Raw genomic sequence first — 57,057 nt, 5'->3', positions numbered from 1 at the left:
TCTGGCCGCGGCGGGGGTGCCGCAGCGCCTCGTCGTCCGCGACGCCGGCCGCGCTCCCGACCTCGAACGCGCCGACGTCCGGGTCGCGACCTACGACGACGGTGAGGCCCTGCGGCACGCCTTCGACGGCGCCGACGTCCTGTTCTTCGTCTCCGCGGCCGAGGACGCGGACCGCCTGGACCAGCACCGCACCGTCGTGGAGGCCGCGGCGGCCGCGGGGGTGCGGCGCGTCGTCTACACCTCGTTCCTGAACGCCTCCCCCGACTGCACCTTCACCTTCGGCCGCGACCACCACGCCACCGAGCAGATGCTGACCGCGGCCCGGTTCACCACGACGTTCCTGCGCGACAACTTCTACCTCGACGTCCTCCCCGAGTTCGTCACCGACGGCGTCCTGCGCGGGCCGGCCGGGAACGGCCGGGTCGCGGCGGTCGCGCGCGCCGACGTCGCCGAGGTCGCGCTGGCGGCCGTGCTGGACGAGGCCCACGGCGGGCGCAGCTACGACCTCACCGGACCGCAGGCGCTGACCTTCCGCGAGATCGCCGAGACGATCTCGCGGGTCCGGGGAACCCCCGTCGAGTTCGTGGACGAGACGGTCGAGGAGGCGTACGCCTCGCGGGCCGGATCCGGTGCGCCGCAGTGGATGGTCGACGGCTGGGTCAGCACGTACACCGCCATCGCGGGCGGCGAGCTCGAGGTCGTCACCGACGCCGTGCGCACCGTCACCGGCCGCCCGGCCCGCAGCCTGGAGGACGTGCTCAGCGAGGGCTGAGGGACCGCGTCAGGACCCGGTTGCGGCCGGCCGCCTTCGCCGCGTACAGCAACTGGTCGGCCTGTCGCAGCAGTTCCTCGGCCGGCGGTGCCGACGTCGCGCGGGTCAGGACCGCGCCGACCGAGACGGTCACCCGCAGGCCGGCCGCGAGGTCGTCCCACCCGGCCTCCTGCACGTTGCGGCGCAACCGGTCCAGCCGCTGGTGCAGGCCGAGGCCGAGGTGGTCGACCCGGTCGGGCGCCGGCAGCACGCAGACCAGCGCGAACTCCTCCCCGCCGATGCGGGCCAGGACGTCGCGACGGCGGACCTCCTCGCGCAGGAGGACGCCGAGGCGGCGCAGCACCTCGTCGCCCACGCCGTGCCCGAACGTGTCGTTGACCACCTTGAAGTGGTCGACGTCCAGCAGGCACACGCACACCCAGTCGCGGTCGCCGACGTCGGCCAGCAGCGCGGGCAGGGTGGCGTCGAAGGAGCGCCGGTTGTCCAGGCCGGTGAGGGGGTCCTCGCGGGCCTGCCGTCCCAGGACCGCGGCCTGCGAGCGCAACTGCTCCAGTTCGACCGTCTGGCCGAGCAACCGGGCACGCACCTCGGCCGTCTCGGTGCGCTGCCGGGTCTCGAGTTCATGGAAGCAGCGGTAGGAGGCCAGCGCCTCGCGGAACTGCTCCAGCTCCTCGTGGCAGCGGGCGCTGAGCTGGTGCGCGCGGGCCAGGACCCCGGCGTCGGCCACCTCGGTCGCCAGCCCGACGACGGCGGTGAACCGGCCGAGTGCCTCGCCGAACTCGCCCCGCCGCAGCGCGTCCATCGCGAGCGCGTCGAGGACGCCGAGTTCCAGACCGCGGTACCCGTGGCGGCGGCTGATGGCCATCGACGCCGCGAGCGTCGCCTCGGCCTGCCCGGGGAGGTCCAGGTAGGTGGACAGGCTGCCGGCGTTCAGCATCGACAGCGCCTGCCGGTACGGGTTGTGCGCCTCCTGCGCCAGGACGAGGGCCTGCTGCGACAGGTCGATCCCGCGGCGCAACCGCTCGGGGGAGACGGACAGCCCCGAGTAGGCCATCTGCAGGACCAGGTCGGCGGTGTTCGTCAGCAGGCAGAACCGCGTCTCGCTGGAGACCGAGCCCGTGGACAGGCCGACGGCGAGTTCCTCGGCGGCCCGGTCGAACAGCCCGACGGCCTCCTCGAAGTCGCACATGGCCGTGCGGACGGTGCCGGCCCGGTTGTACGTGGCCGAGCGCAGTTCGGCGTCGTCCAGGGTCACCGCCCGCTCGAGGCTGCGCTCGATCGACTCCAGGGCCTCGTCGAACAGCGCCAGGTTCAGGTAGGCGAAGGACAGCAGGTTCAGCGCCTCCACCTGGGCGGCGCGGTCGCCGCACCGTTCGGCGACGGTGAACGCCTCGTTGCCGGCGCGGGCGGCGTCCTCCAGGTCGCCCAGGCGCAGGGCCTGGTTGCACACCAGCCGCAGGGCCAGGGACAGCGCGGCGTCGTTCCCGGCCGCGGTCGCCAGGACGGCCGCCTCCTCGGCCAGCCGGCGGCCCTCGCGGTAGTCCCCGCGACCGCGGGCGGTCTCCGAACGCGCGAGCAGGGCGGAGGTGTCCGTCCCCCCGCCCTCCGCAGCCCGGTCGGCCGCACGCTCCGTCAGCACGGGGAGAGCATCGACCGCGCAGCGTGCACCTTGACGGTCCCCACCCCGAACGGACCTAGCGTTGAGCGCGTGAGCCCCTCCGCCCTGCGCAGCACCCTGGAACGTCTCGACGGCGGTCCCTACGCCCGGTACCGGTCGCTGACGGGCCGGGGCTGGGACCTCGTGCCGGGCCTGACGGTCACGCTGCGGCACGCCCAGGCCGACCCGTTCGCGCCGCCGTCGCGCTGGGAGGTCCGGTTCGACCGGACGCCCTTCGCCGCGCTCGGCCTGGCCGCTGCGGCCCGGCGTCGCGCGCTGGCCGGGTTCCTCGCCCGCTCCGCCGCCGCCCCGCGCAGCCCGTTCCGCATCGACGCCGGTGGACAGGAGGTGTTGCAGCGCAGCAGCTTCGAGGTCGCCGCCGACGGGTCGGCCGTCCTGCGGTTCGGGTACCACCTGCCCGGCCCGCGGCGGCGCGTCGACGCACCGACCGCGGTGGCCGACCTCACCCGGGCGCTGCCGGACCTGCTGCGCGAGCACGTCCTGGGCGTGGACCTGCAGCAGGCGCGGGACTTCTGCGACGTCGTCGAGGACACCGTCCACCTGCGCTCCGCGCTGCCCGGGCTGGGCCTGGTCGCCTTCGTCGCCGACGGCGCCGTCCTGCCCCGCGCCAGCGGCGTCGACGACCGGCCGCTGCGCGAGGCGGTTCCGTTCGCCTCCCCGGAGGCGTTGCGGGTGCGGGTCGACCTCCCGCACCGCGGCCCCACGACGGGGATGGGCATCGCGCACGGCGTGACGGTCGTCGTCGGCGGCGGCTTCCACGGCAAGTCGACGCTGCTGCGGGCGCTGGAGGCCGGCGTCCACGACCACGTCCCCGGCGACGGGCGTGAGTTCGTCGTGACCCTCCCCGACGCCGCCGCGATCCGCGCCGAGGACGGCCGCGCCGTCACCCGCGTCGACGTCGGCGCCTTCGTCACCGGCCTGCCCGGCCGCCTGGACCCGCACGACTTCTCCACCGCCGACGCCTCGGGGTCGACGTCGCAGGCCGCCGCGACGCTGGAGGCGCTCGAGGCGGGATCGCGGCTGCTGCTGGTCGACGAGGACACGGCCGCGACCAACCTCATGGTCCGTGACGCCCGCATGCAGGAACTCGTCGCGAAGTCGTCCGAACCGCTGAACCCGTTCGTCGACCTCGTCCGGTCGCTGGCCGACGACCACGGCGTCTCGACGGTCCTGGTCGTGGGCTCCTCGGGGGACTACCTCGACGTCGCCGACCGGGTGCTGCTGCTGGAGTCCTACCGGTGCAGCGACCTCACCGACCGCGCCCGGCAGGTCGCGACCCGACCCACCGGCCGCGTCGCCGAGGCCGGCACCTTCCCCGCCGTGCGGGCGCGGGTCCCCGACCCGCGCAGCGTCGACCCGACGGTCGGGGGCCGGCGCCGCATCTCCGCCGTCGGCACCGACACGCTGCGCTTCGGCGAGCACGACGTCGACGTCCGCGCCGTGCGGCAGTTCACCGATCCGGGCCAGGTCACCGGCGCCGGGCTGGCCCTCGACCACGCCGTCGCAGCCGGCCACCTCGACGGCCGGCGCTCGCTGCCGGAAGTCCTCGACCTGCTCGACGCCGACCTCGCCGGCCCGCCGGCCGACTGGGCCGGTGGCGCCGGCGCCGGCTCCCTCCCCGACCTGGCCGTCCCGCGGCGGCACGAGGTCGCGGCCGCGCTGAACCGGCTGCGGGCGTTGCGGGTGGTGGGCTTGCGCTGACGAGGCAGGGCGACGGGGCGGACCCCGCACCCGATCGGCCGAGCCAGGACGCGAGATCACGGGCCGATGCCCTGCGGGTGAGTTCCCGCCCGCCGCTGCCACGCGTCCGAGCCGGGGCGGTGGTCGCCGGTCTGCTGGCGGTCGGTGCCGCCCTGGTGCCCGGCGTCGCCGGGCACGACGCCGCCGTCCTGCTGTGCGTCGCCCAGCTGGTGGCGGTCGCGGTGCTGTGGTCGGGTGCCTCGCAGGGCGACCGCGGTGAGTTCGCGGTCTGGCGCTGGTGGGGTGCGGCCGTCGCGGTGCTCTCGACCGGCCCGGTGGTCAGCCTGGTGAGCGGGGTGCAGAGCATCAGCCTCGTCGGCGTCTGCGCGCTGGCGTCCACGCCGCTCATGTACCAGGCCCTCGTGCGCTGGAACCGGTTCCGGACGTACGTCTCCGATCCCGGCGACTGGCTGAACGGCGTCAGCGCCGTCCTGGCGATCACCGCGGCCGGGCTCATCGGCCAGAGCTGGTCCGGTTTCCTGCCCGCCGGCTGGCCGTCCTGGCAGGTGCAGCTGTGGCTGGCGATCTTCGCCGCGCTGGTGATCGTGCTGGGCACGGCCGCCACCGTCGCGGGCGTCGGGGGCCTGTCCCGCGACCCCCGGATGTGGACCGTCATGGCCGCCCTGCTCGGGCTCATCGTGCTGAGCTGCACCCTGCGCGGGGACGCCGACGACGCGCTGCACGGTCAGGCCGGGTGGACGCTGGCGTGCCTGGTCATCGCCTGGGCCTCGACCCGCCCGAAGCGGTCGGTGCCCGTCGCGGCCACCAGCCAGGCACCGGCCGTCGGCGCGCTCATCGTGCTCGCCCTCGCCGTCGCGGCCCTCGCCGCCGACGGCCACCAGCAGAGCTGGGCGGCGACGCTGTACGCCTGCGGCGCGGTCCTGGGGATCAGCGTCCGCGTCGTGCACCTCGTGCGCGAACTGGCCCACCTGGCCGAGTCCCGCCAGCAGGCCGTCACCGACGAGCTCACCGGCACCGGCAACCGCCGCGCGCTGCTGCGCGAGCTCGACGTCCTGGTCGGGGAGGGGCGCGCCGCGGCGCTGCTGCTGTTCGACGTCGACCACTTCAAGGAGGTCAACGACCGGCACGGCCACCACGCCGGTGACGACCTGCTGCGCCGCATCGTCGCCACCGCGGGCCGCGTCCTGCCCGCCGACGCGCTGCTGACCCGCATCGGCGGCGACGAGTTCGCCGTCCTGCTGCCGGGCCGCGACGAGGAGCAGGCCGCCGGAGTGGGACGGGCCGTGCACGAGGCCGTCGTGCGCGAGGTCGAGATCGGGTTGTCGGTGGGCGTGCGCTCGATCGCCGCCGGCGGTGTCGACCCCGACCGGCTGCTGCGGCAGGCCGACACGGCCATGTACTCGGCCAAGACCGCCGGCGGCGGCGTCAGCGTCTACGACTCCGCCGTCGACGCGCGGCTGCGCGACCGCGCCGGGCTCGCCGACGACCTGCGGGTCCTCCTCACCGGCGGTGGGGAGCGGATGCGCCGCGAGGTCGTCGTGCACTACCAGCCGCAGGTCGACGTGGCCTCGGGCCGGGTCGTCGGGGTGGAGGCCCTCGTGCGCTGGCAGCACCCGGTGCGTGGCCTGCTGCCGCCGGGACGCTTCCTCGACCTCGTCGAGGAACTGGGTCTCGTGGACCAGCTGACCGTCCACGTCCTGGACCGCGCCGTGGCCGACGCGGCCGGCTGGCGGCACGACGGGCTGCCGCTGCGGATCTCGGTGAACCTGTCGGCCAGCACCCTGCAGCACCCGGACCTGCTCGCGCTGGTCGACGGGGTCCTCGCCCGCAGCGGGCTGGCCGCGGGCCGTCTCGTGCTCGAGGTCACCGAGACGACGCTCATGGCCGACCCCGACCTGGCGCTGGCCGTCACGCACGGACTGACGCGCCGCGGGGTGCAGCTGAGCATCGACGACTACGGGACGGGCTACTCCTCCTTGGCCTACCTGACCGACCTGCCGGCCACCGAGCTGAAGCTGGACCGCGCGTTCACGGTGCGGGTCCTGGGCGAGGCCCGGACGGCCGAGATCGTCGAGGCGACGGTCGCGCTGGCGCACCGGCTGGGTCTGCGGGTGGTCGCCGAGGGCGTCGAGGACGAGGCCACCCGGGTGGTGCTGGGCGGGCTCGGCGTCGACGAGTCGCAGGGCTACCTGCACGCCCGGCCGCTGCCGCCGGCGGAGTTCGGTCGGTGGCTGGCGGCCGTGCCGTGCCCGGGCCGGATCGCCGGGCCGGACGGCGGGGGGAGCTTCAGGCCTCGCTCAGTTCCTCGGTGACGATGGCGATGTGCTCGCGGACGTTGCGCTCGGCGTCGGCGCCGTCCCCGCGGGCGATGGCGCGGGCGGCGGCCAGGTGCGCGCCGAGCGTGCCCGGCGCGGGGTCGGCCGGCGTGAGGCCGCGGCGGGTGCGCCCGACGAGGATCTCGCGCACCGGGCCGGCGAGTTCGGCGTAGAGAGCGTTCCCGCTCGAGGCGAGCAGCAGCGTGTGGAAGTCGATGTCGACCTGCAGGTACTCGGGGGAGTCCCCGCGGCCGGCGCGGCCGAGGCGGTCGAGCTCGGTGGCCAGCCGCACGAGTTCGGCCCGCTGGGTGCCGTCGGCCCGCTGGGCCGCCAGGCGCGCGGCGACCGGTTCGAGCGCGGCCCGCAGCTCCATCAGCTCCACCAGGTGCGCCCGCCGCAGCGGCCCGTCCAGGGTCCAGCGGATCGTCTCGGCGCCCAGCACGTGCCAGGTGCTGCGCGGCTGGACGGTGATGCCGACGCGGCGGCGCGAGCGCACCAGGCCCAGCGACTCGAGCACGCGCACGGCCTCGCGCGCGACCGTCCGGCTGGTGCCGGTCTCGGCCTCGATCGCGGCCAGTGTGATCACGGCGCCGGCGGGTAGATCACCGGAGGTGATGCGGCGCCCGAGCGCGTCGAGCACGCTGCTGTGCGTGCGCGAGGCGGCGCTGGAGCCGGTCATTCCCCACCCGTCCTGGAGGTCGTCACCCCGCCGTCGGAACACCCCACGCGAAGTGTTTGGAAAAGTACTACCTTTGGTGGCACGCTGCCCCGGCCAGCACGGCGTGGGCGGCCGACCACGTGCATCGACGCAGCCTACTGAGCGTCCTGACGACTCTCCGTGCGGTGGCGTGACCCGCGAAGTTCAACGAAGAAGGACGTTCATGGACAACTGGACACAGACGCTGGGAGCCGGTCCGCTCCTGGGCATCGCAGCGGGCGCCATCGCCCTGATCCTGGTGCTCGTCATCGTCTTCAAGCTGCACGCGTTCCTGACGCTGATCATCGTCTCGGCGCTCACCGCCATCGCCACGGGCATCCCGACGAGCGAGATCGCGAACACGCTGATCAGCGGTTTCGGCAGCACCCTGGGCACCGTCGCGCTGCTCGTCGGCCTCGGGGCCATGCTCGGCCGGCTCGTGGAGTCCTCCGGCGGCGCCAGGGTCCTCGCGGACAAGATGATCGAGGTGTTCGGCGAGAAGCGGGCGCCGTTCGCGCTCGGCATCGCCTCGCTCATCATGGGCTTCCCCATCTTCTTCGACGCCGGTCTCATCGTGATGCTGCCGATCGTCTTCGCGGTCGCCCGCCGCATGGGCGGCCGCTCGCTGCTGCTGTACGGCATCAGCGCCGCCGGTGCGTTCTCGGTGATGCACGTCTTCCTGCCCCCGCACCCGGGTCCCGTCTCGGCCACCGACCTGCTGGGCGCCAACATCGGCATCGTCCTGCTCGCCGGCCTGATCGTCGCCTTCCCGCTCTGGTACGTCTCGGGCTACCTGTGGGCCAAGGTCGCCAACGCGCGCAACCCGCTGCCCGTGCTGTCGCTGTTCGGGGACGAGAAGGACGACGTGCAGGCGGAGAACCCGCCCAAGGCGAGCACGGTCATGCTCATCCTCGCCGTGCCGCTCGTGCTCATCCTCATGAACACGCTGTTCACCACGCTCGGCACCTTCGGCGCGGTCGACACCGAGAACCCCGTCGTCCAGGCGCTCGTGTTCGTCGGCACCAGCTCGATCGCGCTGCTCATCAGCGTCCTGGTCGCCGCCTTCGTGCTCGGCCGCGCCCGCGGCGTGCGGGGGTCGGCGCTGGAGAAGACGCTGGAGAGCGCGCTCGGCCCCATCTGCTCGGTCGTGCTCATCACCGGCGCCGGCGGCATGTTCGGTGGCGTGCTGCGCACCTCCGGCATCGGCGACGCGCTGTCGCAGACGCTGGGCGACCTGGGCCTGCCCGTCGTCGTCGCCGCCTGGCTCATCGCCGCCATCCTGCGCCTGGCGCAGGGCTCGGCCACCGTCGCGCTCGTGACGGCCGCGGGCCTCGTGGCGCCGGCCGTCGCCGCGGCCGACTACAACCCGGTCCAGCTGGCCGCGGTCGTGCTCGCCACCGCCGCCGGTTCGGTGTTCGCCGGGCACGTCAACGACTCGGGCTTCTGGCTCGTCGGCCGCCTCATGGGCATGGACGTGAAGACCACGCTGAAGACCTGGACGGTGCAGCAGGCCATCGAGTCCTTGATGGGGTTCGCGCCGGGGGTGATCGTCTAGCGGGTGGGCGCCGCGCTCTGCCCCCCGGCGGCCCGGATCCCCCCGGTCCGCGCCGCCACCCCGTACCCCGACGACCTCCGCAGGAGCAGCAAACCCGTGACCGACCTCTTCGACCTCACCGGCAGGACCGCGCTCGTGACGGGCTCCTCGCGCGGACTGGGCCAGTCGCTGGCCCTGGCGCTGGCCCGCGCCGGGGTGCGGGTGACGCTGCACGGCCGCGACACCGCCGCCCTCGCCGCCAGCGCCGAGCTCCTCGAGCGCGAGACCGGCTCGCGCCCGGGCACCGTCGCGTTCGACGTCACCGACTCCGCCGCCGTCGAGGCCGCGATCGGCGGACTGCTGGCCGAGCACGGCGTCCCCGACATCCTGGTCAACAACGCCGGACTGCAGCGCCGCGCGCCGTTCACCGAGTTCGCCGTGGCGGACTGGGACGCGATCATCGCCTCGAACCTGTCGGGCGTCTTCTACGTCTCGCGCTTCGTCGCCCCCGGCATGGTCGAACGCGGCTCCGGCAAGATCATCAACGTGGCGAGCGTGCAGTCGATGCTGGCCCGCCAGACCATCGCGCCGTACTCGGCCTCCAAGGGCGGTGTCGCCCAGCTGACCCGCGGCATGGCCGCCGACCTGGCCCGGCACAACGTGCAGGTCAACACCATCTCCCCGGGCTACTTCGCCACCGAGATGAACACCGCGCTGTGGCAGGACCCCGAGTTCGACACCTGGCTGCGCCAGCGCACCCCCGCCCAGCGCTGGGGGCGGATCGAGGAGCTGCAGGGCACGCTCGTGTACCTGGCCTCGCGCGCCAGCGACTTCGTCTCGGGCCAGAACATCTTCGTCGACGGCGGGATGACGAGCGTCGTCTGACGCTCCCCGTCCCCCGCCCCCCACCCCGAAGGAGAACGGCGTGAAGGTCGTCCAGATCGACGGCAAGCTCACCCTCGCCCAGCGCGAGGTCCCCACCCCCGAACCGGGTGAGGGGCAGGTGCGCATCCGGGTCGACTACGTCGGCATCTGCGGCTCGGACCTGCACTACTACTTCGAGGGCGCCAACGGCGCGTTCGTCGTGCACGAACCGCTGGCCCCCGGCCACGAACTGTCCGGGCGCGTCGACCTCGACCCCAGCGGCCGGTACGCGCCCGGCACGCCCGTCACCGTGCACCCGGCCCGGTTCGGCACCCCCGAACGCGGGGTCGAGGACGAACCCCACCTGTGGCCCGGCGGTTCCTACCTCGGCAGCGCCTCCACCACCCCGCACACCCAGGGCGCCCTGGGCGAGTACCTCGTCGTCGAGGCCGGCATGGTCCGGGAACTGCCCGCCGACCTGCCGCTGGACCTCGCGGCGCTCGCCGAACCGCTGGCCGTCTCCCTGCACGGCGTCACGCGCGCCGGGGACGTCACGGGCGCCCGGGTGCTGGTCTCGGGCGCCGGGCCCATCGGCCTGCTCACCGCGGCCGCCGCCCGTGCACGCGGCGCCGCCGAGGTGACCGTGGTGGACCTGCTGACCGAACCGCTGGAACGGGCGGAGGCCGTCGGTGCCGACCGCGTGCTGCGCATCGGTGTCGACGAGGTCCCCGCCGGGGAGTTCGACGTCGTGTTCGAGTGCTCGGGTGCCGCCCCGGCCGTGAGCGCCGCCTTCGTCGCGGCCCGTCGCCGCGGTGTGGTGGTGCAGATCGGGATGATGGCCGACGAGCCGCGCCCCATCAACCTCGCCCCGGCGATCTCCAAGGAACTGGCCGTCCTGGGCGTCTTCCGGTTCAAGGACGAGATCGACGAGGCCGTCCGGATCCTGGCCTCCACGCCCGCGCTCGCCGCCGTGATCACGCACGTGGTCGACGCCGACGAGGCGCAGCGCGCGTTCGAGATCGCGAAGGACTCCAGCGTCAGCGGCAAGGTGCTCGTCGCGACCTGGCCCGAGCGTGGCTGACCCGGTGGTGCCCGTGGTGATCGGCCTGGACCTGGGGACCACGAGCACCAAGGCCGTCGCGTTCACCACCGACGGCACGCAGGTCGCGCAGGCCTCGCACGGTTACCCGCTCGCCACGCCGCACCCCGGGCACGCCGTGCAGGACCCCCAGCAGATCCTGACCGCCGCGCTGGCCGCGGTGCGCGACGTCGTCACCGACCTCGGGGCCGAGCGAGTGGCCGGCATCTCCTTCTCCTCGGCCATGCACAGCCTGCTCGGCCTCGACGCCGACCTGGTGCCCCTCACCCCCGTCGTCACCTGGGGCGACACCCGGGCGCACGCCCAGGCCGAGCAGTTGCGGCAGACCACCGGCGGGCTCGCCCTGCACCGCCGCACCGGCACTCCCGTGCACCCGATGTCGCCACTGACCAAGCTCATGTGGTTCCGCGACGTCGAGCCCAAGACGCACGAGAAGGTCGCGTTCTGGGTGGGCATCAAGGACTACGTCCTGCTGCACCTGACCGGCCACCTGCTCGTGGACCACTCCAACGCCAGCGGCAGCGGACTGCTGGACATCCACCGCCTGCAGTGGGACGACGAGGCGCTGGGCCTGGCCGGCCTCACGATCGAGCAGCTGCCCGAACTCGTCCGCACCCGCCACGTCGTCGACGGCCTGCTCGACGACGCCGCCCGGGCCACGGGGCTGCCGCTCGACACGAAGGTCGTCGTCGGCGCGGGCGACGGGCCGCTGGCCAACCTGGGCGTCGGCGCGGTCGAACCGGGGGTCGCCGCCTGCTCGATCGGCACCAGCGGGGCGCTGCGCGTGGCGGTGGAACGCCCGGCCGTCGACCCGCAGGGCGGGGTGTTCTGCTACGCCCTCACCGAGGACCGCTGGATCGTCGGGGGCGCCATCAACAACGGCGGCGCCACCCTCGACTGGGTGCGCGACGTCGTCGCCCCCGAACTGGCCGGCGCCGGGGCGGCGGAACTGCTGGAACTCGCGGCGCGTGCGCAGCCGGGTTCCGGCGGGCTGATCATGCTGCCGTACCTGCTCAGCGAGCGCGCCCCGCACTGGAGCGCCCTGCCGACCGGCGCCTACGTGGGCCTGACGCGTTCGCACCAGCGCGAGCACCTCGTCCGGGCCGCGCTGGAGGGCGTCTGCCTGCAGCTGGCCGTCGTGCTGCAGTCGATGCGCGCGGCCGGGCTCGACGTGCGCGAGGTGCGCGCGACCGGTGGGGTGACCCGCAGCGACCTGTGGCGCGACGTGCTGGCCGCCACCTTCGGGATGCCGATCGGGTTCGCCCAGGGGCAGGAGGGGTCCGGGTACGGCGCCGCGATCCTGGGCATGGACGCCCTCGGGCTCATCGCCTCGATCGACGTCGTGGCCGACCAGATCCCCGTCGAGGAGACCCTGCGCCCCGACCCCCGGTCCTCGGCCGTCTACGCGCAGCTGCTGCCGACGTTCGCGGCGCTCTACGACGCGCTGGTGCCGACGTTCTCGCGGCTGCGCCGCCTCGGCCCGTCGCTGCCGGTGGAGCTGTCGACGGACCGGTGAACCGAGGCCCCGGCGACGGCCGGTGCGCGGTCGAGGACGCCGAGCAGGTCCGTGCCGTGTCGGTGGAGCGGGTGGGCCCGGCGGTGGGGCGGTTGCCGTTCGAGGCGTTGGATGCCCTCGACGATGCCTTGCGGCTGCACCTGGCCTCGTGAGGCCGGTGACGAGAGCGACCCTCGTCGCGGGATGTGCGTGATGTCGGGTGCGGCATCCACGATCGGTGCAGCCACCTGCTGACACGCCGTGGCAGACAGCTCGGAACCGGGGTGTCACGAGACGGGCGCACCGATCGTGCGCACCCGCAGCGCCGCAGCGGCCGGAGGGGTTGAGGCGGGACCCGTGGTCGTCGGTGCGGCCGTGGGACCGGGACCGGGGCCGCGCGGTGCGGTGGGCCGCGGCCCCGGGTGAGGCCGTCGGGGCTACTTCTTCCCGAGCGTCGGCGTCGTCCCGCCCGACTGCGCGGCCAGCAGGTCGCGGATCTCGGTGAGCAGCAGGACCTCCTCGGTCGGGGCCTTGGGCTCGGCGACCTCGCCCTTCTTGCGCAGCGTCAGCAGGCGGTTCACCGGCGTGAGGATGGCGAAGTAGATGACGGCGGCGACGATGAGGAAGTTGAGGACGGCGCTGACGATCGTGCCGAACTGGATGCCGACCTCCGTCCCGTCCTCGAGCGTGCGCAGCGGCAGGATCCAGGTCCGGGACAGGTCGGGCGCACCGCCGATGGCGGCGATGATGGGGTCGATGAGCCCCTCGACCACCGACGTCACGATCCCCGTGAACGCCGCCCCGATGACGACCGCCACGGCGAGGTCGATGACGTTGCCGCGCAGGATGAAGTCCTTGAAACCCGTGATGATCTTCACGGCCGTCCCCTCGTGTGGCTGTCCGGTCCATGTCGAACACTAGGGTCGCCGCCGGCCCGACGATCGTCGGGCTGGGCGCCGCGGGGGCGAGCCTGGCCTGGCGGCTGCTGGACGCGGGGCTGCCGTTCGAGGTCGTCGAGGCGCCCCGTGGGGCAGCCGTCCGCAGTCCCGACCGCACCTGGAGCACCTGGGGCCCCGCCGGCCCCGGCCCCTTCGGGCACCTCGTCGCGGCGCAGTGGCCCCGGATCCGCGTCGTCGCCCCCGACGGTGCGGCCGTGACCGCGGACCTCGGCACCTGGCGCTACCGCATGCTGCGCTCGGGCGACCTCGACCGGGCCGTGCGCGAGCGGCTGGAGCGCGCCGGGGTTCCGGTGCACGAACGGGTCGTCGACGACCCGGCGACCGTTCCGGGGCCCGTCGTCGACACCCGCCCGGTCCCGGTCCCGCGCACCGGCCGGACGCTGCTGTGGCAGCACTTCCTGGGTCACCGGATCCGTACGCGCGCGGCCGCGTTCGACCCGCGCACCGCGACGCTCATGGACTTCCGCACCGCCCAGCCGGCCGGTGGGGTCGCCTTCGGGTACGTGCTGCCGACCTCGCCGACCGAGGCCCTCGTGGAGTACACGGAGTTCTCGGCGCACCTGCTGACGCCGCAGCAGTACCGCGAGCGGCTGGGGGAGTACCTGCAGCGCAGCGCGATCGGCGCGCACGAGGTGCTCGGCGCCGAGACCGGGGTGATCCCCATGACCGACGCCGCCTTCCCGCCGGCGGCGCAGGAGGGGGTGCTGCGCTGGGGGGCGAACGCGGGGTCGATCAGGCCGTCGACCGGCTACTCGTTCACCACGCTGCAGCGCCAGGCCGACGACCTCGCCGCGCAGGTGCGGCGGGGTGGGCCGCTGCGCCTGCCGCGGCCGCACCGCCGTCGTCACCTGCTCATGGACTCCCTCGTCCTGCAGGCGCTCGCGACCGGCCGCGTCGACGGGGCGCAGTTCTTCGTGGACCTGTTCCGCCGCAACCCCGTCCACCGCGTGCTGGGGTTCCTCGACGGGACGACGAGCCCCGCGCAGGACCTCGCGCTCATGAACACCGCCCCCCGCACCGCGATGCTGCGCACGGTGCTCAGGCGTTGAGGACGGCTTCGACCTCGAGTTCGAGGTCGACCTTGTCGGAGACGACGAGGCTGCCGTTGTCGAGGCGGGCGTCGAACTCGATGCCGAAGTCGCGGCGGTTGATGGTCGTCCTGGCCGAGAAGCCGATCCGCGTCTCGCCCTCGGCGCCGGGGCCGATGCCGGAGACCTCGACGGTCAGGGTCACGGGCCTGGTGGTGCCCTTGAGGGTCAGTTCGCCGGCCACGAGGAAGTCGTCGCCGTCGTGGGTCAGCGAGGTGGAGCGGAAGGAGGCGGTCGGGTGCTTGTCGACCTCGAAGAAGTCCCCGCTCTTGATGTGCCCGTCGCGCATCTCGTTGAAGGTGGTGATCGTGGTGACGTCGACCTCGGCCGTCACGGAGGAGGCCGCCGGGTCGTCGCTGGTCACCAGGGCGCCGGAGACGGTGCCGAGGCGACCGCGCACCTTGCTGACGGCCATGTGCCGCACGGTGAAGGAGATCTCGGAGTGGACGGGGTCGATGGTCCACGTGCCCGCGACGTAGCCGGGGACCGCGGGCAGCGTGCCCGTCGCCGTCGCCGTCGTCGTGTCCGCGTCCTTGGTCCTGCCGCCGAACCAGCCCATGGTGACCTCCGGTAGATGTTTGCAGCTTCAAGCTCTTGGGGACACCGTACCCCCCAGTTGCTTCAACCTGCAAGCATCTCGTCAGACCACTGTCCCCCGTTCGAAGAACCAGGTGACGACCAGCGCACCGGGGTCGACGTTCCCGTCGACAGCGGTGTGCCGGGTTCCGTTGCCGGCCGCGCGGTAGGCCGCGTGCAGCGCCGCGACGGCCGGGACACCGGCGACGTCGGCTCCGGCGAGTGCGTCGGCCGCGGGGGCCATGGCGTCGACGAGGGACCCGGCACCCGGCGCCGGCGCCCCGGCGCGCTGCACGGCGAAGACGCCCGCCCAGGCCGCGTCGGCCAGTTCGTGGGTGCCGACGGCCCGCCCGCAGGACCGGGCGAACTCGGCGAACCACGGGGACAGCAGGGTGGGTACCCCCGCCACCGAGGCGAACCCCAGCGACGCGGCCTCGAACACCTCACCGGCCAGCTGCGGGGGCCTCTCGCGCAGGACCTCCTCGACCGCGGCCACCGCCAGCCCCATCTCCGGTCCCAGGCCGTGCAGCTCCTCCGCACGGTCGGACAGCTGCTGGGCGAAACCCCGCCACCAGGCCAGGGCGCGGTCCAGGTCCAGGTCGGCGGCGCGGGTGCCCGCGACCGGTTCGACCCGCCGGCCGTCCTGGCGCAGCTCGAGCTCGTCGAGCGGGTTCGTCGTGCCCTTCGTCTGCGTGCTGTGCTTCACGATCCATCTCCTCGTCCTCGAGGGTGGTCCACGTCCGGGGAACGAGCGTGGCACTGGGGTGCGGTGATCGCCAGCCGTAGGGTGAGGCCGTGACGGTGGTGCTGCGGCGGCTCGACGAACCCGACTGGGAGCGCTGGCGCGACCTGCGGTTGCGCATGCTGGCCGACACCCCCAAGGCCTTCGCCGAGGCCCTCGAGACGGCCCGCCGGCACGACGAGGCGACCTGGCGCCACCGCGTCCGGCGCACCCGCGAACCGGGCAGTACCACCGTCGTCGCCGTGGACCCCGGGACCGACCGCTGGGTCGGGACGATGGGGGCCTTCACCGACCCCCGCGAGGGCGTCTTCCTCGTCTCGGTGTTCGTCGACCCGCAGTACCGCGGGGCGGGGGTGGCCGACCGGTTGCTCGAGGAGGTGCTGCGGTGGGCCCGGTCCCGCCCCGGGGTGGACGGCGTGACGCTGCACGTCCACGAGGAGAACCTGCGGGCGCAGGCCTTCTACCGACGCTCGGGCTTCGTGGACACCGGCGTCCGCGTGCCGTACAACCTCGACCCCTCGCAGCGTGAACTGGAGATGCGCGTGACCTTCGAAGCCCCCGGCCTGGAGCTGCCCGACGTCCTGGACGCCGCCCGGCAGATCCACGGTGTCGCCCACCGCACGCCGGTGCTGACCTCGCGGCGCCTGGACGCCCACGCCGGGGCGGGGGTGTTCCTGAAGGCGGAGAACTTCCAGCGCGTCGGGGCCTTCAAGTTCCGTGGGGCGTACAACGTGGTCTCGCGGCTGACGCAGGGCGAACTCGGCCGCGGCGTCCTGGCCTACTCCTCGGGCAACCACGCCCAGGCCGTGGCGCTGTCGGCCTCGATGGTCGGCGCGCGCGCCGTCATCGTCATGCCCGCCGACACCCCGGCCGCCAAGGTCGAGGCGACGAAGGGGTACGGCGCCGAGGTCGTGTTCTACGACCGGTACACGCAGGACCGGGTCGCCCTGGGCGGCGCGATGGCCGCCGAGCGCGGGATGACGATCGTCCCGCCCTACGAGCACCACGGGATCATGGCCGGGCAGGGCACTGCGGCCCTGGAGCTGCTCGAGGAGACCGGTGCGGTCGACACCCTGCTGGTCCCCGTCGGCGGGGGCGGCCTGATGGCCGGCAGCTCCACCGTCGCGCGGGGCCTGCACCCGGCCACCCGCGTCGTCGGGGTGGAGCCGGAGGCCGGCAACGACACGCTCCTGTCGCTGCGGGCGGGACGCCGGGTGCGCATCGACGTCCCGCGCACGATCGCCGACGGGTCGGCGGCCGAGACCCCCGGTGAGCTGACGTTCGCGGTGAACTCCCGCCGCGTCGACGACGTCGTGCTGGTCAGCGACGCCGAACTGCGCGCGGCGCTGGTGTACGCCTTCGACGTGCTCAAGGTGGTCCTGGAGCCGTCGGGGGCCTGCGCGCTGGCGGCCGTGCTGTTCGGCAAGGGGTTCGCCCCGGGGCAGCGGGTCGGCGCGATCCTGTCCGGCGGCAACGTCGGCGTCGCCCGGTTCCGGGAGCTGACGGGACCCGACCAGGAGATCGCCGCCATCTAGAAGGTCACTGGCAGTAGTGATTTGGTGCTCAAGGCGCGCTGGGGGGCCGCCGATGCTCGGGATGTCGGTGACGTTCCGTCTCGACCACCGCCCGAGAAGGAGCACCGCCGTGACCAGGTCCCGTTCGCTCGCCGCCGTCCTGCTCTCCGGCGCCGTCCTGCTCGGCGGGGCCGTCGCCACTGCCCCGGCCGCCTCCGCCGCCGTAAAGCCCGCGGCGAAGCCCGCCGCCGTGAAGCCCGCCGTCACCACCGTGCAGAAGGCCGCCGCGAAGACGGCGGCGAGCGCCGCCGTCCAGGGCGGTCACCTGCGCGGCGTCTCCGCGGGTCACCTCCGCTCCACCTCCGCCGGCCACCTGCGCTGACACGCGGGAGCCGGCCCGGACTGCCTCCCGAGCCCGACAGGAGCAGGATGGGGGCATGGCCCGGATCGAGGACTACGCGCTGATCGGTGATCTGCACACCGCAGCGCTCATCGACCGCACCGGCAGCATCGACTGGCTGTGCTTCCCGCGGTTCGACTCACCGGCGTGCTTCGCGGCCCTGCTCGACTCCCCGGAGTCGGGGCGATGGCGGCTCGGCCCCAGCGGGGGCGCGACCGCCAGCCGCCGTCGCTACCGCGGCCACTCCCTGGTCCTGGAGACCGAGTGGGACACCCCCGACGGCACCGTCCGGGTCACCGACTTCATGCCGCCGCGCGGCAACCACCCCGACGTCATCCGCGTCGTCGAGGGCCTCGAGGGTGAGGTCCGGATGAGCTCCGAGCTCGCGCTGCGCTTCGACTACGGCTCGATCGTGCCGTGGGTCCGCCGCCGCGGGGACGAGCTGGAGGCCGTGGCCGGCCCCGACTCGGTCTGGTTCTGGAGCACCGTGCCCATCGAGGGCCGTGACCTGACCAGCGTCTCCGACTTCGTCGTCCGCGAGGGCGAGCAGGTGCCGTTCGTGCTCACCTGGGGCAAGAGCCACGAGGAGATGCCGCACCGCCCCGACCCCTTCCACGCCCTGGACGACACCCTGGCCTTCTGGCGGGACTGGAACCGGTGCGAGACGGTCGAGGGCCACTGGGAGGAGGCCGTCACCCGCTCGCTGGTGGTGCTGAAGGCCATGACCTACGCCCCCACCGGCGGCATCGTCGCGGCCGTGACGACGTCGCTGCCCGAGGAGATCGGCGGCAACCGCAACTGGGACTACCGCTACTGCTGGCTGCGCGACGCCACCTACACGCTGCAGGCGCTGCTGCTGTCGGGCCACGTCGAGGAGGCCTCGGCCTGGCGCGACTGGCTGCTGCGCACCGTCGCCGGCGACCCCGGTGACCTGCAGATCATGTACGGCCTCGACGGCGCGCGGCGGCTGCCGGAGATGGAGCTGCCCTGGCTGAAGGGCTACGAGGGCTCCACACCGGTGCGCATCGGCAACGAGGCCGTCGACCAGCTGCAGCTCGACGTCTGGGGCGAGGTCCTGGACAGCCTGTTCCTGGCCCGGCAGGCCGGGCTGGAGCGCGGGCACGACTCGTGGAACCTGCAGAAGGCGCTCATGCACCACCTCGAGGCGCGCTGGCAGGAGCCGGACAACGGCCTGTGGGAGATGCGCGGCCCGCGGCGGCACTTCACCCACTCCAAGGTCATGGCCTGGGTCGCGGCCGACCGGATGGTCCGCAGCGTCGAGGAGTTCGGCCTGCCGGGGCCGGTGCAGCGCTGGCGCCGGGTGCGCGACGAGATCCGCGCCGACGTGCTGGCCAACGGCGTCTCGCCGACGACGGGCACCTTCACCCAGTCCTACGGGTCGGAGAACCTCGACGCGAGCCTGCTGCTCATCCCGCGCGTGGGGTTCCTGCCCTTCGACGACCCCCGCGTCGTGGCCACCGTCGAGGCGATCCAGCGCGACCTCACCGAGGACGGTTTCGTCCTGCGCTACCGCACCGAGGAGTCGGCCGACGGGCTGCCCGGTTCGGAGGGCGTCTTCATCGCCTGCTCGTTCTGGATGGTCGACGCCCTGCACGGGATCGGCCGCAACCAGGAGGCCCGGAACCTGTTCGAGCGGCTGCTGGCGCTGCGCAACGACGTCGGGCTGCTGGCCGAGGAGTACCACCCGATCACCAAGCGCCAGCTCGGCAACTTCCCGCAGGCGTTCAGCCACTTCCCGCTCGTGGTCGCCGCGCACCACCTCACCAACGGCGAAGCGGTGCGCAGCGACGACGTCGAGACCCACGAGGTGCTGCCCGACTCGGCGTGAGGCCTCAGCCCTCGACGCTGACGTCGACCCGGTCGGGGTGGAACGCGACGTGGCCGGCGATCTCGGCCACGGCCGGGAAAGCGTCCTCGTACGTCCACACCGCGTCGGTGAGTTCCGTCCCGTCCACCAGCAGCGAGTAGTACGACGCCTCGCCCTTGTACGGGCACCAGGTGTGCGTCCCGGTCCGCTGCAGGTACCTCCCGTCGACGTCGGCCAGCGGCAGGTACTGCACGCCGGGGTAGGTCGACTCCTGCAGCGTCAGCGCCGCCGTCGTGTCGGCGACGACGGTGTCCCCGACGCGCGCGACGACGCGGCCCGCCGTCGGGGTGGTGGTGATGGGGTGGTCGGGACCGGGTTCGAGGTGCTCGCGAACAGTCATGACGGGCCAACCCGGCCCGGCGGCCGGCTGTTCCGGCCGCCGGGTCCGCTGAGCGGGGCCGCGGGGTGCGGATCACGAGAGCAGGTTGCGGATCTGCTCGTCGAAGGTCAGCACCGACAGGGTGCCGAACAGCAGCACGGCCCACACCAGGGCGCCGACCCGGACCGCCCGGGGCTTCACCGCCTCGGGCAGGACCCGGCGGTTCAGCAGCAGCAGCAGACCCGAGTAGACGAACATCATGAAGCCACCGACGACAGCGGAGATGACCAGCAGCACCAGGGGCTGGGTCAGGCCGAAGAGCAGGACCAGGCAGCCGAAGAAGACCAGCCCCCACACCAACGCGAAGTACAGCTTGCTCTCGGAGACGCGCTCGAAGTAGCTGACGCGCAGGACGTCGGCGGCCAGGCGGCTGGTGTAGTCGACGATCCCCAGCGCGGCGGCGAACAGGGAGACGACCCCGACGATCCAGAAGAGGGTGCCGAACCAGCCGCCGACCGCATCGGCGAGCACCTCGCCCTCGGTGCGGACGAAGGAGATGTCGCTGTCCAGTCCCGGCCGGCCGAAGACGGTGGCGTAGGCCAGCAACGAGGTGAACAGGATCGTGACGAAGGTGATCGCCACGAAGGTGACCAACTGCTCGATGTTCGCCATCCGCCACCAACGCCGCCAGCGCGCGAGGTTCTCCGCGGTGGGCTCGAAGGCGTACCCGGTGGTGGGGGCGGCCTCCGGTTCACCGGTGATCGGGCTGACGATGCGCGGCACGTAGGCGCCCATCCCGAACCGCTTGTCGCGGATCCAGTTGCTCTGGCACAGGTTCTGCCCGCCGCCGGCGCCGGCGAAGGCCAGCGCACCCATGAGCAGGGCGAAGCCGAGCTGGTCCGCCGGGACGGAGGCCTCGGTGACGACGTCGGGGACGTCGCGCCAGGCGTCGGCGCCGATGGCGAAGGTGGCACCCACGACGACGAGGACCAGCACGGCGACGACCTTGACCGTCTCCACCCGCTCCAGCACGGTGTACACCACCGGGGCCAGGGTGAGGGCCACCCCGATGGCCACCAGCATGCCGACGGCGATCCACGTCGCGTCGCCACCGACCAGGTAGGTCAGCAGCGTCGCGGAGCTGGTCGCCCAGCCCGGCCAGAGGTTGGCGAAGTAGGCCATGACGGCGAACACCAGGCCCCAGTGCTTCCAGAACCGGCTGAAGCCGGTGAGCGCCGTCTCCCCGGTGGCCAGGGTGTAGCGCTCGATCTCCATGTTGATGAAGAACTGCGTCACCAGCCCGACCAGGGCTGCCCAGACGAACACCAACCCGACCTGCGAGGCGATGTAGGGGTAGAGGATGAACTCGCCGCTGGCCAGCCCCACCCCGGCCGCGACGATGCCCGGCCCGAGGATCGGCAACAGCCGTGGCGGCGCGGCCGGCAGGTCGCGCACCTGCGGGCTGGGCAGGTGCTTGGTGGGAAAGCGCTCCAGCACGGTGCTGCGCCGGTCGCTCAGGTCGTCGTTGCGGTGCTGCTCGGACATCCCGGCCTCCTCGACGGTGTCCTGGCCACGGGGGGTGCGGTGTCAGGCGGTCGAACCGGCCACCGCCGACCGCGGCACCACGTGACCATGGTGCCAGCCCCGGACGTGCTCGTGAGTTCGCGAACGGGGTCTTGCGCGGAGTCGTCACACGACTGCGGAGGAGTCGGTGTTCCCACCGTCGTGCACCCGGCCCGGTGCGCGCGCTACACGTCCCGGCAGGTACCCAGGACGGTCAGTGAGACCGCCTCGGGGCACACCCGGTGGTCCCACCCACCGCCGTACCGGTCATCGCTCATGTCGCTCCACACCTCCAGACCCGTCGTCTGCGGCAGAGCCCGGTAGTAGGTGCGGATCTCCCCACCCTCATCGGTCAGGGAGGCGACCAGGAGTTCGGCACCGCGGTGCCGGGCCAGGTCGTCGAACAGGCAGGCACCGACCACGTCGAACTCCACCGCCTGTTCGGCGTCCACCCGCGGACACTGCGGCAGTTCGGTCCGGGTGAGGAAGCTCCACGGCGGCGGCGTCCACACCGACCACCCGATGACCACCAGCAGGGCCACGGCGATCAGCCCCATGCCCACCGCCGGCGCCCTGGTCGTCATCGACCGACCGTAGCCACCCGCCGCACCCACCCGCAGGCGAACGCGATCGCCATCGACCACCACCGGGGTCCTGACGCACCAACCGTCGCCGGTTCCGCCGCAGGTCACGCGAAGGAGGCGGCGTTCTCCCGGGCCCAGTCGGCGAAGCGGGTCGCCGGTCTGCCGGTGACGTCGGCGACCACCGTCGTGGGCACCGGGTCCGCGTCGGCCGATCCCGCGAGGATCGTGTCGACGTACCAGGCCGCCCCCGCACCCATCACCGGGGCGAGCGCGGCGACGGCCTCGTCCCGGCCCACCCGCTCGAACACCAGCTCCCGCCCGAGCGCCGCGCCGATCGCGGCCAGGAGGTCGGTGCGGCGCAGGGCCTCGGGCCCGGTGATCGGCAACGCCCGCCCCAGGTACCCGTCCTCCAGCAGCGCCACCGCCGCGACCTCGGCGACGTCGGCCATCGCCACCGGGGTGCTGGTGGCGTGGGGCCACGGTTCCGCGACCCCGCCGCGGTCGGAGATCTGCCGGGCCCACGTGGAGGTGTTCTCCATGAAGTCGCCGGGCCACAGGTGGGTCCAGCCGGTCCCGCCGTCCTCGACGGCGGCCGCGACCTCGCCCCACCACGTCGTGGGTTCGCCGGACAGGTCGACGATCCGCTCGACCCCGGCCGCGCGGGCGGCCGCCACGACCCGGCGGGTGGTCGCCGGAGCGGACGGCAGGTAGAGCCGGTCGACGCCGGACAGCGCGGCGCGCAAGGTCTCCGGCTGCCAGACCGTCCCGGTGACGACCTCGACACCGGCGGGCAGCTGCGCGCGACGCGGGTCGTTCGTCAGCGCCCGGACGTCCGTGGCGCCGCGGGCCAGCAACCGGTCGACGACCAGTCGCCCGACGCTGCCGGTGGCGCCGGTGACGAGGACCTTCACCGCAGACCCACCGCGTCGAGGTCCCAGAACACCCGGTCGTAGACCAGGGTTCCGGTCATCCACTCCTCGTACCCCTCGAGCAGGACGACCTGGAACGCGGCGGGCGGGATGCGCAACGAGGGCCGACGGAACCCGAGGTCCCCGGCCGCGCGGAAACCCAGCCTGCCGTAGTAGCCGGGGTCGCCCTCGAGGAACACCGCCGGCCAGCCGCGGTCCCGGGCGGCCTCGACCGCCGCCTCGACCAGGCGGCGGCCGATCCCGCGGCGCTGGAACTCGGGCCGCACGCCCAACGGGGACAGCACGCCCACGTCGACCAGCCGCGGTGGGGCGTCGAGCAGGTTCCGCCCGACCGCGACGTGCCCCACCACCTGCCCGTCGAGCTCGGCGACCACCGAGGCCGGAGCGCCGGCGCGCAGGGCGTCGGCCACCGCCGCGACGTGGTCACCGTCGGCGCCGAACGCGGCGCGGTGGACCTGCCGGACCGCCTCGTGGTCCGCGGGGTTCTCGGGCCGGATGAGCACGGTCCGATCTCAGCAGGGTGCGGCCCGCCCGTCGAGGAGTTTCCCGGGAGCCCCGGCCGGGGCGACGAGGGCGTCCGGTGTGCGCCGCGTCCGCCCCCGGTCAGTCACGACCGCCAGCCCTTCACGGGCCCAGTACTCGAACCCGCCGATCAGCTCACGCACCTGCGTGTACCCCGAATCCGCCAGCGCGAACGCGGCCTTGGTCGCGCCGTTGCACCCCGGCCCCCAGCAGTAGACGACGATCGGGGTGTCCCGGTCCGGCGCGAGGTCGGCGATGCCCCCGCGCACCCGCCGGCCGGGCAGGTGGACGGCACCGGGGATGCGGCCCTGGCCCCAGCTCACCGCGTCGCGGACGTCGAGGACCAACGGCGCGGCACCGGCCGCGCGCGCCGCGGCGAGGTCGGCGGGGTCGGTCTGGTGGGCCAGCTTGGCGGCGAAGAAGTCCACCGCGGAGATCGTGTTCTGCACCCCTCCAGGCAACCCGGTCCGGCGCGCGCCGACCAGGGGCGTTCCCCGCGGGAACCGGTCGGCCGCCGTCGATCCGCTGGTAGTTTCCCGCCTGTGCCGACGAATCCACGGCCCGCGCTGGACGCGACCGACCACAGGATCCTCGAGCGCCTGCAGCAGGACGGCCGGATCAGCGTCGCCGACCTGGCCCGGGCGGTGAACCTGTCCGCCAGCGCGACCGCCGACCGGCTGCGGCGGCTGACCGACAGCGGCGTCGTCACGGGCTACAGCGCCACGCTCGATCCCGAGGCGCTGGGCTACACCGTCACGGCGTTCGTCCGGCTGGCCTACCCCTCGGGGAACTACAAACCGTTCCACGACCTGCTCGCGGTCCTCCCCGAGGTCGTCGAGGCCCACCACGTGACGGGTGACGACTGCTTCGTCCTGAAGGTGCTCGCCCGTTCGATGCGCGACCTGGAACGCATCACCGGGAAGGTGGCGACGCTGGGCGCCACCACGACCAGCGTCGTCTACTCCAGCCCGCTGCCGCGCCGGCACCTCACGCCGGCCTGACCCGCGGCCGCTCCAGACCCACCAGCACCTCCAGCGCGCCGCGACCGAGCAGTGCTCGCCGTGCACCGGCAGCAACGGCTCGCCGTCCGGGACGAGCTGGTGACACGGCGTGCGAACCACGGCGTGCAGTCCACCGTTCGGCTCCTCCGGCCCGGGCCGGGAACGACCGATGCACACCCGGTGACGAACCCGGTGACGAGAGCGCTGCGGCTGCGGGTGATCAGCGGATCACCCCTGCTCGCCGTCGCGTTCTGCCTGGCGGCGGCAGTGCTGCTGACCGCGACCCAGGCTCAGGCCCCCACCGGGGGGCTGCTGCAGGAGAGCGTCCGGGCCGGGCGCCCCGAGGTCGGGGTGCCCGACGAGTTCTGGCAGGTGCTGCTCCGGTCCGTGCTGCGCGTGACCATGTTCGCCGCGGCAGCCGTCACCCTGACCTGGCGGGCCCGTGCCGCGCGCCCGGAGGCGTCGGTGTGGCGCTGGTTCGCCCGCACGGCGTGGGTCGCCGCGGCGGCCTCGATGCTCGCCGGCGTCGTGGACTGCCTCACCGTGCGCGGGCCCCTGGAGGGCGTCGGCGGTGGCGGCGCGGTCCTGGGCGCCGGCGTCCTGGCGGCCTGCCCCCTGCTGTACCAGGGACTCGTCCGGTGGAACCGGTACGGCACGCACCTGTCCGAACCGGGCGACTGGCTCAACGGCATCGGCGCCGCCTTCGCCCTGACCGCGATCGGCAACCTCCTGCTGCCGCTGGTCGACTCACCGATCGCCGCGTGGCCGCTGTGGCAGGAACAGCTCTGGCTGTTGCGGATCTCCGCCGAGATCACGCTGCTGGGCAGTGCCGCGACGATCCTGCACATCGGCGGGCTGCACCGAGACGTCCGTGCCTGGGCGCTGACCCTCTCCCTGGCTGCGGTGGTGGGCGTGGAGGTCGCCGCGGTGCACGACCCCGTCGCTGCCGTCGGCAACGGCCCGGTCTCCGAGCTCGGGTGGACGCTGCTGGCCGTCACCTTCGCCCTGACGGCCGTCCTGCGAGCCGTGCCGCCGCTGGCCCGTCCGGTCACCACGACCGCCCCGACCGCCGGTGCCTTCGTCGCCCTCCTCGCGTCCATCGTCGTGCTCGTGGCCGCCGGTCTGAGCTCGGGCACGGTGGGGGGACGGGCCACCACCGCCGCGGCCGTCGCCGGCGGGCTGGGCGCGATCAGCGTCTCGGTCCGCGGGGTGCAGCTCATCCGCCTGCTGGCCGACCTGGTCGTGCACCGGCGCGAAGCGTTGACCGACGACCTGACCGACCTGGCCAACCGCCGGGCGCTGAACCTCGAGCTGGGCAGGGCCTACCGGGCAGGCCGTGACCTCACGCTCGTCCTCATCGACCTGGACGGCTTCAAACGGGTCAACGACCGCTTCGGCCACGCCGTCGGCGACGAGCTGCTGCGCCGCGCGGCGACCGTCGTGCGCAGCGCGGCGGGTCCCGACACCTTCACCGCCCGCTTCGGCGGTGACGAGTTCGCCGTCGCCCTGCCCACGGCGTCGGTGGACGAGGCCGCGGACCTCGTCGCGGCGCTGGCCCGCGAGACGGCTGCGCCGGTCCTCATCGGTGGGCGGCGGTTGCTGGTCACCGGGAGCATCGGGATCGCCAGCAGCCTCGATGCCGACGACCCCGAGCAACTGCTCGCCCTCGCCGACGCGGCCGTGTACCGCGCCAAGGCCGCCGGAGGCGCGAGAGCCGCGGTCCACGACGACGCGGCCGCCGCCGAGGCCGCCGAGGAGGTCCGGCTCGTCGAGGAGCTGCAGGCGCTGCTCGGGAACCCCGACGCCGTTCCGGGCACCGACCCCGGTCGCCTGGACGTGCACTACCAGCCCCAGCTGGACCGCCTCGGGCGCGTCGTCGGCGTCGAAGCCCTCGTCCGGTGGCGCAACGCCCGTCGCGGTCTCCTGCCACCCGACGTCTTCCTGCCGCTGGTGGAGGACTACGGCCTGATGCCGGCCCTGACCGGAGCCGTCCTGCGGCAGGCCGCCGAACAGACGGCCAGCTGGCGGGCGCGGGGCTGGAGGGTCCGGCTGTCGGTCAACCTGTCCGCGACCTGCCTGACCCATCCCGCCCTGTCGTCCCTGGTCGACGACGTCCTGGCCGACACGGGCCTCCCGCCGTCGGACCTGGTTCTGGAGGTCACGGAGACCTCGGTCATGGCCGACCCGGCGGGGTCCGTGGCGCGGCTGCTCGACCTGGCCGATCGCGGCGTCGAGATCAGCATCGACGACTACGGCACCGGGTACTCGTCGCTCGCCTACCTGCGAGACCTGCCGGCTGCAGAGCTGAAGCTCGACCGCTCGCTGGTCGCCGACGTCGGGACCGACCCGCGCGCCGACGAGACCGTCGAGGTGCTGCACGTGCTGCGCCAGCTGGGGTGTGACGAGACTCAGGGGTACCTGCACTCCCGCCCGTTGTCCGCCGCCGACTTCGAGCGGTGGTTCGAGCGGTCTCGGGCGGCCTGTCGCCTCACCGTCGGAGCCGACGACTGACGGTGCGCCCGCCCGCGGTGCCCCGGAGGACGTCGACCACCCGGTCGCCCACCGGCTCGTCCGCCGACGTGCCTGGTCGACGTGCCTGGTCGACGTGCCTGGTCGACGTGCCTGGTCGGCTGCCTGGTCGCCGACGTGCGTCGTCGACCCGGACGGCCCACGATCACAGCGTGAGACGACGTGTGGGAGTCGAGGAGGAGTTCCTGCTGGTGGACCCCCGGTCGGGCCGGGCCCGGCGGAACGGGCCCACCGTGGCCGCGGCCGGTGGCGAGCAGACCGAGCTGCAACGCCAGCAGGTCGAGACCGGCACCGCCCCGCACGCCGACCTGGCCGACGTCCTCGCCGACCTCAGCGCCCACCGGAAGGCGACCGCCGCGCTGGCCGAGGACGACGGCAGCCGCCTGCTCGCCCTGGCCACCCACCCGATGCCCACCGAGCCGGTCGTCACCCCCGGCGAGCGCTACCAGGAGCTGGTCGACCGCTACGGGTTGCTGGCCCGCGAGCAGCTGACCTGCGGGTGCCACGTCCACGTGGAGGTCCCCGACCGCGACGAGGCCGCCGCCGTGCTGGACCGGATCCGCCCGTGGACCCCCGTCCTGCTGGCCGTGTCCACCAACTCGCCCTTCTGGCAGGGCCAGGACACGGGGTACGCCTCCTACCGCGCCCAGGTGTGGGACCGCTGGCCGACCGCCGGGCCGACGGAGCTGTTCGGCGACGCCGCCGGGTACGACGCGGCGGCCGCGCGCCTGCTGGCCACCGGCGTTCCGCTCGACGCCGGCCAGCTCTACTTCGACGCCCGCATCTCGGCCACCCACCCGACCATCGAGGTCCGCGTCCCCGACGTCTGCCTGCACGTCGGCGACGCCCTCCTGCTCGCCGCGCTGGTCCGTGCCCTGGTCGAGACCGCGGCCCGCGAGGCCGCGGACGGCAGACCCCCGGCCCAGGTCTCCGTCGCCGAGCTGCGCGCCGCCTCGTGGCGGGCCTCCCACGACGGGCTCGGCGGTGACCTGGTCTGCCCGCGCAGCGGGCGCCCCGCACCGGCCGCCGACGTGGTCGGCACCCTGCTGGACCACGTCGGCGCCGTCCTGCGCGAGAACGGCGACGAGGACCTCGTCGCCGACGGCCTGGCGGAGCTGAGCCGCCGCGGGACCGGCGCCGCCTGGCAGCGCGCCACCGCCGCCGCCCTCGGTCCGTCCGGGATGGTCACCCGGGCGGCCGAGCTGACCCTCCGGTCCCCGTAGCCGGCCCGCCGCGGGGGGAGCTCAGGACTCGCCGCCCTCGACGCGCACGGCACCGACCGCCGTCGTGCGGCCCGCGCCGTAGGTGTCGAACCACGCCTCGACGACGTCGAACGAGGACTGCTCGTCGCCCACCAGCAGCGTCGCCCGGCCCAGCGGCCCCGCCGCCAGGGCGTCGACCAGGTGCCCGCTCACCCCCGGGGCGAGCAGCAGGTCGGTCGCGGGCAGCCCGCGGTCCACGCCCTCCTGGGCCAGGGCGGCCGCCGTGCCGTAGCGGTCGACGCCCTCCGCCCGCCGGGGAGCGGGCAGCGGCGCGAGGGCCTCGGGGAACACCGCCGTCGGGCCACCGGCGACCGTGGTCGAGGTGACCCCGCGCGCGGCCAGCGCCTCACCGGCGGGGATCGGGTCGTCGTCGGCGACGAGCACGAGGGGCTCGGCCAGCCGAGCGGCCGGCCCGGCCGCCGCCAGGGCGTCGACGAGGTGCGCGTCCTCGCCCGAGGCCGCCCAGCCGTGCTCGGCGCCCGGCACCAGCGCAGCCACCGCGCGCGACGTCGCGTAGCGGTCGCCGCCGGCGACGCGGGCCACGTCCGCCACCCCCAGGTCGTGCAGGTCCCCGACCAGCTCCTCGCCCAGCGCGTTCCGGCCGCCGACCAGGAGCACCGAGCTCACCGCGTGCTCCTGCAGGTAGGCGGCCGTCGCCGCCGGGACGCTGTCGCGGGTCGACAGCAGCACGGGAGCGGCCAGGCTGCGGGCCAGCGGGGCCGTGGCCAGGGCGTCGACCAGGTGCCGGTCCTCGCCGCTGACCAGGACGGCGACGTCGGCCTCGGGGAACCCGTGCTCGGCGATCTGCACGGCGGTCGCGAACCGGTCCGCGCCGCTGAGCTCGACGAGCTGGTTCGGCGTTCCGCTGGGCAGCGGCGCCCCGCGGTAGCTCAGCCCCTGCGCGCACCCCGGGTGCGGCACGGGCAGGGCCGGCGAGCACACCGGGGTCAAGGTCTCGAAACCGATCTCGGGAGCGGCCGACGCCGCCGGGGCGCCCACCGCGACCAGCGTGAGCGACGCCAGCACGGCGGCACTCGCCCGGCGAGCGGACTGCGGAACGGGAACGTGCACGACTCCTCCTGGTGGGTGGTCACACCGGTGTGACGGGAGTGGCCAGTGTGGCAGCCGGGCTCGTGCGGCGGAGGGTGTTCGCGCGAGCGCCGGAACCTCGGGCGCCGCTGCCGGTCACCGCCGCACCCGCCACGATGGGGGGCGTGAGTGCTTCCGCCACCTGGTCCCGTCGCTGGCACGCGGCGCTCGCCGCCGTCGTGGCCGCCTCGCTCGCCGGCCAGGTCGGGTTGACGCTCACCGCCGACGACACCGGCGGCGCGGCGCGGGGACTGCTGCAGATGGTCAGCTTCTTCACCGTCCAGAGCAACCTGCTGGTGCTCGTGGCGGCGGTCTCGCTGGCACGTGACCCGTCGCGGGACGGGGCGGTCTGGCGGGTCCTGCGGCTGTCCGGTCTGCTCGGCATCACCGTCACCGGGCTGGTGTTCGGCACGGTGCTGGCCCCGCTGGTCCAGCACGAGGGGATCGGGTGGTGGACCAACGCCGGTTTCCACTACGTCGCCCCCACCATGGCGCTGCTCGGCTGGCTGGCGTTCGGGCCGCGACCACGCGTCGACGGCCGGACGCTGGCGTGGACGTTCGCGTGGCCGATCGCCTGGATCGTCTACACGTTCGTGCGCGGCGCCGTCGTCGACTGGTACCCCTACCCGTTCCTCGACGCCTCCGAGCTCGGGCTCGGGGTGGCTCTGCGGAACACCGGTGTCGTGGTCGTGCTGGCCGTGCTGCTGCTGGCGCTGTTCCGCTGGGCCGACCGGCGGTTCACGCCCCGTGGGTGAGGTCGTCGCAGACCAGCAGGACCCGCGCCGGGGCCGTGGCCTCGTTGCGCCAGCGGTGCGGGACGGCCGGGTCGAGGGTCAGCGCGTCGCCCGCGGCCATCGTGACCGCCCGGCGTGAACGCCGCAGGCAGCGCACGCTGCCCTCGAGGACGACGGCGACCTCCTCACCGGGGTGGGTGAAGAACTCCTCGTCGCCTCCGCCGGGCGGCAGGCGCAGTTCGTAGACGTGCAGGTTGCGTCCCGGACCGCCGGCCAGCAGGCGGATCTGCGAGGCGCCCCGCTCGCCGGGCATCGCCAGTCCGGTCGAGGGCGCCGAGTCCCCGACGGTGGGCAGCAGGTCCGACGGTGCGACCTCGAGCGCGGCCGCGAGGTCGTACAGCGTCGGGATGCTCGGCAACTGGTCGCCGCGTTCGAGCTTGGTGATGAAGGGCTGGGACACCCCGGCCCGGCGCGCGAGTTCGCGCATCGACCAGCCGCGCGCCGTGCGGTGCGCCCGCACCTGCGCCCCGACCTGCAACGGAGCGTCCGTCACCTCGTCCTCCCTGCGAAACACGCTCGTAATAACCAGTGGTTATCGTACCGGCCGTGACCAAGCAGATCGTCCTCGGCGCCTTCGAGGAGTTCACACCGAACTTCATCAGCAACGCGTGGAGCCATCCGCTCAGCGACACGCAGGGGTTCGCGACCCTGCCGTACTGGCAGCACATGGCCCGGGAACTGGAAGCCGGCGGCTTCGACTTCCTCTTCCTCGCCGAGGCCATCGGCTACCCCATGCGCGAGGACGGCGGCGTTCCGGACGCCGTCGTCCGCGAGGCCGTGCAGATTCCCGTCCACGACCCGATGACGCTCGTCAGCGGCCTGGCCGCGACCGTCGACCGGCTCGGGTTCGTCGTCACGACGTCCACGACGGCCCAGCACCCGAACCTCAACGCGCGGGCCTTCACGAGCCTGGACCACCTCACGACCGGACGCATCGCCTGGAACATCGTCACTTCCGACAACCAGATGGCGCTCACCCGGCTGCTCGGTCACCCGTCGGTCACCCCGCACGACGAGCGGTACCGCCGTGCGACGGAGTTCGTCGAGCTGTCGCTGAAGCTGTGGGAGGGCGGCTGGGAGGACGACGCCGTCGTGTTCGACAAGGCCACCCGCACCTACGCCGACCCCGCCAAGGTCCACCGCATCACCCACCACGGCGACTACTTCGACCTCGACGGGTACTTCACCGCGATCCCCTCGCCGCAGCGCACGCCGTTCCTGCTGCAGGCCGGGACCTCCCCGGCCGGCCGCGCGTTCGCGGGCCGGTTCGCCGAGTGCGTGTTCATCCAGGACCGCGACCTCGGCGTCGCCGCCCGCAACGTCGCCGACCTGCGTTCGCGGGCCGTCGCCAACGGCCGCGACGGCGACGACCTCAAGGTCGTCGTGTCCGCCTCCGTCGTCGTGGGTTCCACCGAGGAGGAGGCCGCCCGGTTGCGCGCCGAACTCGACGCCACTCCCTCGCGGGAGTCGGGTGCCGCACTGTTCCTCGGCTGGAGCGGGGTCGACCTCACGGCGTACCCGCTGGACGCGACGCTGCGCGACGTCGAGACCGAGGTCGGCAAGTCCATGCTCGGGTTGTTCCAGCAGGGCGACGAGAGCCCGACGATCGCGCAGATCCTCGACCGCATCGCCACCTCGATCCCGGGCATGCGGATCACCGGCACGCCCGAGTCCTGCGCCGACCAGTTCGAGGAGATCGTCGAGCGGACCGACCTCGACGGTTTCCTCATCGAGTACACCTACGGCGGGATGGCGACCTACCGCGGGTTCATCGACCACGTCGTGCCGTTGCTGCGCGAGCGCGGGTTGATGACGCAGGAGCCGCGCTCGGGATCGATGCGCCGGCGCATGCTCGGTCACGACAGCGACCGGCTCCCTGCCGGTCACCCCGGGAACGGGTTCCGGCAGTGGTGAGCCCGGCCGAACTGCTCGCGCTGCCCAAGGTGGAACTGCACTGCCACCTGGAGGGTTCGGTCCCCGCCTCGCTCGCCCTCGAGCTCGCCCGCCGCAACGGTCTGCCGGCGCCGGGCACCGACCGCGGCCTGTACGAGTTCGAGACGCTCGAGGAGTTCCTCGAGGACTACGTCGCGGTCAGCGGGGTCCTGCGGACCCCCGACGACTTCACCGAGGTCGCGTACGCGTCGTTGGCCGCGGGAGCGCGCGACGGGCTCGTGTACCGGGAGGTGGCGTTCAACCCGACGAACCACCCCGGCGTGGACGTCGCCGACGCCGTCGAGGCCATCGGTGAGGGCATCGCCTCGGCGCGTGCCGAGTTCGGCGTCGACGCGCGGATCCTCGTCGCGGTCAACCGGGAACACGGGGCCGACGTCGCCCTCGGCCTCGTCCGCCGGGTCGTCGAGCTGGCCGACCCCCTCGTCGTGGGGATCGGCCTGGACCACAACGAACTGGTCGGCCCGCCGGAGGAGTTCGCCGAGGCCTTCGCCCTCGCCGGTTCCGCCGGGCTCGGGCGCACCGCGCACGCCGGGGAACGGGGGGACGCGGACGAGGTGCGCCGCACCCTGGACGTGCTGGGAGTCACCCGCATCGACCACGGGTACGCGGTGCTGCGGGATCCCGGCCTGCTGCGACGCAGTCTCGACGAGGGCGTGCACTACGCGACGTGCTGGTCGACGTCGCAGTGGCACGCGGGTCCGGCGGGGTCGCCGATCCCGCCCATGCTCGCCGCCGGCCTGGACGTCTCGGTCAGTTCGGACGACCCGCCCATGCTGGGCACCGGGATCGGGGCGGAGTTCCTCGCTGCGGGAGAGGCGTGCGGGTGGACCCTCGCCGACGCGCGAGCCGTCGTCCTCGCGGCCGCTCACGCCTCGTTCCTGCCGGGGACGGAGAAGGCGGCGTTGCTGGAGCGGTTGACCCGGGAGGCGTGAAGCACTTCCGCTGCACACCGTCAGCGCACGGCCTCCCGCGCCCGGTCGCTCACGAGGTCCACCGCGAGCGTCAGCAGCACCAGCACCACGAGGGTCGTGGTCACCGCGGGCCAGTCGAACGTCTGCAGCGACGTGGCCAGCACCGCGCCGAGCCCGCCGGCGCCCAGCAGTCCGACCAGCACCGTGTCGCGGATCGCGACCTCCCAGCGGTACAGGGCGTGGGCGAGCACCGGCCCGACCGCCCGCGGGGCCACCCCGTACCACCAGACCGCGGCCGGGTTCGCGCCCAGCGCCGTCAGCGCGCGCGCCGGTCGCGGGTCGAGTTCCTCCAGCGCCTCGGCGGTCAGCCGGCCCAGCACGCCCAGGGTGTGGATCCCCAGCGCCAGCGCCCCCGGCAGGATGCCCGGGCGCAGCACGAACAGCAGCACCAGCGCCCACACCGGCGGCGGCACGGCCCGCACCACCAGCAACGCGCACCGCACGAGGACCCCGACGACCCACCGCAGCGGCGCGGGGTGCGGGGAGCGGGCGGCCAGGCCGGACAGCAGCACCGCCCCGGCCGTCGCGACGGCGACGGCGATGACCGACATCTGCACCGTGTCGACCGCGGCGCCGGCGAGCGTCCGCAGCAGCGACCCGGAGACGTCCGGCGGCCAGGCCTGCCCGGCCAGGAAGGAGACCTGGTCCCGCGTCCGGTCCCCGACCAGCGTCGCCGGGCTCAGCACCAGGTACCACCACGACCAGGCGACCAGGGCCAGGGTGACCACGCCCGCCCCGGTGAGCACGACGTCGCGGCGCAACTCCTCCCCGCGCAGCGGCGGTGGGTCGGCGAGGCGGCGGCGCACCGCCCGACCGGCCACGACGGCGACCACGCACAGGAGCGTCAGCGCGTAGACGCAGCTCCACACCTGGTCCCAGCGCACCGAGCTGAACGACAGCGACAACTGGTACCCCAGCCCACCGGCCCCGATCAGTCCCAGCACCACGGCGGACCGCACGGCGCACTCCAGCCGGTAGAACGCGTAGGCCAGCAACCCGCCCGCGGCCGGGGGCAGCAACCCGTACAGCGCCGCCGTTCCGCGCCCGGCACCGGCGGCCAGCAGCGCTTCGTAGCCGCCGCGCGGCACCTCGTCGAGCAGGTCGGCGAACACCTTCGCGGTGACCGCGCCGTAGGGGATGCCGATGGCCAGCACCCCCACCCACGGGTCGAGGCCGAGGACGTTGACCAGCAGCAGTCCCCACACCGCCTCGTGCAGCCCGCGCGGCACGGCGACGGCGCCGCGGGCCAGCGCCCACCCGGACCCCGCCCACCCGCTGCGCCGTCCCCAGGTGGTCCGCGCCAGGGCGACCGCACCGGCCGCGCCGAGGACCAGGGCCAGCGCGGTTCCCGCCGCGGCGTACGCGACGGTCACCAGGGTGCTCGTCAGCAGCACGTCCCGGAACTGCGCGGACAGGTCGGGTGACACCGCCCCGGCGGCGAACCGGGCGAACTGCCGAACCCCCGCCGGGTTGAGGACGTCGCCGGAGAACACGCCCGCCCCGGCCAGCGACCAGAGGACGACGACGACCGCGCCCAGACCCCACGTCCACCGCGCCCGGGACCGGCGCAGGGCCGGGGCGACGACGGCGCTCACGCGCTCACGCCGTAGAACTCGGCCAGGTCGGCCGGGGTCACCGCGGCCGCGGGGGCGTCGAGGGCGATCCGGCCGCCGACGAGTCCGACGACGCGGTGGCAGTGCCGCAGGGCCAGCGCCGGGTCGTGCAGCGAGGCGACGACAGTTCCGCCCCGCTCGGCCGCCAGTGCGGTGAGCAGGGCCAGCGTCCGCTCGGCCAGGGCGGGATCGAGCGCCGAGACGGGTTCGTCGGCCAGCACGAGGTCGGGACGCTGCACCAGCACGCGGGCCACCGCCACCCGCTGCCGCTGCCCGCCCGAGAGCCGCTCGGTGCGTTCGTACATCCGCTCGGCCAGTCCCACCTGCCGCAGGGCTTCGGCCACCTCGGGAACCCCCTGCGGTCGCAGCAGCGACCAGGCCGCGCGCCAGGTGGGCCAGTTCGCGAGCCGGCCGGCGTTGACGTTGTGGACCACGCGCAGCGGCCCGACGAGTTCGAGCTGCTGGTGCACCGTGCCGACGCGGGCGCGCAGCCGTCGCAGGTCGCGGCCGGACAGGGCGCCCGGCGCGGTGCCGAGGACCTCGACCGAACCGGCGGTCGCGGTCACCGAACCGTTGAGCAGACCCAGCAACGTCGACTTCCCGGCACCGGACGGGCCCACCACGGCGACCCGTTCGCCGGCCCCGACCGTGAGGTCGAGACCGGCCAGGGCCAGCGTGTCGCCGTAGCGGACCTCCACGCCGGTCAGCCGCAACGCGGCGGTCAGGTGATCAGCCCCAGCTGCTCGCCGATCTGCTCGATCTGGTCGTAGTTCGAGCCTTCGGTGGCGATGAACTCCTCGGCGCCGAACAGGTCGAGGACGGCCTCGTCGTCGGGATCCTCGACCGACAGGCCGAGGAAGTAGTCCGTCAGCTGCCGGGGGAGTTCCTCGCCCAGCCGGTCCACGGCCTGCGGCCCCAGCACCCAGTGGTAGTCGTGGTAGGCCCCCGTCCGGGCGTACAGCTGCACGGCGGGGTCGACCTCCCCGGCCTCGCTGCGCGACGTCCACACCTGCTCGTTGAGCACCCCGGCCTGGTAGCTGCCGGAGGCGACCAGTTGCAGCGTCGCGTCGTGCGACCCGCTGTACCCCGGCCCGCCGGGGAAACCCCGCGGGTCGACGCCCTGCTGGGACAGGAAGTACGCCGGCATGAGGGAGCCGGACGTCGAGGTCTGGCTGCCGTAGGTGAACCGCAACCCGGCCAGCGGGGTGAGGTCGTCGGAGGCGGGCAGGCCCGTGCCGGTGTTCACGACGAAGACTGAGTGGAAGTTCTCGTCGATGTCGCGCTGGGCGACGACCCGGGCGCCGGGTGTCTGCCGGCGGGCCTGCACTCCGGTGAGCCCGCCGAACCACACGAGGTCGAGGTCGCCGGTGCGGAACAACGAGACCGCGGCCCCGTAGTCGGTGACCGGGCGGTAGGTGACCTCCAGGCCCGTGGCCTGCGCCATCGAGTCGGCGACGGTGCCGTACAGGCGCTGCAGCACTTCCGGGTCCTGGTCGGGGATCGCACCGATGGTGAGCGGACCGCCGCTGCCCGCCGACGAGCCGGGCCGGGACGAGGACGGGGAGGACGACACGGGGGAGGAGCGGTCGGTGCAGGCCGCGAGACCGGCGACCAGGGCCGACGTCGCGGAACCGGCGAGGAACCCTCGCCTGGCGGTGGGACGGTTCAGTTCTGCGGGGCCACCCGACCGGACGGCACGAGGGGTGCGCGTCACGTTCTGGGGTGGGGGGCGGGAGCGGGCACGGGAACCTCCGGGGACGACGGCGTGCGGACGTCGCCCATCGTGTCGCACCCGGGCCGCGACGGCTCTGCGACCCTGCCCGTCCGTGCCGGTCCGCGTGGGCAGGCTGGCGGCCTTCTGCATGCACAGAACTCTTGACGCGGCGAGGTGTCGCGGTCGAGAGTGGCGCTGTGCATGCACAACGGCGTGGTGGTGCCACCGACCGGGCGTACACCCGGCTGCGCGAGGACGTCCTCGACGGCGTCCTGGCCCCGGGTGCGGTGCTGGCCGAACTCGAGCAGAGCGCCCGGCTGGGCGTCTCCCGCACCCCGGTGCGCGAGGCGTTCGCCCGGCTCGTCCACGACGGCCTGGCGCGGCCGGTCGGTGGCCGCGGGCTCGTCGTCGCCCCGCTGGACGTCACCGAGCTCGAGCACCTCTACGACGTCCGGGAGGCGCTGGAGGTCAAAGCCGCCCGGCTGGCCGCCGCGTCCTGGGACCGGGCGTCCTTCCAGGGTTTCGCGACCCGTTTCGCCCACGCCGGCGACCTGGTGCCCGCGTCGCTGGACCGGTACTACGCGCTGACCGCCGAGTTCGACGCGGCGGTCGACGAGGCCGTCGCGAACCCCTGGCTGGTGCGCGCGCTGGCCGACGTCCGCACCCACCTCGTCCGGATCCGCCGGCTCGCCCGGCACGACCCGGACCGGTTGCGGGCCGCGGCCACCGAGCACCAGCTGATCGCCGAGGCGATCGCCGACGGGGACGCCGACCTGGCCGCGCACGCCGTGCACGTCCACCTGCACCGCAGCCGGACGCACTTCCGGGTGCACCTGGCCTCGAGCGAGGAGAGCGCGTGAGGGAGCACGAGGTCCGGGTCCACCGCAGCGACGAGGCGTTCCCCCGCGAGGGCGAACTCGCCTGGCAGCTCGCGCGGGTCGCCACCGAGGACGTGCCCGTCGAGGCGGACGTGGCCGAGATGGTCGTCAACCGGGTGCTGGACAACGCCGCGGTGAGCGCCGCGTCGCTGCTGCGTGCCCCCGTCGTCGCGGCCCGCGCGCAGGCGCTGGCGCACCCGCCCTCGCGCGGGGGTCCGGGGGCCCGGGTCGTGGGGACGACGCAGAACTCCTCCCCGGAGTGGGCCGCGTGGGCCGGCGGGGTCGCGGTCCGCGAACTCGACTTCCACGACACGTTCCTGGCCGCCGAGTACTCCCACCCCGGCGACAACGTCCCGGCGCTGGTCGCGGTGGCCCAGCACGCCGGCTGCGACGGGGCGGCGCTGCTGCGGGGGATCGTCGTGGCGTACGAGGTGCAGGTCGACCTGGTGCGGGCGATCTCGCTGCACCGCCACAAGATCGACCACGTCGCCCACCTGGGGCCGTCGGTCGCGGCCGGGCTCGGGGCGATGCTGGGACTGCCGACGGAGACGGTGTACCAGGCGATCGGGCAGGCCCTGCACACCACCACCGCGACGCGGCAGTCCCGCAAGGGCGCGATCTCGACGTGGAAGGCCTGCGCGCCGGCGTTCGCCGGCAAGGTCGCGGTCGAGGCCGTCGACCGGGCGATGCGTGGTCAGACCAGCCCCGCCCCGGTCTACGAGGGCGAGGACGGGGTGATCGCCTGGCTCCTCGACGGCCCGGACGCGAACTACCGGGTGCCGCTGCCCGAACCCGGTGAGCCGCGGCGCGCGATCCTGGACACCTACACCAAGGAGCACTCCGCGGAGTACCAGGCGCAGGCCGTCATCGACCTGGCCCGCCGGTTGCACCACGCCCACCCGGAACTGCGGGACCCGGCGAACGTCGAGCGGATCGTCCTGCACACCTCCCACCACACCCACGTCGTCATCGGGTCCGGGGCGAACGACCCGCAGAAGTACGACCCGCTGGCCAGCCGGGAAACCCTCGACCACTCCGTCCCGTACGTCTTCACCGTCGCCCTGCAGGACGGCGGGTGGCACCACGTGGACTCCTACACCCCCGAGCGTGCCCGGCGTGCGGACACCGTCGCGTTGTGGCGCCGGGTGTCCACGGTCGAGGACCCGGAGTGGACCGAGCGCTACCACTCCGAGGACCCGTCCCGGAAGGCGTTCGGCGCCCGCGTCGTCGCCCGCCTGACCGACGGTTCGGTCGTGGTCGACGAGATCGCCGTCGCCGACGCCCACCCGCTGGGCGCGCACCCGTTCACCCGCGCGCAGTACGAGGCGAAGTTCTCGACCCTGGCCGGGGGCGTGCTGCCGGCCTCGGAGGTGGAGCGCTTCAGCGCGCTGGCTCGCCGGTTGCCCGAACTGTCCGCGGGCGAGGTGCGGGAACTGCAGATCGTCGCCCCACCCGAGGTCCTGGACTCCGTCCCCCTGCCCACCGGGCTGTTCTGAGGAGGAGCACGTGCTGTACTCGTCGACGACGCCGAGCGCGAAGCGGGCCGCCTTCCGGGCGGGACTGCGGTCCGGCGAGCTCCTGCGGTTCCCCGGAGCCTTCAACCCGCTGTCGGCCAAACTGGTGCAGCGGCACGGTTTCGAGGGCGTCTACGTCTCCGGGGCCGTGCTGGCCGCCGACCTCGGGCTGCCCGACGTCGGGCTGACGACGCTGACCGAGGTCGCGGGACGGTCGGCGCAGATCGCCCGGGTCACCGACCTGCCCGTCCTCGTCGACGCCGACACCGGGTTCGGGGAACCGCTGAACCTGGCCCGGACCGTGCAGGCGATGGAGGACGCCGGGGTGGCCGGCCTGCACGTCGAGGACCAGGTCAACCCCAAGCGCTGCGGCCACCTGGAGGGCAAGCAGGTCGTCGACGAGGCCACCGCGGTGCGCCGGGTCCGGGCGGCGGTCGACGCCCGCCGGGACCCCGACTTCGTCGTCGTGGCCCGCACCGACGTGCGCGGGGTCGAGGGTTTCGAGGCGGCCGTCCGCCGGGCCCAGGCCCTGGCCGACGCCGGGGCCGACGCCGTGTTCGCCGAGGCGATGGCCGACCTGGGCGAGTTCGAGGCGATCTGCTCCGCGCTGCAGGTGCCGGTGCTGGCCAACATGACCGAGTTCGGCCGCAGCGACCTGTTCACGCACGAGGAGTTGCGCGACGCCGGCGTGCGGATCGTCATCCACCCGGTGTCGCTGCTGCGGCTGGCGATGGGGTCGGCCGACCGGGCCCTGACCGACCTGGGGAGCACCGGGACGCTGCAGGGCCGGGTGCCCGAGATGCAGACCCGCGCGCAGTTGTACGACCTGGTCGACTACGCCGGTTACGGCGCGTTCGACTCGTCCGTGTTCGACTTCAGCCTGGAAGGGAACAGAGGATGATCCACGAGGACGGGGTGCGCAAGGGGCTCGCGGGTGTCGTCGCGGACACCACGGCCGTCTCGAAGGTCGACCCCGACACGAACTCGCTGCTGTACCGGGGGTACCCGGTGACCGAACTCGCCGCGCAGTGCTCCTTCGAGCAGGTCGCCCGGTTGTTGTGGGACTCCGAACTGCCCTCGCCCGGGACGCTGGCCGAGTTCAGCGCCCGCGAGCGCGCCGGCCGCGCGCTCGACGAGCAGGTGCGGGACGTGCTCGACGAACTCCCGCTGGCCGCGCACCCCATGGACGTCGTGCGCACCGCGGTCAGCGTCCTCGGAGCCCTGGACCCGGCCTCCGGCGCGAACTCCCCCGAGGCCGAACTGGCCAAGTCGGAGCGGTTGTTCGCCGCCCTGCCCGCCGTCGTCGGCTACGCCCAGCGACGCCGCCGCGGCCGCGACGTGCCCCCGCCGCGCGAGGACCTGGGGTACGCCGCGAACTTCCTGTGGACGGTCACCGGCGCCGATCCCGACGAGCTCGCGGTCCGGACGTTCGAGACCTCGCTGATCCTGTACGCCGAGCACTCCTTCAACGCCTCGACGTTCGCGGCGCGCGTGGTCACCTCGACGCTGTCGGACCTGCACTCGGCCGTCACGGCCGCCGTCGGCGCGCTCAAGGGGCCGCTGCACGGCGGGGCGAACGAGGCGGTCTGGAAGACGTTCGAGGAGATCGGGCTGGGGGAGGGGGCCGGTGACCGGGCCCGCGCCTGGCTCGCCGAGGCGCTCGGGGAGCACCGCAAGGTCATGGGTTTCGGGCACCGCGTCTACCGGCACGGCGATTCGCGGGTGCCGACGATGCAGGCGGCGCTGCGCGAACTGGCGGCCGCCCGCGGCCGCGCCGACGTCCTGGACCTGTACGACGCGCTGAAGACGGCGATGGCCGCCGCCAAGGACATCGCGCCGAACCTCGACTACCCCGCCGGCCCCGCCTACCACCTGCTCGGGCTGGACACCGACCTGTTCACCCCGGTGTTCGTCGCCGCCCGCGTCGTCGGGTGGACCGCGCACGTCATGGAGCAGCGCGGCGCGAACTCCCTCATCCGGCCGCTGTCGGAGTACGTCGGCCCGGAACTGCGGCACGTGCCCGACGTGGCCTGACGCGGCGACCGAGGAGTCGACGCCGGCGGTCGAGGACCCGGGGAGGGCCACCCGTGCCCCTACCGGCTCTCCACCGGGGTCGCGCGACGGGTGCACGATCGATGCACCCGTCCTGCAACTCGCCGTCCCCGTGCCCGGCCGCCGCGGCGAGGTCGGCCTCGATTGCGTCGCCGGCACACCGGCCGCAGAATCCTGCGGTGGCGAAGCAGAGCGCGGGCATCCTGCTGTACCGACGGGCCGGTGAGGGGGTCGAACTCCTCATCGCCCACATGGGTGGCCCGCTGTGGTCGCGCAAGGACGAGCACGCGTGGTCGATCCCCAAGGGCGAGCCGAACCCCGGCGAGGAACTGCTCGACGCGGCGCGACGGGAGTTCGCCGAGGAACTCGGGTTGCCCGTGCCGGACCTGGAGTTCACCGAGCTCGGGCAGGCTCGGCAGTCGAACGGCAAGGTCGTCACGATCTGGGCCGGCGAGGCCGACCTCGACGTCAGCACGATCGACCCCGGGACGTTCCCGATGGAGTGGCCGCCGCGGTCGGGGCGCACGGTGCAGTTCCCCGAGGTCGACCGGGCCGAGTGGGTCGTGCCCGACGTCGCCCGCACGAAGCTGGTCAAGGGCCAGGTCGTGTTCGTCGACCGCCTGCTCGACCGGCTGTCGGTGGGCGGCGCATGACCGCCCGACCCGTGCCGGTCCCGGCATCTCGGCCGACGTGTGCCCGACCCGGCTGAACTCCGCACGGGGGAACCACCGGGGTTCGGCGGGAGGCTGGCCGTGCCACCCCAGCGGGTGGGCAACGAGTTCCCGAGCCGCCGCACGAGCACGAGGAGAAGACGTGTCCGAACCCACCGTCGTCCTGGTCCACGGGGCCTTCGCCGAGTCGTCGAGCTGGAACGGGGTGATCGGCGCGCTCGGCGATCGCGTCGAGGTCCTCGCCGTCGCCAACCCGCTGCGCAGCGTCGCCGGGGACGCCGCCTACCTGCACTCCGTCCTGGACGGGCTGGAGGGCCCGTTCGTCCTCGTCGGCCACTCCTACGGCGGCATGGTGATCACCGAGGCGGCCGGCGGCCGTTCCGACGTGACCGCGCTCGTGTACGTCGCCTCGTTCGCGCCCGAGAACGGGGAGTCCGCGCTGGACCTGTCGGGGAAGTTCCCCGGCAGCACCCTGGGGGGGACCCTCCTGGAGTACCCGGTGAACACCGGGGGCACGGAGGTGCGGATCCGGCCGGAGGAGTTCCACGCGCAGTTCGCGGCCGACGTGCCGGCCGACGTGGCCGCCCTCATGGCCCGCACCCAGCGGCCCGTGACCACGGCAGCGCTCGGTGATGCGCTCAGCAGCACCTCGCCGGCCTGGCGCAGCGTTCCGTCCTGGTTCGTGTACGGCAGCGAGGACAGGAACGTCCCGGCGCAGGCCCTGCAGTTCATGGCCGACCGCGCGCAACCCCGCGCCGTCGACGTCGTCGACGGCGCCTCGCACGCGGTGGCGGTGTCGAACCCGGCGCGGGTGGCGGCCGCCGTGATCGCCGCCGCCGGCGTCTGACGGCCGGTCGCGGGGGAGGCTCAGGCCAGGACCGGAGCCTTCACCCGCGACTCGACGAGCACCGGCAGGTGGTCCGAACCGGCCTGCTGCAACGTCTTCACCTTCTCGATGTGCATGCCCTCGGAGATGGCGAAGTCGAAGTGCCCCCGGAACCGCTTGCGCACGTACGTGGGCAGGTCGCTGTGCGAGACCTCGAAACCCTGCTCGGACAGCCGGCGCGCCAGCGAACTGGCGAACCACGGGTAGTTGAAGTCACCGACGACCAGCGCGGCCGATCCGTGCGCCGCGGCGCGGATCGCGCCCAGGGCCTCGGTGATCTGGTGGCGGCGCATGGCGTTGGACGCCGACAGCGGCGCGGTGTGGATGGAGGCCAGTGTCAGCAGGGCGCCGTCGTCGTGCAGGTCCTCGAAGCGCACGGCGAGCAGCCGCTCGTGGGCGGGGGACATGAGGCGGTCGTGCATGGAGCGCCGCAGCGGGCGCAGTTCGTGCCCGTGGGCGTGCAGCCGGTCCGGGCGGTAGTACAGCGCCAGGCCCAGCCGGTTGCGCTGGGTGGCGCCGGCCAGGACGAGCGGGCCCACGGTCTCGGGCAGTCGCAGGGTGTCGCACTCCTGCAGGCACAGGGCGTCCACGTCGTGCGCCACCGCGAGCTCGGCCAGCTCGAGCGTCGCGCGTCCCTCGTGCAGGTTGTAGCTGATCGTCCGCAGGGGGCGGCCCACCTGATCTCCCACAGGACGAACGTACCTCCCGGTCACCTGTCGTGCTCGGCATCGACGGACCGCAGCACCCCACCCGTCTCACGGCTCCCGCGTGCCCCGGCGCGGCTCCGTCGACCCCCGGACTTGTTGACGGTTGAAGTTCCGCCACCTACTGTCGATTGAAGCGTCACGTCATCCGCCAGGGGGGAGTCAGCGTGCCGATCGTGGACCTGGCCGCGTGCGGGTCCGGTGCGGCCGCCGACCCGACCACCCCTGCGCCCACCGTCGTCGACGACGCCCGGACGGGGTCCGCCCAGCGTTCCCCGCAGGTCGCCTGGAGGGAACCACCCGTGACCCAGAACCCCGTCGCGACCGTCCGCACCGCGGTCGACGTCCCGCTCCGCTTCGCCGACGGGTACCGCACCACCGCGCGCGTCCACACCTTCGACGGGCTCGTCGACGGCCGGGAGCACCTCGCCCTGTCCCTGGGGGACTGGCAGGACGGCACCCCGCTGGTCCGGCCGCACAGCGAGTGCCTCACCGGCGACGTGTTCGGTTCCGAACGCTGCGACTGCGGTCCGCAGTTCCGGGAGGCCGTCGAGCGCATCTCGGTCTCCGGCGGCGTGCTGCTCTACCTGCGCCAGGAGGGCCGGGGCATCGGGCTGTACGCCAAGCTCGACGCCTACGCGCTGCAGGACAGCGGGTTGGACACCTACGAGGCGAACCTGGCGCTGGGGCGCGGTGAGGACGAACGCGACTACACCGCGGCCGCCCAGATGCTCGCCGCCCTGGGGGTGGACCGGCTGGACCTGCTGAGCAACAACCCCGACAAGGCGGTCCAGCTGGAACGGCACGGCCTCACCGTCGAACGGCAGGTCCCCACCGGGGTGCACCTGTCGGCCGCGAACGCCGCCTACCTGCGGGCCAAGCGCGACCACACCGCCCACACCCTTGACCTGGCCGGCTGACGTGCGCGACGAGGAGTTCGCGCGCCGGGCGGTCGGACTGGCCGCCCGGGTGGGGTTCGACGAGCCCGGACCCCGTCGTCGGTCGCGTCGTCCTCGACGCGGGCGGGAGCGGGTGTCGGAACGTGCCACGACGTGCTGCCCGCCCGCCACGCGCTGAGGGACGCCTGGGACAACAGCAGGGCGCGGCGGCCCGGTGCCTCGCACCGGTCCGCCGCGCCCGTGGGACTGCCCTTCAGGGAGCGGTGACGCCCCCCGTCGTCAGGGCTGGTCGGGGTAGCGGTTCGCGTGGGTCGGAGACTCGCGCAGGTTCACCTCGCGGTCCTGGCCCAGCGCGTCGGCGTCGTGGTGCGTGCCCGCAGCGCGGTGGTCGCGGTGGTCGTGGCGGTCGTCGCCCTCGACCTCCTTGGCCAGCAGGCCCGACCCGATGGCCCAGATCGCCGCACCGAGGAGCCCGACGTAGACGCCGATGGTCGGCGCCAGACCGTCACCGCGTTCCAGACCGCCCATCGGGTGCAGCGCGAAGGCGATGCACTGCAGGGTCGCGGCGAGGGCGACGGCCATCGACACCAGGGTGAGGCCGCGGTGCTGACCACGCCGGGCGCGCTTGCCGGCGTAAGCCATGGCCAGCAGCAGACCGATGCCCAGGTAGGCGATGAAGGGCACGAGGGAATCGGTCTCGTACCCGATCCGCGCATCCTCGGTGCCTTCGAAGGTGACCCAGTTCAGGAACGGTGAAACGTTGAAGACGACGATCCCGAGGGCGGCGACACCCAGGCCCGTCTTGCGGGCGGTCCGGTCGTCGCGGTGCCGGTCAGGACCGTTCAGATCTGCGGTAGCCAATGCTTCCTCCGTGGTTCGTGGCCGCACGAGGACGTGTTCGTCGTCGTGTGCGTGGACGACCGCGCGGCGCGCGGGTCCGACGTCGTGGCGGCGGGGCTCGCCGGTAGAAGGAGCGGGGCGGTCACGACGGGCGGGGTGTTTCCGGTCCAGTCCGGAACTCGTCCACGATGGCCCGTCTGCCTGCAGGCCCAGTACCGGGCGACTTCCCCGGCTGCGTCCAGCACACCACAGGTACCTCCACCCCGCGCGGCGACAGTTTTCCGAGCCCCGGACGGACGCACCGGACCGGTACCGTGATCACGTGCCCGGACCTGCGGTGCTGCAGCCCTACGACCCGGTCTGGCCCGTGCGGGCCGCCCGGTTGCTCGACACCGTCCGGCGGGCTCTCGAACCGCTGGGGCTGGCCGAGTCCTTCGAGCACATCGGGTCGACCGCGGTGCCGGGACTGACGGCCAAGGCCTACGTCGACCTGCAGGTGTGCGTGAGTTCGCTGCCGGCCGGGGACGTGCTCGCCGGAGCGCTGGCCCCGACGGGTCTCGTCCCGGCCACCGGCGCCCGTCCGGACTCCCCGGGGGTGCACCGGGACGTCCCGCGGGGATCGGAACAGGTCCCCGACGACGTGTGGCGCAAGCAGTTGTTCGTGCGCGACCCCGACGGGCCCGGGGCGGCGATCCTGCACGTCCGCCTGAGCGCCTCGCCGTGGGCCCGGTACACCGTCTGGTTCCGCGACTGGCTGCGAGCGCATCCGCACGCGCGGGACCGGTACGCCGCGTTCAAGGCGGCCGCCGCCGCCCAGCACGCCGGCGACCCCGACTTCGACGACTACACGCGCACCAAGACGGTGTTCTTCGACCAGGTGCAGGAGGAGCTGGAGGCGTGGGGACGACGTTCGGTCACCTGAGGGCTTCTCCTACCGCGCGAACTCCTTCCCGCTGGGGGTGATGACGCCCGTGCGAGCGAAATCCGTGGCCTCGGCGAGGCGGTGGGAGCGGGCGTTCCCCGGCGCCACCCGGAGCACCGCAGTCTCCGCCGAGGTGTTCACCGCAAGCCAGCCGCACAGGAGGAGCACGGCGCGCGCCGCCAACCTGCACTCCCTGAACCCCGCCCTCCGGGGCCGCCAAGGACTACGTCCGCACCGTGGTCGCCGCGGCCCGGACGCTGGCTCTAGTACGGCTGACCGGCCCAACGCGAAACACATCCGTCACACGAAAGCCCTTCCCGGGATCATCCGTCATGGTTACAGTCCTAGACGGGACGATCTAGCGACATGGGGCGAGGCATGAGCGAGCAGGAACCCTGGCAGTGGGACGAGCCGGTGTGGCGCGGACACGTGGACCGCGTCCGTGCTGGACGGGCGCTGACGCCGGCCTGGCCGGACGGCAAGCGCGTCGCGGTCGCACTCTCGTTCGACTCTGACCACGAGACGATCCCGCTGCGCGACGGTGAGACACGCCCCGGCAAGCTCGCCCAGGGGCAGTACGGCTCGCGCGTTGGTGCGCGGCGCATCTTGGCGGTGCTCGAGAAGTTCGGCGTCCCGGCCAGCTTCTACGTGCCCGCCGTCTCGGCGCTGCTGCACCCCGAGGAGGTGCGCGACTACGCCGCCGCCGGGCACGAAGTCGCCGCGCACGGCTGGATCCACGAGCGGAACACCCTGCTCACGCCCGCCGACGAGCGCGACCTGCTCGCCCGCAGCCTCGACACACTCGAGCAGCTCACCGGCACCCGGCCGGTCGGCATGCGGACGCCGTCGTGGGACTTCTCCGACGACACCCTGCGCATCGCCCTCGAGCTCGGTCTGCGCTACGACTCCTCGCTCATGGCCGACGACGACTGCTATGAACTCGTCGCCGACGGCGAACCTACCGGCATGGTCGAGGTCCCCGTCGAGTGGATCCGCGACGACGCGCCCTACTGGATGATGGAACGCTTCGGCTCGCTGCGGCCCTACACGCCCCCGCGCTCGGTCCTGCAGCTGTGGATCGACGAGTTCGACGAGGCCCGCGCCGACGGTGGCCTGTTCCAGCTCACCATGCACCCGCACGTCATTGGCCACCGCTCGCGCATGGTCGTGCTCCGGGAACTATTGCGGTACATCGCCTCTCACGACGACGTGTGGTTCGCGACGCACCAGCAGGTGGCCGACCTGGCCCGTACGAAACTGCCCTGAACCCACCGGGCCTCCGCGCCCCACCCGAGAGGTGCACCGTGACCACCAGCGCTCCGCCCGCGTCGATCCGCGGGAAGTTCACCCGCCAGCAGCGCAAGGCCATCGTCGCCGGCTCCATCGGCAACGCCGTCGAGTTCGTCGACTGGGCCGTCTACGCCACGTTCTCCTCGGTCTTCGCCGCGCAGTTCTTCCCGGGTGACGACCCGACGGCCGCGCTGCTGTCGACCCTGCTCGTGTTCGCCGTCGGGTTCGTCATGCGGCCCGTCGGCAGCGCCGTCCTGGGCCACTACGCGGACCGGCACGGCCGCAAGGCGGGCTTGACGCTGACTATCGGCATCATGGCCGGGGCCACCGCACTCATCGCGGTCACCCCCTCGTACGCCACGATCGGCGTCTTCGCCCCGATCCTGCTGCTGCTCGCGCGCCTGGCACAAGGTTTCTCCGCCGGTGGCGAGTTCGGCGCGTCGTCGGCGTTCCTCGTCGAGAACGCGGCCCAGGGTCGCCGCGCCTTCGCCGGTTCGTGGCAGCAGGTGTCCGTCGGCGCCGGCGTCCTAGTCGCCTCCCTCATGGGCGTGATCCTCACGAACTCGCTGTCGGAGGAGGCGCTTGCGTCCTGGGGTTGGCGCGTCGCCTTTGGCGTCGGCGCGCTGCTGGGCCTGGTGGGGTTGTGGCTGCGCGTCACCGTCGAGGAGACCGAGTCGTTCTCCGAGGCCAAGGCCGCCCGCGCGCACGAGGTCGAGAAGCACAACCCGCTGGTCGACATGGTCACCACGCACCGCCGCGCCGCCCTGCGCGTCGCCGGCATCACCATCGCCGGGACGCTGACCTACTACATCTTCATCAACTACATGCCGACGTTCGCCCGCACCAACGCGGCCGTGACGTTGAGCGAGGCGTTCCTGGCCAACACCATCGCCGTCGCGGTGTTCCTCGTCCTGCTGCCCTTCGGCGGGATGCTCTCGGACAAGATCGGCCGCAAGGCGACCATGACGGCGTTCGCCGCCGGGTTCGTGGTGTTCGCCTGGCCCGCGTTCCACTTCATCCAGGGCGGCGGTTTCGCGACGCTGCTGGTCATCGAACTCGTCGGTGTGTTCCTGCTCGTCGGCTACTCGGCGAACTGTGCGGTCGTCATGGCCGAGCAGTTCCCGCCGGAAGTCCGCACCACCGGCATCGGCCTGCCCTACGCCCTCGCGGTGGCCGTGTTCGGTGGGACCGCGCCGTACGTGACCACGTGGATGTCTTCCAACGGGTACATCGACTACATCTGGATCTACGTCGCCGTCGCCGCCGCGATCGGGGTCGTCGTGTACACGATGATGCCGGAGACCAAGGACAAGGAGATGGCGTGAGCGGCAAGCACGTTCTGGTCACCGGGGCAGCCAGCGGCATCGGCCGCCGGATCGCCCTCGATTTCGCAGACGCGGGGTGGACGGTCTCCGGGACCGATCTGCGCGCCGAGGACGTCGAGCAGGAGCTGGACGGTTCGGCGGCCGCGCTGGCCGCGGACCTCGCCGATCCCGCACAGGCCACCGCGGTGGTCGAGCAGGCGGCTGCGCGGCAACCGCTCGACGCCCTGGTCAACGCGGCCGGCATCTACCCGGCCGTCCCGTTCGCCGAACTCACCGCGGAGTCGTGGGACCAGGTGATGGCCGTGAACCTGCGGGCGCCGTTCCTGACCACGCAGGCGTTCGCCGCCCAGGGCCGTCCGGGCTGCGTCGTGAACATCTCCTCCGGCGCCGCGCTGCGGTCCCGTCCGGGCGCCGCGCACTACGCGACCTCGAAGGCGGCCCTGGAGGTCCTCACCCGGTCCGCGGCCCTCGAACTCGGCCCGGCCGGCATCCGCGTCAATGCTGTCGCCCCGGGATTCGTGACCGTCGACAGCGCCGCGAACCCCGTCACCGAGGAGTACGCCGCCGCGGTGTCGGCCAACCCGCTGGGCCGGCGCGGTGAACCCGCCGACATCTCCCGCGCGGTGCGCTGGTTGATCTCCGACGAGGCCGAGTGGATCACCGGCACCGTGTTGCGCGTCGACGGCGGCGGGTCAGCCGGGACGAACGCGCTCCCCTTGCACTGGAACGGCACGACCAGCACCCAGGAGGCCCCGTAGTGAGCAGCTACACCGTCGTCGGGGCGGGGGCCATCGGCGGAACCCTCGCCTGGTACCTCGTCCGGGCCGGTCACGACGTCCGGCTCGTCGACGCCGACCCCGCCCACGTCGAGGCGGTTCAGGAGAACGGGCTCGTCCTCGAACGGAACGGCGTCCGCGAGGCCGTCGAGGTTCCCGTCTCCGATCTCGAGACCGACCTGAGCCGCGGAACCGTGCTGCTGGCCGTCAAAGCCCTCGCGACGGCTTCGGCGAGTTCGTGGATCGCGGAGCGCCTGCACCCCGACGACTGCGTCGTGAGCCTGCAAAACGGGCTCAACGAGGCCGTCATCGCGCGGGCCGTCGGGGCCGAGCGCACCGTCGGCGCGTTCGTGAACCTCTTCGCCGACGTCGTCGAATCTGGCGTCGTGCGCGACGGCGGCGCCGGCGCTCTGCGGATCGGCGAACTCGACGGATCGACGAGCACCCGCGTCGAGACGGTCGTCGCGGACCTGCAGGCCTGGGGGCCGGCCGAGGCGACGTCGAACGTCGTCGGCTACCTGTGGTCGAAGCTCGCGTTCGGCGCGGTGCTGACGGCCACCGCGCTGGCGGACGCCCCGATGGCCGACCTCATCGAGGCGCACCCCGCCGCTGTCGCAGGGCTGGTCCGGGAGGTCGTCGGGCTCGCCGGGCTGCAGGGCATCGCCGTCGAGGGTTTCGACGCCTTCGATCCCCACGGCACCCTGTCCGACGACCCCGCGCCGGCCTTGGCGGGTCTGGTGGCGTGGTTACGGACGCAGAGCAAGGACCGCAGCGGGATCTGGCGTGACATCGCCGTGCGCCGCCGGCCGACCGAGGTTCCCGTCCACTACCGGCCCGTTCTGGCGATGGCCGCCGAACGAGGCGTCGCCGCGCCGCTGCTCGCCTCCGTCGTCGCCCAGATCGCCGAGGTCGAGTCCGATCCCACGTCCATGTCGGTTGCCCGGCTGGACACCCTCGAAACCTTCGCTCTCACAACCGCAGCCACCCAGGAGGTCGCGCCGTGATCCAGCCCGCCGAACTCACCGCGTGGATCGGTGAGCGCCGCGCCGAGATGCTCGACGACCTCCGTGCCTACGTCGAGACCGAGACCCCCAGCGACGACCGCGCCGCCCTGGAGAAGGGGCTGGCGTTCGTCGAGCAGTGGCTGCTGGACCGGCTCGGGTCGCCCGCCCGCCGCGAACTCACCCCCGGCGGCGAACTCGGGGACGTCGTGGTGCTGGACCACCCCGGAACCCTCGGCGGACCGCCGGTCCTGCTGCTCGCGCACTACGACACGGTGTGGCCGCTGGGCACCCTCGACGAGATCCCGTTCTCGGTGACCGGCGACGTCGTGCGCGGCCCGGGCGTCTTCGACATGAAGGTCGGCCTCGTCCAAGTCGTGTGGGCCTTGCTGGCGCTGGACCACTTCGGCGTTCCCCGTCCGGACGTGCGGATCCTGCTCAACGGCGACGAGGAGATCGGTTCCCCTGTGGGCCGTCCCGTCATCGAGGAGGCCGCGCGCACGGCGTCGGAGGTGCTCGTCCTCGAGGCCAGCGCCGACGGCAAGGTCAAGACCGCCCGCAAGGGGGTCGGCCTGTTCCAGCTGCACCTGACCGGAGTCGAGGCGCACGCGGGGCTGGACCCACGGGCCGGGGCCAGCGCCGTGTACGCGCTCGCGCGGGTCATCGGTGCGCTGGAGGCGGCCGTCGACCTCGAGGCGGGGACGTCGGTCAACGTGGGGATCGTCTCCGGTGGCACCCGCGCCAACGTCACCCCCGGCAAGGCGTGGGCCAGCATCGACGTCCGGATCTCCTCCGACGCCGAACGGGAACGGATCGACGCCGTGCTCGCGAGCCTGGACACCGGTGACGGACGCGTCGCGCTGGAGGTGACCGGCGGCTGGAACCGACCCGTGATGGAACGCACGGACGCCGGTGTCGCGGCCTTCGAGCGAGCCCGGTCGGCGGCGACCGCGCTGGGTTTCGCCCTCGAGGAGACGGCCGTGGGCGGGGCCAGCGACGGGAACTTCGCGGCCGCCGTGGGCGCCACCGTCCTCGACGGACTGGGAGCCGTGGGCGCGGGCGCGCACGCTCGGTCTGAGCACGCCACGGTGTCCGGGCTGCTTGAGCGCACCGCCCTGCTGGCCCTCCTGCTGGCGCAGCCCCCGCGCTGACCGTGTGAGAGTTGCCCCGTGACTGCACCCGTGCTCGACGACCTCGACCTCGATCTCGTCGCTGCCCTGCAGCGCTCACCCCGGGCACCGCTGAACGTGCTGGGCGAGGCCCTCGACACCTCGCCCAGCACCGTCGGCCGCCGCCTGACGCGGCTGGTCGACGAGGGAATCGTCCGCGTCGTCGGGCAGGTCGACTGGTCGCTGCTGTCGGACACCCACCCCCACCACGTGTGGATCAACACGCGCCCCGGACGGGCGCGGGCGGTCGCCGTCGCGCTGACGCAGGTGCCCGGCGCACAGTTCGTCGCGACCACCGCGGGCCGCGCCGACGTCCACCTCACCGTCCACTCACCCTCGCGCAGCGAGACCGCGCACCTGCTCACCGGCACGATCGCGGGAATCGAGGGCGTGCTCTCGACGCACTCAGAACTCGTCCTGCGCGCCGTGACGAAAGCCGACCAGTGGCGCCTCGACCGCCTTGGGCCCGAGCAGCGTTCGCTGCTGGTGGCGGACTCCGACGCGGCCGGCGACGTGCACCCGAGCGCCAACATCGCCTCCCTGACGCCGGCCGAACTCGTCGTGACCCGGCTGCTGCACCGGGACGGGCGGATCCCCGCCAGCGACGTCGGCCGCGAGACGGGCATGAGCCGCTCCACGGCACACCGGGTGGTCCAGTCGCTGCTGAGCCGCGGGATCGTGCAGCCGCGCGTCGAGATCGAACCCGGCCTGGTGGGTTTCCCCCTGGAAGTGGCGGTCCAGCTCGCGGTGAAACCCGGCGACACCACGGCCGTGGCCCAGTGGTGCGCCGAGCAACCCTCGGCCCGGTACGTCTCCGTCGTGGCCGGGACGTGGTCTGTCGTGCACCAGGGGGTGTTCCGCAACGAGGACGACCTCGCCCAGTTCCTCGAACGCGATCTGGCCGAGCTGCCGGGAATCACCGGGTGGGGGGTGTCGGTCGTCCTCGAGGTGCTGCAGCGCTACTTCCTGCGCCGCGTCGACGGACGTGTGATCGGTGCGCCGATCTCCTCCATCCCCGAGCCGGCGACGCCTGGTCGGGTCGTCCGCGAGTCCGTGGCGGGATCAGCCCACAGACTCGCAGGATGCCCACCACCGAACACCCCCTGACCGGTGTCGACCCGACCACCGTCTTCCGCCTCGGGGCCGCCCTGTTCCGGTTCGGCCGGGCGCGGCGCGACGTCCTCGCGGCTGTCCTGCCGCGGCGGGGATGGAGCTTCACGGTCCTGCCCTACCCGGGTTACGGCGTCGACGCGCAGGCGCGGATCCTGGGACGAGTCATCCCGGCCGCACTGGACCGGGAGCCGAGCGAGGTCCGCGGCGTCGCCCCCTGGCGGCGCCTGGTGACGTTGCAGCGTTCCTGGGTGGCCGCCGTGGTCGCCGTGGTCGCCGCGCAGGGTTCCGAGACGGTGCACGAGGTCACCAGCGGCCCAGCGGCCCGGTTGGCCTCCTGGACGCCGTCTTGCTCTGGTCGGCCGATCCGGGAACGCACACCGCGATCTTCCAGGTCGTCGAGCGACCCACAGTGCAGGCGCCGGTGCACGTCGCTGATCCGCAGGCGCGTACGGGCATCGTCTGCGACATCGACGCCACCGCTGTGATCACCGGTCTGCGGTGCCCGCTCAGCGCAGCGTGGCGGACCTTCACCCGCGCCCTCCAGCAACGGGCACCCGTCGAAGGGATGGCGGACCTGCCGACCGCGGTTCAGGAGGGAGTACGGCGGGGACGACGATCCGACCGTGTACCTCAGCACCGGGCCGTGGAACTTCAACGAGCCGCTGACGCGCTTTCTGCGCCGGCACGGGGTCCCTGACGGTCCTCTCCTGCTCACCGACTGGGGTTCCTCGAGGGAGGTGTTCTTCCGTGACGGCCGCGCGCACAAGCGGCGCAGCCTGCAACGGCTGCGGGCCGCGTTTCCGGGAGTGCTGGTTCCTGGTCGGCGGCGGCGAGAACGACCCGGCGGTCTATGAGGAGTTCGCCAGGGAGCACCGAGCACGTACGGGCCTTCGCGTTGCCCCAAGTCGGCGCCGACGTCGGACCCGATACGACGGAGGGCGCTGCACAGGACCGGATCGCGGAAGGTCCGGTACCGGTGGTGCAGGGAACGAACGGACACGTCCTGCTGCAGCGCCTACGCGCCACCGCCTTCGACTGGAAGCCGTCCGCTCGCATCCTCGGGGAGGACCCACCTCGGGCGTTCCGTGGCCAGGCGGGGCCGGTCGCTCCGGCCGGGAAGCTCCACGCAAGAGGTTCGTGCTGCCCCGCGCCACCTCCGGAAGTGCTTGATCACGGCTGAAGGTTGCAGCCAGCCCGCCGTGATCAAGCGGCGATCGTGCTGTGCCCGCGCTCACCCGGACCCGCCCGCGGCCACCTGGCGCAGCGCGCTGCGGAACGCGCGCACGGCCGGCCGGCCGGCGGCGCCCCGCCGCACGCCGGTGAACAGCCGCCGGCTCGGGTGGTCGGGCAGGTCGACGATCCGCACGTCGGCGCCGCGGCCGGACCGTACGAGGTCGGGCAGCAGCGCCACGGCGTGACCGGTCTCGACGAGGTGGAGGTGCAGCAGGACGTCGGGGGTGCGGACGCGCGCGTCCGGTTCGAAACCGGCCTGCCGGCACCGGGTGACGCTCCAGCGACCGGGGTCGGTGCCCGGGGGTTCCAGGACCCACGACGCCTGCGCCAGGTCCTCGAGGCGTCGGGCGCTCGACCACGGCCCGGTGGTGGGAACGGCCAGCCGCAGTTCGTCCAGGACGAGGTCCTCCTCCTCGACGTCGGCCCGTCGTGCTTGGGGCAGGCCGGGGTACTCCTCCCCGAGGACCAGGTCGACCTCGTGGGCGGCCAGCGCCGAGAACGCCGGCTCGGGTTCGCGGTGCTCGAGGACGACCCGCAGGGCCGGGTACCGCGCGGCCAGCAGGGTCAGCGCCCCGGGCACGAGCGCGAACAGCACCGACTGGAAGCTGGCCACCCGCAACGTCCCCACCGCCTCGCCGGACAACGCGGCCAGGTCCGCCTCGGCCCGCTCCAGCTGGGCCAGCACGACGTCGGCGTGCTCGACCAGCAGCCGGGCCGCCGCGGTCAGCGTCACCCCGCGGCCGCGCTTCTCGAGCAGGGGGACGCCGGCCTCGGCCTCCAGCTGGGACAGCTGCTGGGACACGGCCGAGGGGCTGTAGCTCAGGGCGGACGCGACGGCGGCCAGCGTGCCCCGGCGGTGCAGTTCCCGCAGCAGGCGCAGGCGGTGGACGTCGAGCACGGTCCCGCCTCTCGTCAGCAGAACTGAACGGTACCGCGCGGAAACGTTCGCCGGACGACGGCTTCTCGGCCGTTCGGCGACCGGCAGACTGGTGGTGTGGGTTCGGTTCTCCTCGTCCTCGGCTCCTGCACGTCACTGCAGGTCGGCGCGGCTCTCGCGGTTCACCTCTTCGCCCTCGGCGGCAGCACGGGCACGACCCTGTTGCGCCTCGGGCTCGCCGCGCTCGTGCTGCTGCTCGTCGTGCGGCCCCGGGTGCGGGGCTGGAGCGGACTGCAGTGGCGGGCGGCGCTGGCCCTGGGCCTGAGCCTGGGTGCGATGAACGGCTTCTTCTACGCCGCGCTGTCCCGCATCGACCTCGGCACCGCCGTCACCGTCGAGTTCCTCGGGCCGCTGACCCTGTCGGCGCTCACCAGCCGCCGCCTGCGGGACCTGCTGTGGGTGGCGCTGGCCCTGGGTGGGGTCGTGGTGCTGGGACTGACGGGGGAGCACCACGGCGGCTCGCTCGACCCGCTCGGGGTGACCTTCGCGCTGCTGGCCGGGGCCTGCTGGGCGGCCTACATCGTCACCGGTGCCCGGGTGGGGCGGGTCACGCCGGGCCACGGCGGGCTGGCGATCGCCACCGCGGTGGGCGCGCTGGCCCTGCTGCCGTTCGGTGCCTCCGGTGCGCTGCAGGCGGTCACGTCCCCGAACGGGCTCTGGCTGGCGCTCGGGACGGCGGTCCTGGCCTCCGTGGTGCCCTACTCGCTGGAGCTGGCGGCGCTGCGACGGCTGCCGCAGCGGACCTTCGGGATCCTGCTCAGCCTCGAACCGGTGATCGCCTCCCTGGCGGGGTGGGTGCTGCTGAGGCAGTCGATGACGGCGCTCGGTGGTCTGGGCGTCGTGCTCGTGGTGGCCGCGAGCGCCGGGGCGACGGCGACCGCCGGTGGCGGTCCACGCGAGGCCGCGCGCAGGAGCGCGCGGAAGGGAACGGACGAACCGCTGGAGCACCTCACGACATCGGGCGGCTGAGCGGCCGCCTGAAGGGGTCGCGCAGAGTCACCGCGGATCGCCCGTTCGGGCTACAGGAGACCCTCGCGGTGGCCGAGGCATGGAGGGAGGCAAGAACCCCCTGTCGCCCCCACCGCCCCGGAGGACCCCGTGGTCACCACCGCCCGCCGCACTGCTCGTCACCGCGTCCTCGGCCTCGTCGGCGCCTTCGCCGCGGTCGCCGGTGTCTTCGCCGGAACCGGTGCAGCGCAGGCGGACACCCCCCAGTTGACCGGCGACGGCGGCTCGGCCTGGCGCTCCTACGAACTCGTCAACGCCGCCCGCGCGCAGGCCGGTCTGCCGCTGCTCGGCCTGACCGACGAGGCGAACCGGGTCGCCACCGACTGGGCGTTCCGGATGGCCGGCGACGCGCAGCTGAAGCACAACCCGGACCTGTCGGTGCAGCTGCACGGCTGGTCGCTGGTCGCCGAGAACGTCGGCGTGGGCGCCGACTCCGACCAGCTGCAGGGCGCGTTCATGGCCTCCCCCGGCCACCGCGCGAACATCCTGCGCCCGGAGGTGAGCGTCGTCGGCCTCGGCGCCGTCCGCTCCCAGGACGGGCGCCTGTGGGTCGTGCAGGTCTTCGAGCAGCCCAACGGCCCGGTCGCCGGATCCACCCCGGCCCCGGCGCCCGTGGCCCAGCCGGCCGCGCAGGCCGCGCCCCAGCCGCTGCCCGCCCCCGTGGACGAGGCCCCGCAGCTGGACCGCGAGACCCGCGACCTCGCCTCCTGACCCGACCGCGCGGAGGGTGGGGTCAGGGGCGGGCGCGCTTGCGGCGCCGGTGCTCCACGTAGGCCTCGAGGTTCTCCCGGTAGTGGTCGGCGACGGCCTGGGCCGCGGCTTCGCTGCGGTACCCGTCGTCGACGCGGATGGTCACGTAGACCTCCCACGCGCCGTCGCTGCGCCGGCCCAGCCGCACCTCGGTCCACTCGTCGTCGAGGTGGGGCAGCAGCATGAGCTCGGGGAAGCCACCCGGGTTGGCCAGCAGGTCGTCCGCCATGGGCACAGCCTGGACCCGAACCGTTCCCGGGTGGAGCCGACACGACGGGTCCGTGTCAGTCGAGCACCTCGACGTCGCCCAGCGCCGCTCGCAGCCGGGCCAGTTCACGGGCCCGCGGGCGGACGAGGTGCGCGGTGCGGGCGGCGCGCAGCAGCGGCAGGTCGCGCAGGCTGTCGGAGTAGGCGTCGTCGACGGGCAGCTCGATCCCGGCCCGCCGCAGCGCCCCGACCTTCACCTCCCCGCGGATCGCGGTGGCCCGGGGCGGCAGCCAGCGGCGGTGCTCGTAGGGGCTGGCCACCAGGTCGACGTCGTGCAGTCCCAGCTCGGCGCACACCAGCCGCGCGAGCGGCTCGGCGCAGGCCGTCGCCACGACGACGCGGTCGCCGGCACGACGGTGCTCCTCCAGCCTGCGCAGCGCCACCTCGATGCGGCTCCGGCCGTGGTGGCGGGCGTGCTGGTGCCAGCGTCTCCGGAGCCCTCCGGCCGTCAGGCCGAACGTCGTCGCCCCGATCACCAGCAGCTCGGCCCGGGTCCGCGGTCCGGGCAGCAACCACAACGCCGCCCCGGCCAGGAGCCGGTGCGGGGCGCGTCGCCAGCTGGCCGTGAGGAACCGCCCGAAGGAGTCACCCGCGACGAGGGTGCCGTCGAGGTCGAAGACGACCGTGCGCCGCCGCCCGGACGGACGGCGGCGCACG

Annotated in this window: 55 protein-coding genes and 2 pseudogenes (1 of these 57 only partly in view); 36 read left to right on the top strand and 21 right to left on the bottom strand. The window is 73.7% G+C overall.

Annotated elements, in window-relative coordinates; all coding sequences use genetic code 11:
- Window positions 1-772, top strand: partial view of an NmrA family NAD(P)-binding protein gene (locus tag ACRYR2_RS20135; RefSeq protein ID WP_432564669.1) — the 3' portion only. It extends 59 nt beyond the left edge of the window; 772 of the gene's 831 nt are visible here — the last part of the coding sequence; the start codon falls outside the window, past its left edge; it ends in the stop codon at window positions 770-772.
- On the opposite strand, the gene ACRYR2_RS20130 is transcribed toward ACRYR2_RS20135, so the two are convergent.
- Window positions 759-2,411, bottom strand: a complete 1,653-nt coding sequence (locus ACRYR2_RS20130) for a GGDEF domain-containing protein (protein ID WP_432564668.1) — start codon at window positions 2,409-2,411, stop codon at window positions 759-761. The genes ACRYR2_RS20135 and ACRYR2_RS20130 overlap by 14 nt on opposite strands.
- 69 nt (window positions 2,412-2,480) lie before the next feature.
- Between ACRYR2_RS20130 and ACRYR2_RS20125 the strand changes: the two genes are divergently transcribed.
- Entirely contained in the window at window positions 2,481-4,151 is a 1,671-nt protein-coding gene (locus tag ACRYR2_RS20125; protein WP_432564667.1) for a P-loop domain-containing protein, read from the top strand.
- Window positions 4,152-4,228: 77 nt separating this feature from the next.
- Window positions 4,229-6,463 (top strand): putative bifunctional diguanylate cyclase/phosphodiesterase, encoded by a 2,235-nt coding sequence (locus tag ACRYR2_RS20120; protein WP_432564666.1) that lies wholly within the window; start codon window positions 4,229-4,231, stop codon window positions 6,461-6,463.
- On the opposite strand, the gene ACRYR2_RS20115 is transcribed toward ACRYR2_RS20120, so the two are convergent.
- Window positions 6,438-7,145, bottom strand: a complete 708-nt coding sequence (locus ACRYR2_RS20115; RefSeq protein ID WP_432564665.1) for a FadR/GntR family transcriptional regulator — start codon at window positions 7,143-7,145, stop codon at window positions 6,438-6,440. The genes ACRYR2_RS20120 and ACRYR2_RS20115 overlap by 26 nt on opposite strands.
- A 202-nt stretch (window positions 7,146-7,347) precedes the next feature.
- On the opposite strand from ACRYR2_RS20115, the gene ACRYR2_RS20110 reads away from it, so the two are divergent.
- From ACRYR2_RS20110 to ACRYR2_RS20090, 5 genes are all read left to right on the top strand, one after another.
- A complete protein-coding gene (locus ACRYR2_RS20110; RefSeq protein ID WP_432564664.1) occupies window positions 7,348-8,718 on the top strand; it encodes a GntP family permease in 1,371 nt (456 codons plus the stop codon).
- Window positions 8,719-8,814: 96 nt separating this feature from the next.
- Window positions 8,815-9,582: an SDR family oxidoreductase gene (locus ACRYR2_RS20105; RefSeq protein ID WP_432564663.1), complete on the top strand. Its 768-nt coding sequence runs from the start codon at window positions 8,815-8,817 to the stop codon at window positions 9,580-9,582.
- A 40-nt stretch (window positions 9,583-9,622) separates the two neighbouring features.
- Entirely contained in the window at window positions 9,623-10,642 is a 1,020-nt protein-coding gene (locus tag ACRYR2_RS20100; protein ID WP_432564662.1) for a zinc-binding dehydrogenase, read from the top strand.
- The gene (locus ACRYR2_RS20095; protein WP_432564661.1) at window positions 10,635-12,176 is read left to right on the top strand and encodes a gluconokinase; all 1,542 of its coding nucleotides are present in this window, start codon (window positions 10,635-10,637) and stop codon (window positions 12,174-12,176) included. The genes ACRYR2_RS20100 and ACRYR2_RS20095 overlap by 8 nt, the downstream gene beginning before the upstream one ends.
- Window positions 12,173-12,328: a hypothetical protein gene (locus ACRYR2_RS20090; RefSeq protein WP_432564660.1), complete on the top strand. Its 156-nt coding sequence runs from the start codon at window positions 12,173-12,175 to the stop codon at window positions 12,326-12,328. Before ACRYR2_RS20095 ends, ACRYR2_RS20090 begins: the two co-directional genes overlap by 4 nt.
- Before the next feature lie 264 nt (window positions 12,329-12,592).
- Here ACRYR2_RS20090 and mscL read toward each other — a convergent pair whose 3' ends face one another.
- On the bottom strand, window positions 12,593-13,033 hold the full coding sequence (gene mscL / locus ACRYR2_RS20085; RefSeq protein ID WP_432564659.1) for a large conductance mechanosensitive channel protein MscL: 441 nt from the start codon (window positions 13,031-13,033) through the stop codon (window positions 12,593-12,595).
- A 29-nt stretch (window positions 13,034-13,062) separates the two neighbouring features.
- Between mscL and ACRYR2_RS20080 the strand changes: the two genes are divergently transcribed.
- Window positions 13,063-14,163, top strand: a complete 1,101-nt coding sequence (locus tag ACRYR2_RS20080) for a lycopene cyclase family protein (protein WP_432564658.1) — start codon at window positions 13,063-13,065, stop codon at window positions 14,161-14,163.
- Here ACRYR2_RS20080 and ACRYR2_RS20075 read toward each other — a convergent pair.
- Both ACRYR2_RS20075 and ACRYR2_RS20070 read right to left on the bottom strand, forming a co-directional pair.
- Window positions 14,153-14,761, bottom strand: coding sequence for a YceI family protein (locus ACRYR2_RS20075; protein WP_432564657.1), 609 nt, complete (start codon window positions 14,759-14,761; stop codon window positions 14,153-14,155). The genes ACRYR2_RS20080 and ACRYR2_RS20075 overlap by 11 nt on opposite strands.
- Before the next feature lie 81 nt (window positions 14,762-14,842).
- On the bottom strand, window positions 14,843-15,484 hold the full coding sequence (locus ACRYR2_RS20070) for a DAK2 domain-containing protein (protein ID WP_432564656.1): 642 nt from the start codon (window positions 15,482-15,484) through the stop codon (window positions 14,843-14,845).
- A gap of 89 nt (window positions 15,485-15,573) precedes the next feature.
- On the opposite strand from ACRYR2_RS20070, the pseudogene ACRYR2_RS20065 reads away from it, so the two are divergent.
- The 4 genes and pseudogenes from ACRYR2_RS20065 to ACRYR2_RS20050 all read left to right on the top strand — a co-directional run.
- Window positions 15,574-16,002: pseudogene (locus ACRYR2_RS20065) on the top strand (GNAT family N-acetyltransferase); the annotation flags it as partial.
- A gap of 54 nt (window positions 16,003-16,056) precedes the next feature.
- Window positions 16,057-17,055: a pyridoxal-phosphate dependent enzyme gene (locus ACRYR2_RS20060; RefSeq protein WP_432564675.1), complete on the top strand. Its 999-nt coding sequence runs from the start codon at window positions 16,057-16,059 to the stop codon at window positions 17,053-17,055.
- A 109-nt stretch (window positions 17,056-17,164) separates the two neighbouring features.
- A complete protein-coding gene (locus ACRYR2_RS20055; protein WP_432564655.1) occupies window positions 17,165-17,416 on the top strand; it encodes a hypothetical protein in 252 nt (83 codons plus the stop codon).
- Window positions 17,417-17,471: 55 nt separating this feature from the next.
- A complete protein-coding gene (locus ACRYR2_RS20050; RefSeq protein ID WP_432564654.1) occupies window positions 17,472-19,283 on the top strand; it encodes a glycoside hydrolase family 15 protein in 1,812 nt (603 codons plus the stop codon).
- Between the two features lie 4 nt (window positions 19,284-19,287).
- On the opposite strand, the gene ACRYR2_RS20045 is transcribed toward ACRYR2_RS20050, so the two are convergent.
- The 6 genes from ACRYR2_RS20045 to ACRYR2_RS20020 form a co-directional block, all read right to left on the bottom strand.
- Window positions 19,288-19,662 (bottom strand): DUF427 domain-containing protein, encoded by a 375-nt coding sequence (locus ACRYR2_RS20045; RefSeq protein ID WP_432564653.1) that lies wholly within the window; start codon window positions 19,660-19,662, stop codon window positions 19,288-19,290.
- A gap of 72 nt (window positions 19,663-19,734) precedes the next feature.
- The gene (locus ACRYR2_RS20040; protein ID WP_432564652.1) at window positions 19,735-21,186 is read right to left on the bottom strand and encodes an Nramp family divalent metal transporter; all 1,452 of its coding nucleotides are present in this window, start codon (window positions 21,184-21,186) and stop codon (window positions 19,735-19,737) included.
- Window positions 21,187-21,389: 203 nt separating this feature from the next.
- Window positions 21,390-21,788, bottom strand: a complete 399-nt coding sequence (locus tag ACRYR2_RS20035; RefSeq protein WP_432564651.1) for a hypothetical protein — start codon at window positions 21,786-21,788, stop codon at window positions 21,390-21,392.
- A 104-nt stretch (window positions 21,789-21,892) separates the two neighbouring features.
- Entirely contained in the window at window positions 21,893-22,699 is an 807-nt protein-coding gene (locus ACRYR2_RS20030) for an SDR family oxidoreductase (protein ID WP_432564650.1), read from the bottom strand.
- Window positions 22,696-23,220: a GNAT family N-acetyltransferase gene (locus tag ACRYR2_RS20025; protein ID WP_432564649.1), complete on the bottom strand. Its 525-nt coding sequence runs from the start codon at window positions 23,218-23,220 to the stop codon at window positions 22,696-22,698. The genes ACRYR2_RS20030 and ACRYR2_RS20025 overlap by 4 nt, the downstream gene beginning before the upstream one ends.
- Before the next feature lie 9 nt (window positions 23,221-23,229).
- A complete protein-coding gene (locus ACRYR2_RS20020; protein WP_432564648.1) occupies window positions 23,230-23,688 on the bottom strand; it encodes a rhodanese-like domain-containing protein in 459 nt (152 codons plus the stop codon).
- A 93-nt stretch (window positions 23,689-23,781) separates the two neighbouring features.
- On the opposite strand from ACRYR2_RS20020, the gene ACRYR2_RS20015 reads away from it, so the two are divergent.
- The 3 genes from ACRYR2_RS20015 (at window position 23,782) to ACRYR2_RS20005 (ending at window position 27,992) form a co-directional block, all read left to right on the top strand.
- Complete coding sequence (locus ACRYR2_RS20015) at window positions 23,782-24,240, top strand: Lrp/AsnC family transcriptional regulator (protein ID WP_432564647.1); 459 nt, start codon at window positions 23,782-23,784, stop codon at window positions 24,238-24,240.
- A gap of 180 nt (window positions 24,241-24,420) precedes the next feature.
- Entirely contained in the window at window positions 24,421-26,751 is a 2,331-nt protein-coding gene (locus ACRYR2_RS20010) for a putative bifunctional diguanylate cyclase/phosphodiesterase (RefSeq protein ID WP_432564646.1), read from the top strand.
- A 170-nt stretch (window positions 26,752-26,921) separates the two neighbouring features.
- On the top strand, window positions 26,922-27,992 hold the full coding sequence (locus ACRYR2_RS20005; protein ID WP_432564645.1) for a carboxylate-amine ligase: 1,071 nt from the start codon (window positions 26,922-26,924) through the stop codon (window positions 27,990-27,992).
- Window positions 27,993-28,013: 21 nt separating this feature from the next.
- On the opposite strand, the gene ACRYR2_RS20000 is transcribed toward ACRYR2_RS20005, so the two are convergent.
- Window positions 28,014-29,102, bottom strand: a complete 1,089-nt coding sequence (locus ACRYR2_RS20000) for a cell wall-binding repeat-containing protein (RefSeq protein WP_432564644.1) — start codon at window positions 29,100-29,102, stop codon at window positions 28,014-28,016.
- Between the two features lie 143 nt (window positions 29,103-29,245).
- On the opposite strand from ACRYR2_RS20000, the gene ACRYR2_RS19995 reads away from it, so the two are divergent.
- Window positions 29,246-29,875 (top strand): Pr6Pr family membrane protein, encoded by a 630-nt coding sequence (locus tag ACRYR2_RS19995; protein ID WP_432564643.1) that lies wholly within the window; start codon window positions 29,246-29,248, stop codon window positions 29,873-29,875.
- On the opposite strand, the gene ACRYR2_RS19990 is transcribed toward ACRYR2_RS19995, so the two are convergent.
- The gene (locus ACRYR2_RS19990; RefSeq protein ID WP_432564642.1) at window positions 29,859-30,407 is read right to left on the bottom strand and encodes a helix-turn-helix domain-containing protein; all 549 of its coding nucleotides are present in this window, start codon (window positions 30,405-30,407) and stop codon (window positions 29,859-29,861) included. The two genes, ACRYR2_RS19995 and ACRYR2_RS19990, sit on opposite strands and share 17 nt — an antisense overlap.
- A 53-nt stretch (window positions 30,408-30,460) precedes the next feature.
- On the opposite strand from ACRYR2_RS19990, the gene ACRYR2_RS19985 reads away from it, so the two are divergent.
- Together ACRYR2_RS19985 and add are read left to right on the top strand one after the other, a co-directional pair.
- Window positions 30,461-31,828, top strand: coding sequence for an NtaA/DmoA family FMN-dependent monooxygenase (locus ACRYR2_RS19985; protein ID WP_432564641.1), 1,368 nt, complete (start codon window positions 30,461-30,463; stop codon window positions 31,826-31,828).
- On the top strand, window positions 31,825-32,799 hold the full coding sequence (add, locus tag ACRYR2_RS19980; protein ID WP_432564640.1) for an adenosine deaminase: 975 nt from the start codon (window positions 31,825-31,827) through the stop codon (window positions 32,797-32,799). Before ACRYR2_RS19985 ends, add begins: the two co-directional genes overlap by 4 nt.
- A 20-nt stretch (window positions 32,800-32,819) precedes the next feature.
- Here add and ACRYR2_RS19975 read toward each other — a convergent pair whose 3' ends face one another.
- From ACRYR2_RS19975 to ACRYR2_RS19965, 3 genes are read right to left on the bottom strand one after another with little or no spacing between them, the layout of a single operon-like run.
- The gene (locus ACRYR2_RS19975) at window positions 32,820-34,433 is read right to left on the bottom strand and encodes a PhnE/PtxC family ABC transporter permease (protein WP_432564639.1); all 1,614 of its coding nucleotides are present in this window, start codon (window positions 34,431-34,433) and stop codon (window positions 32,820-32,822) included.
- A complete protein-coding gene (locus ACRYR2_RS19970) occupies window positions 34,430-35,149 on the bottom strand; it encodes a phosphonate ABC transporter ATP-binding protein (RefSeq protein ID WP_432564638.1) in 720 nt (239 codons plus the stop codon). The genes ACRYR2_RS19975 and ACRYR2_RS19970 overlap by 4 nt, the downstream gene beginning before the upstream one ends.
- Before the next feature lie 23 nt (window positions 35,150-35,172).
- Window positions 35,173-36,066 carry a putative selenate ABC transporter substrate-binding protein gene (locus tag ACRYR2_RS19965; RefSeq protein ID WP_432564674.1) on the bottom strand — a complete coding sequence of 298 codons (894 nt, stop codon included), beginning with the start codon at window positions 36,064-36,066 and terminating at the stop codon, window positions 35,173-35,175.
- 296 nt (window positions 36,067-36,362) lie between these two features.
- Between ACRYR2_RS19965 and ACRYR2_RS19960 the strand changes: the two genes are divergently transcribed.
- The 6 genes from ACRYR2_RS19960 to ACRYR2_RS19935 all read left to right on the top strand — a co-directional run bounded on the left by ACRYR2_RS19960 (window position 36,363) and on the right by ACRYR2_RS19935 (window position 42,127).
- Window positions 36,363-37,025, top strand: a complete 663-nt coding sequence (locus ACRYR2_RS19960; RefSeq protein ID WP_432564637.1) for a GntR family transcriptional regulator — start codon at window positions 36,363-36,365, stop codon at window positions 37,023-37,025.
- Window positions 37,022-38,539 carry an MmgE/PrpD family protein gene (locus ACRYR2_RS19955; protein ID WP_432564636.1) on the top strand — a complete coding sequence of 506 codons (1,518 nt, stop codon included), beginning with the start codon at window positions 37,022-37,024 and terminating at the stop codon, window positions 38,537-38,539. The genes ACRYR2_RS19960 and ACRYR2_RS19955 overlap by 4 nt, the downstream gene beginning before the upstream one ends.
- A 10-nt stretch (window positions 38,540-38,549) precedes the next feature.
- On the top strand, window positions 38,550-39,458 hold the full coding sequence (prpB, locus tag ACRYR2_RS19950; protein ID WP_432564635.1) for a methylisocitrate lyase: 909 nt from the start codon (window positions 38,550-38,552) through the stop codon (window positions 39,456-39,458).
- Entirely contained in the window at window positions 39,455-40,591 is a 1,137-nt protein-coding gene (locus tag ACRYR2_RS19945; RefSeq protein ID WP_432564634.1) for a bifunctional 2-methylcitrate synthase/citrate synthase, read from the top strand. Before prpB ends, ACRYR2_RS19945 begins: the two co-directional genes overlap by 4 nt.
- 197 nt (window positions 40,592-40,788) lie before the next feature.
- Complete coding sequence (locus ACRYR2_RS19940; RefSeq protein ID WP_432564633.1) at window positions 40,789-41,262, top strand: NUDIX domain-containing protein; 474 nt, start codon at window positions 40,789-40,791, stop codon at window positions 41,260-41,262.
- Window positions 41,263-41,422: 160 nt separating this feature from the next.
- Window positions 41,423-42,127: an alpha/beta fold hydrolase gene (locus ACRYR2_RS19935; protein ID WP_432564632.1), complete on the top strand. Its 705-nt coding sequence runs from the start codon at window positions 41,423-41,425 to the stop codon at window positions 42,125-42,127.
- Between the two features lie 20 nt (window positions 42,128-42,147).
- Here ACRYR2_RS19935 and ACRYR2_RS19930 read toward each other — a convergent pair whose 3' ends face one another.
- A complete protein-coding gene (locus ACRYR2_RS19930) occupies window positions 42,148-42,855 on the bottom strand; it encodes an endonuclease/exonuclease/phosphatase family protein (RefSeq protein ID WP_432564631.1) in 708 nt (235 codons plus the stop codon).
- 317 nt (window positions 42,856-43,172) lie between these two features.
- Here ACRYR2_RS19930 and ACRYR2_RS19925 point away from each other — a divergent pair, with 317 nt between their 5' ends.
- Window positions 43,173-43,790 carry a GTP cyclohydrolase II gene (locus ACRYR2_RS19925; protein ID WP_432564673.1) on the top strand — a complete coding sequence of 206 codons (618 nt, stop codon included), beginning with the start codon at window positions 43,173-43,175 and terminating at the stop codon, window positions 43,788-43,790.
- 258 nt (window positions 43,791-44,048) lie between these two features.
- Here the strand turns inward: ACRYR2_RS19925 and ACRYR2_RS19920 are convergent, their stop codons facing one another.
- Window positions 44,049-44,630 (bottom strand): hypothetical protein, encoded by a 582-nt coding sequence (locus tag ACRYR2_RS19920; protein WP_432564630.1) that lies wholly within the window; start codon window positions 44,628-44,630, stop codon window positions 44,049-44,051.
- A gap of 301 nt (window positions 44,631-44,931) precedes the next feature.
- On the opposite strand from ACRYR2_RS19920, the gene ACRYR2_RS19915 reads away from it, so the two are divergent.
- The 8 genes and pseudogenes from ACRYR2_RS19915 to ACRYR2_RS19880 form a co-directional block, all read left to right on the top strand.
- Window positions 44,932-45,531 (top strand): GrpB family protein, encoded by a 600-nt coding sequence (locus ACRYR2_RS19915; protein WP_432564629.1) that lies wholly within the window; start codon window positions 44,932-44,934, stop codon window positions 45,529-45,531.
- 378 nt (window positions 45,532-45,909) lie between these two features.
- Window positions 45,910-46,797: a polysaccharide deacetylase family protein gene (locus tag ACRYR2_RS19910; RefSeq protein WP_432564628.1), complete on the top strand. Its 888-nt coding sequence runs from the start codon at window positions 45,910-45,912 to the stop codon at window positions 46,795-46,797.
- A 38-nt stretch (window positions 46,798-46,835) separates the two neighbouring features.
- Window positions 46,836-48,146 (top strand): MFS transporter, encoded by a 1,311-nt coding sequence (locus ACRYR2_RS19905; protein ID WP_432564627.1) that lies wholly within the window; start codon window positions 46,836-46,838, stop codon window positions 48,144-48,146.
- Window positions 48,143-48,904, top strand: a complete 762-nt coding sequence (locus ACRYR2_RS19900; protein ID WP_432564626.1) for an SDR family NAD(P)-dependent oxidoreductase — start codon at window positions 48,143-48,145, stop codon at window positions 48,902-48,904. Before ACRYR2_RS19905 ends, ACRYR2_RS19900 begins: the two co-directional genes overlap by 4 nt.
- Window positions 48,904-49,926, top strand: a complete 1,023-nt coding sequence (locus ACRYR2_RS19895) for a ketopantoate reductase family protein (RefSeq protein ID WP_432564625.1) — start codon at window positions 48,904-48,906, stop codon at window positions 49,924-49,926. Before ACRYR2_RS19900 ends, ACRYR2_RS19895 begins: the two co-directional genes overlap by 1 nt.
- Window positions 49,923-51,074 carry a M20 family metallopeptidase gene (locus ACRYR2_RS19890; protein ID WP_432564624.1) on the top strand — a complete coding sequence of 384 codons (1,152 nt, stop codon included), beginning with the start codon at window positions 49,923-49,925 and terminating at the stop codon, window positions 51,072-51,074. Before ACRYR2_RS19895 ends, ACRYR2_RS19890 begins: the two co-directional genes overlap by 4 nt.
- Window positions 51,075-51,092: 18 nt before the next feature.
- Window positions 51,093-52,199, top strand: coding sequence for an Lrp/AsnC family transcriptional regulator (locus ACRYR2_RS19885; protein WP_432564623.1), 1,107 nt, complete (start codon window positions 51,093-51,095; stop codon window positions 52,197-52,199).
- A 626-nt stretch (window positions 52,200-52,825) separates the two neighbouring features.
- Window positions 52,826-53,059 (top strand): annotated as a pseudogene (locus tag ACRYR2_RS19880) (phosphatase domain-containing protein); the annotation flags it as partial.
- Window positions 53,060-53,436: 377 nt separating this feature from the next.
- On the opposite strand, the gene ACRYR2_RS19875 reads toward ACRYR2_RS19880, so the two are convergent.
- Window positions 53,437-54,336 (bottom strand): LysR family transcriptional regulator, encoded by a 900-nt coding sequence (locus ACRYR2_RS19875; RefSeq protein WP_432564622.1) that lies wholly within the window; start codon window positions 54,334-54,336, stop codon window positions 53,437-53,439.
- Window positions 54,337-54,432: 96 nt separating this feature from the next.
- On the opposite strand from ACRYR2_RS19875, the gene ACRYR2_RS19870 reads away from it, so the two are divergent.
- Together ACRYR2_RS19870 and ACRYR2_RS19865 are read left to right on the top strand one after the other, a co-directional pair.
- Window positions 54,433-55,344 (top strand): EamA family transporter, encoded by a 912-nt coding sequence (locus ACRYR2_RS19870; RefSeq protein ID WP_432564621.1) that lies wholly within the window; start codon window positions 54,433-54,435, stop codon window positions 55,342-55,344.
- Window positions 55,345-55,473: 129 nt separating this feature from the next.
- Entirely contained in the window at window positions 55,474-56,094 is a 621-nt protein-coding gene (locus ACRYR2_RS19865) for a CAP domain-containing protein (protein WP_432564620.1), read from the top strand.
- A gap of 22 nt (window positions 56,095-56,116) precedes the next feature.
- Here the strand turns inward: ACRYR2_RS19865 and ACRYR2_RS19860 are convergent, their stop codons facing one another.
- Window positions 56,117-56,362: a hypothetical protein gene (locus tag ACRYR2_RS19860; RefSeq protein ID WP_432564619.1), complete on the bottom strand. Its 246-nt coding sequence runs from the start codon at window positions 56,360-56,362 to the stop codon at window positions 56,117-56,119.
- A 55-nt stretch (window positions 56,363-56,417) separates the two neighbouring features.
- The coding region (locus tag ACRYR2_RS19855; protein ID WP_432564618.1) for a haloacid dehalogenase-like hydrolase at window positions 56,418-57,057 on the bottom strand (640 nt) is incomplete at its 5' end.

The organism is Kineococcus deserti (assembly GCF_050871945.1).
In the GTDB taxonomy this organism is placed as follows: domain Bacteria; phylum Actinomycetota; class Actinomycetes; order Actinomycetales; family Kineococcaceae; genus Kineococcus.
This window is presented reverse-complemented; position numbering and strand designations above follow the sequence as displayed.

What these genes read in the sequence shown, in the direction of transcription:
- ACRYR2_RS20115 (WP_432564665.1), bottom strand. Translation starts at nt 7,145, where the DNA reads ATGACCGGCTCCAGCGCCGCCTCGCGCACGCACAGCAGCGTGCTCGAC.
- ACRYR2_RS20110 (WP_432564664.1), top strand. Translation starts at nt 7,348, where the DNA reads ATGGACAACTGGACACAGACGCTGGGAGCCGGTCCGCTCCTGGGCATC.
- ACRYR2_RS20080 (WP_432564658.1), top strand. Translation starts at nt 13,063, where the DNA reads ATGTCGAACACTAGGGTCGCCGCCGGCCCGACGATCGTCGGGCTGGGC.
- ACRYR2_RS20075 (WP_432564657.1), bottom strand. Translation starts at nt 14,761, where the DNA reads ATGGGCTGGTTCGGCGGCAGGACCAAGGACGCGGACACGACGACGGCG.
- ACRYR2_RS20060 (WP_432564675.1), top strand. Translation starts at nt 16,057, where the DNA reads ATGCGCGTGACCTTCGAAGCCCCCGGCCTGGAGCTGCCCGACGTCCTG.
- ACRYR2_RS20050 (WP_432564654.1), top strand. Translation starts at nt 17,472, where the DNA reads ATGGCCCGGATCGAGGACTACGCGCTGATCGGTGATCTGCACACCGCA.
- ACRYR2_RS20045 (WP_432564653.1), bottom strand. Translation starts at nt 19,662, where the DNA reads ATGACTGTTCGCGAGCACCTCGAACCCGGTCCCGACCACCCCATCACC.
- ACRYR2_RS20040 (WP_432564652.1), bottom strand. Translation starts at nt 21,186, where the DNA reads ATGTCCGAGCAGCACCGCAACGACGACCTGAGCGACCGGCGCAGCACC.
- ACRYR2_RS20035 (WP_432564651.1), bottom strand. Translation starts at nt 21,788, where the DNA reads ATGACGACCAGGGCGCCGGCGGTGGGCATGGGGCTGATCGCCGTGGCC.
- ACRYR2_RS19945 (WP_432564634.1), top strand. Translation starts at nt 39,455, where the DNA reads ATGATCCACGAGGACGGGGTGCGCAAGGGGCTCGCGGGTGTCGTCGCG.
- ACRYR2_RS19910 (WP_432564628.1), top strand. Translation starts at nt 45,910, where the DNA reads ATGAGCGAGCAGGAACCCTGGCAGTGGGACGAGCCGGTGTGGCGCGGA.
- ACRYR2_RS19860 (WP_432564619.1), bottom strand. Translation starts at nt 56,362, where the DNA reads ATGGCGGACGACCTGCTGGCCAACCCGGGTGGCTTCCCCGAGCTCATG.